General features: G+C 58.9%; 45 protein-coding genes and 4 pseudogenes (2 of these 49 only partly in view). 12 read left to right on the top strand and 37 right to left on the bottom strand.

All coding sequences use genetic code 11. The features are described 5' to 3' along the window. Together JTJ32_RS05995 and JTJ32_RS05990 are read left to right on the top strand one after the other, a co-directional pair. Positions 1 to 763, top strand: partial view of an ABC transporter permease gene (locus JTJ32_RS05995; protein WP_210041396.1) — the 3' portion only. 83 nt of this gene lie to the left of the window's left edge; only the last 763 of its 846 coding nucleotides appear in the window; its start codon lies beyond the left edge, outside the window; the stop codon is at positions 761 to 763. Positions 764 to 766: 3 nt separating this feature from the next. Further along, positions 767 to 1480 carry an ABC transporter ATP-binding protein gene (locus JTJ32_RS05990; protein WP_210041394.1) on the top strand — a complete coding sequence of 238 codons (714 nt, stop codon included), beginning with the start codon at positions 767 to 769 and terminating at the stop codon, positions 1478 to 1480. 21 nt (positions 1481 to 1501) lie between these two features. On the opposite strand, the gene JTJ32_RS05985 is transcribed toward JTJ32_RS05990, so the two are convergent. Then, the gene (locus tag JTJ32_RS05985) at positions 1502 to 2572 is read right to left on the bottom strand and encodes a polyamine ABC transporter substrate-binding protein (RefSeq protein ID WP_099230528.1); all 1071 of its coding nucleotides are present in this window, start codon (positions 2570 to 2572) and stop codon (positions 1502 to 1504) included. 356 nt (positions 2573 to 2928) lie between these two features. On the opposite strand from JTJ32_RS05985, the gene JTJ32_RS05980 reads away from it, so the two are divergent. Next, the gene (locus JTJ32_RS05980) at positions 2929 to 3189 is read left to right on the top strand and encodes a DUF1652 domain-containing protein (RefSeq protein ID WP_004884495.1); all 261 of its coding nucleotides are present in this window, start codon (positions 2929 to 2931) and stop codon (positions 3187 to 3189) included. A 25-nt stretch (positions 3190 to 3214) separates the two neighbouring features. Here JTJ32_RS05980 and JTJ32_RS05975 read toward each other — a convergent pair whose 3' ends face one another. The 17 genes and pseudogenes from JTJ32_RS05975 to JTJ32_RS05895 all read right to left on the bottom strand — a co-directional run bounded on the left by JTJ32_RS05975 (position 3215) and on the right by JTJ32_RS05895 (position 16868). Then, on the bottom strand, positions 3215 to 5713 hold the full coding sequence (locus JTJ32_RS05975; RefSeq protein ID WP_210041392.1) for a UvrD-helicase domain-containing protein: 2499 nt from the start codon (positions 5711 to 5713) through the stop codon (positions 3215 to 3217). Positions 5714 to 5841: 128 nt separating this feature from the next. Then, on the bottom strand, positions 5842 to 6762 hold the full coding sequence (kdgK, locus tag JTJ32_RS05970) for a 2-dehydro-3-deoxygluconokinase (protein WP_210041390.1): 921 nt from the start codon (positions 6760 to 6762) through the stop codon (positions 5842 to 5844). Positions 6763 to 6791: 29 nt separating this feature from the next. Continuing rightward, positions 6792 to 7997 (bottom strand): amino acid deaminase, encoded by a 1206-nt coding sequence (locus tag JTJ32_RS05965; RefSeq protein ID WP_210041389.1) that lies wholly within the window; start codon positions 7995 to 7997, stop codon positions 6792 to 6794. Positions 7998 to 8021: 24 nt separating this feature from the next. Beyond that, the gene (locus tag JTJ32_RS05960) at positions 8022 to 8804 is read right to left on the bottom strand and encodes an IclR family transcriptional regulator (protein WP_099230522.1); all 783 of its coding nucleotides are present in this window, start codon (positions 8802 to 8804) and stop codon (positions 8022 to 8024) included. Between the two features lie 56 nt (positions 8805 to 8860). Next, the gene (locus JTJ32_RS05955; protein ID WP_099230520.1) at positions 8861 to 9247 is read right to left on the bottom strand and encodes a RidA family protein; all 387 of its coding nucleotides are present in this window, start codon (positions 9245 to 9247) and stop codon (positions 8861 to 8863) included. A gap of 24 nt (positions 9248 to 9271) precedes the next feature. Continuing rightward, on the bottom strand, positions 9272 to 10063 hold the full coding sequence (locus tag JTJ32_RS05950; protein WP_099230518.1) for an amino acid ABC transporter ATP-binding protein: 792 nt from the start codon (positions 10061 to 10063) through the stop codon (positions 9272 to 9274). Next, positions 10060 to 10722 (bottom strand): amino acid ABC transporter permease, encoded by a 663-nt coding sequence (locus JTJ32_RS05945; RefSeq protein ID WP_210041387.1) that lies wholly within the window; start codon positions 10720 to 10722, stop codon positions 10060 to 10062. Before JTJ32_RS05945 ends, JTJ32_RS05950 begins: the two co-directional genes overlap by 4 nt. A gap of 9 nt (positions 10723 to 10731) precedes the next feature. Continuing rightward, entirely contained in the window at positions 10732 to 11394 is a 663-nt protein-coding gene (locus JTJ32_RS05940) for an amino acid ABC transporter permease (RefSeq protein ID WP_099230514.1), read from the bottom strand. 65 nt (positions 11395 to 11459) lie between these two features. Continuing rightward, positions 11460 to 12311, bottom strand: coding sequence for a transporter substrate-binding protein (locus JTJ32_RS05935; RefSeq protein ID WP_099230512.1), 852 nt, complete (start codon positions 12309 to 12311; stop codon positions 11460 to 11462). Between the two features lie 335 nt (positions 12312 to 12646). Next, positions 12647 to 12994 (bottom strand): 2-oxoacid ferredoxin oxidoreductase, encoded by a 348-nt coding sequence (locus tag JTJ32_RS05930; RefSeq protein WP_099230510.1) that lies wholly within the window; start codon positions 12992 to 12994, stop codon positions 12647 to 12649. Between the two features lie 48 nt (positions 12995 to 13042). Then, positions 13043 to 13486: a hemerythrin domain-containing protein gene (locus JTJ32_RS05925; RefSeq protein WP_004884478.1), complete on the bottom strand. Its 444-nt coding sequence runs from the start codon at positions 13484 to 13486 to the stop codon at positions 13043 to 13045. 125 nt (positions 13487 to 13611) lie between these two features. Then, positions 13612 to 14037 carry a DUF3830 family protein gene (locus tag JTJ32_RS05920; protein ID WP_099230508.1) on the bottom strand — a complete coding sequence of 142 codons (426 nt, stop codon included), beginning with the start codon at positions 14035 to 14037 and terminating at the stop codon, positions 13612 to 13614. A 168-nt stretch (positions 14038 to 14205) separates the two neighbouring features. Continuing rightward, positions 14206 to 14496 (bottom strand): annotated as a pseudogene (locus JTJ32_RS05915) (glutathione S-transferase N-terminal domain-containing protein); the annotation flags it as partial. A 5-nt stretch (positions 14497 to 14501) separates the two neighbouring features. After that, a complete protein-coding gene (locus JTJ32_RS05910; RefSeq protein WP_210041385.1) occupies positions 14502 to 15068 on the bottom strand; it encodes a GNAT family N-acetyltransferase in 567 nt (188 codons plus the stop codon). A gap of 101 nt (positions 15069 to 15169) precedes the next feature. Further along, positions 15170 to 15367, bottom strand: a complete 198-nt coding sequence (locus JTJ32_RS05905; protein WP_099230504.1) for a hypothetical protein — start codon at positions 15365 to 15367, stop codon at positions 15170 to 15172. Between the two features lie 151 nt (positions 15368 to 15518). After that, positions 15519 to 16220: a DUF3053 domain-containing protein gene (locus JTJ32_RS05900; RefSeq protein ID WP_210041383.1), complete on the bottom strand. Its 702-nt coding sequence runs from the start codon at positions 16218 to 16220 to the stop codon at positions 15519 to 15521. A gap of 186 nt (positions 16221 to 16406) precedes the next feature. Further along, the gene (locus tag JTJ32_RS05895; RefSeq protein WP_184322806.1) at positions 16407 to 16868 is read right to left on the bottom strand and encodes a hypothetical protein; all 462 of its coding nucleotides are present in this window, start codon (positions 16866 to 16868) and stop codon (positions 16407 to 16409) included. 346 nt (positions 16869 to 17214) lie between these two features. Here JTJ32_RS05895 and JTJ32_RS05890 point away from each other — a divergent pair, with 346 nt between their 5' ends. Then, positions 17215 to 18015, top strand: coding sequence for a WaaZ-like lipopolysaccharide core biosynthesis protein (locus JTJ32_RS05890; protein WP_210041381.1), 801 nt, complete (start codon positions 17215 to 17217; stop codon positions 18013 to 18015). Between the two features lie 93 nt (positions 18016 to 18108). On the opposite strand, the gene JTJ32_RS26930 is transcribed toward JTJ32_RS05890, so the two are convergent. After that, positions 18109 to 20025 (bottom strand): methyl-accepting chemotaxis protein, encoded by a 1917-nt coding sequence (locus JTJ32_RS26930; protein ID WP_210041824.1) that lies wholly within the window; start codon positions 20023 to 20025, stop codon positions 18109 to 18111. Positions 20026 to 20647: 622 nt separating this feature from the next. Here JTJ32_RS26930 and JTJ32_RS05880 point away from each other — a divergent pair. Continuing rightward, positions 20648 to 21160, top strand: a complete 513-nt coding sequence (locus JTJ32_RS05880) for a hypothetical protein (RefSeq protein ID WP_210041379.1) — start codon at positions 20648 to 20650, stop codon at positions 21158 to 21160. 22 nt (positions 21161 to 21182) lie between these two features. Here JTJ32_RS05880 and JTJ32_RS05875 read toward each other — a convergent pair whose 3' ends face one another. From JTJ32_RS05875 to JTJ32_RS05860, 4 genes are all read right to left on the bottom strand, one after another. Then, positions 21183 to 21401: an Ntn hydrolase family protein gene (locus JTJ32_RS05875; RefSeq protein ID WP_236059200.1), complete on the bottom strand. Its 219-nt coding sequence runs from the start codon at positions 21399 to 21401 to the stop codon at positions 21183 to 21185. Positions 21402 to 21604: 203 nt separating this feature from the next. After that, complete coding sequence (locus JTJ32_RS05870) at positions 21605 to 21811, bottom strand: hypothetical protein (RefSeq protein ID WP_210041376.1); 207 nt, start codon at positions 21809 to 21811, stop codon at positions 21605 to 21607. A gap of 78 nt (positions 21812 to 21889) precedes the next feature. Next, positions 21890 to 22195, bottom strand: a complete 306-nt coding sequence (locus tag JTJ32_RS05865; RefSeq protein ID WP_210041822.1) for a hypothetical protein — start codon at positions 22193 to 22195, stop codon at positions 21890 to 21892. A 443-nt stretch (positions 22196 to 22638) separates the two neighbouring features. Further along, positions 22639 to 22863, bottom strand: coding sequence for a hypothetical protein (locus JTJ32_RS05860; RefSeq protein ID WP_099230494.1), 225 nt, complete (start codon positions 22861 to 22863; stop codon positions 22639 to 22641). 225 nt (positions 22864 to 23088) lie between these two features. On the opposite strand from JTJ32_RS05860, the pseudogene JTJ32_RS05855 reads away from it, so the two are divergent. From JTJ32_RS05855 to JTJ32_RS05840, 4 genes and pseudogenes are all read left to right on the top strand, one after another. After that, a pseudogene (locus JTJ32_RS05855) lies at positions 23089 to 23847 on the top strand (DNA-methyltransferase); the annotation flags it as partial. A 42-nt stretch (positions 23848 to 23889) separates the two neighbouring features. Beyond that, a pseudogene (locus JTJ32_RS26685) lies at positions 23890 to 24262 on the top strand (hypothetical protein); the annotation flags it as partial. After that, positions 24259 to 24858 (top strand): annotated as a pseudogene (locus JTJ32_RS05845) (site-specific integrase); the annotation flags it as partial. The pseudogenes JTJ32_RS26685 and JTJ32_RS05845, both read left to right, overlap by 4 nt. Positions 24859 to 24878: 20 nt before the next feature. After that, a complete protein-coding gene (locus JTJ32_RS05840) occupies positions 24879 to 26468 on the top strand; it encodes an ABC-F family ATPase (RefSeq protein WP_025995726.1) in 1590 nt (529 codons plus the stop codon). Positions 26469 to 26565: 97 nt separating this feature from the next. Here JTJ32_RS05840 and JTJ32_RS05835 read toward each other — a convergent pair whose 3' ends face one another. After that, positions 26566 to 27699 carry a lactonase family protein gene (locus tag JTJ32_RS05835; RefSeq protein WP_099230490.1) on the bottom strand — a complete coding sequence of 378 codons (1134 nt, stop codon included), beginning with the start codon at positions 27697 to 27699 and terminating at the stop codon, positions 26566 to 26568. A gap of 163 nt (positions 27700 to 27862) precedes the next feature. Between JTJ32_RS05835 and JTJ32_RS05830 the strand changes: the two genes are divergently transcribed. Continuing rightward, positions 27863 to 29080 carry an MFS transporter gene (locus tag JTJ32_RS05830; protein WP_099230488.1) on the top strand — a complete coding sequence of 406 codons (1218 nt, stop codon included), beginning with the start codon at positions 27863 to 27865 and terminating at the stop codon, positions 29078 to 29080. A gap of 234 nt (positions 29081 to 29314) precedes the next feature. Beyond that, positions 29315 to 31948 (top strand): autotransporter domain-containing protein, encoded by a 2634-nt coding sequence (locus JTJ32_RS05825; RefSeq protein ID WP_210041375.1) that lies wholly within the window; start codon positions 29315 to 29317, stop codon positions 31946 to 31948. A gap of 224 nt (positions 31949 to 32172) precedes the next feature. On the opposite strand, the gene glgB is transcribed toward JTJ32_RS05825, so the two are convergent. From glgB to JTJ32_RS05810, 3 genes are read right to left on the bottom strand one after another with little or no spacing between them, the layout of a single operon-like run. Further along, positions 32173 to 34404 (bottom strand): 1,4-alpha-glucan branching protein GlgB, encoded by a 2232-nt coding sequence (glgB, locus tag JTJ32_RS05820; protein ID WP_099230484.1) that lies wholly within the window; start codon positions 34402 to 34404, stop codon positions 32173 to 32175. Next, positions 34401 to 37727: a maltose alpha-D-glucosyltransferase gene (treS, locus tag JTJ32_RS05815; RefSeq protein ID WP_099230482.1), complete on the bottom strand. Its 3327-nt coding sequence runs from the start codon at positions 37725 to 37727 to the stop codon at positions 34401 to 34403. Before treS ends, glgB begins: the two co-directional genes overlap by 4 nt. Before the next feature lie 18 nt (positions 37728 to 37745). Continuing rightward, positions 37746 to 39767, bottom strand: a complete 2022-nt coding sequence (locus tag JTJ32_RS05810) for an alpha-1,4-glucan--maltose-1-phosphate maltosyltransferase (protein ID WP_184322813.1) — start codon at positions 39765 to 39767, stop codon at positions 37746 to 37748. Between the two features lie 319 nt (positions 39768 to 40086). Here JTJ32_RS05810 and JTJ32_RS05805 point away from each other — a divergent pair, with 319 nt between their 5' ends. After that, the gene (locus JTJ32_RS05805) at positions 40087 to 40260 is read left to right on the top strand and encodes a hypothetical protein (protein ID WP_180274435.1); all 174 of its coding nucleotides are present in this window, start codon (positions 40087 to 40089) and stop codon (positions 40258 to 40260) included. Between the two features lie 99 nt (positions 40261 to 40359). Here the strand turns inward: JTJ32_RS05805 and JTJ32_RS05800 are convergent, their stop codons facing one another. From JTJ32_RS05800 to JTJ32_RS05755, 10 genes are all read right to left on the bottom strand, one after another. Then, positions 40360 to 41106: an SDR family oxidoreductase gene (locus JTJ32_RS05800; protein ID WP_210041373.1), complete on the bottom strand. Its 747-nt coding sequence runs from the start codon at positions 41104 to 41106 to the stop codon at positions 40360 to 40362. A gap of 166 nt (positions 41107 to 41272) precedes the next feature. Then, entirely contained in the window at positions 41273 to 42745 is a 1473-nt protein-coding gene (locus tag JTJ32_RS05795) for an efflux transporter outer membrane subunit (RefSeq protein WP_099230476.1), read from the bottom strand. Next, positions 42742 to 45849, bottom strand: a complete 3108-nt coding sequence (locus JTJ32_RS05790) for a multidrug efflux RND transporter permease subunit (RefSeq protein ID WP_210041371.1) — start codon at positions 45847 to 45849, stop codon at positions 42742 to 42744. The genes JTJ32_RS05795 and JTJ32_RS05790 overlap by 4 nt, the downstream gene beginning before the upstream one ends. After that, positions 45846 to 48956: an MdtB/MuxB family multidrug efflux RND transporter permease subunit gene (locus tag JTJ32_RS05785; protein ID WP_210041369.1), complete on the bottom strand. Its 3111-nt coding sequence runs from the start codon at positions 48954 to 48956 to the stop codon at positions 45846 to 45848. Before JTJ32_RS05785 ends, JTJ32_RS05790 begins: the two co-directional genes overlap by 4 nt. Further along, positions 48953 to 50269: an MdtA/MuxA family multidrug efflux RND transporter periplasmic adaptor subunit gene (locus JTJ32_RS05780; RefSeq protein WP_099230470.1), complete on the bottom strand. Its 1317-nt coding sequence runs from the start codon at positions 50267 to 50269 to the stop codon at positions 48953 to 48955. Before JTJ32_RS05780 ends, JTJ32_RS05785 begins: the two co-directional genes overlap by 4 nt. A gap of 149 nt (positions 50270 to 50418) precedes the next feature. Beyond that, positions 50419 to 50919, bottom strand: coding sequence for a thiol peroxidase (tpx, locus tag JTJ32_RS05775; protein ID WP_043306091.1), 501 nt, complete (start codon positions 50917 to 50919; stop codon positions 50419 to 50421). 92 nt (positions 50920 to 51011) lie between these two features. After that, the gene (locus tag JTJ32_RS05770) at positions 51012 to 51929 is read right to left on the bottom strand and encodes a LysR family transcriptional regulator (protein WP_210041367.1); all 918 of its coding nucleotides are present in this window, start codon (positions 51927 to 51929) and stop codon (positions 51012 to 51014) included. Between the two features lie 112 nt (positions 51930 to 52041). After that, positions 52042 to 55722, bottom strand: a complete 3681-nt coding sequence (locus JTJ32_RS05765) for a translocation/assembly module TamB domain-containing protein (protein ID WP_210041364.1) — start codon at positions 55720 to 55722, stop codon at positions 52042 to 52044. A 5-nt stretch (positions 55723 to 55727) separates the two neighbouring features. Then, on the bottom strand, positions 55728 to 57455 hold the full coding sequence (locus tag JTJ32_RS05760; RefSeq protein WP_210041362.1) for an autotransporter assembly complex protein TamA: 1728 nt from the start codon (positions 57453 to 57455) through the stop codon (positions 55728 to 55730). 58 nt (positions 57456 to 57513) lie between these two features. Further along, positions 57514 to 57671 carry the 3' end of a GNAT family N-acetyltransferase gene (locus JTJ32_RS05755; RefSeq protein WP_210041360.1) on the bottom strand. It continues 514 nt past the right edge of the window, so the window shows 158 of its 672 coding nt (coding positions 515-672); its start codon lies off the right edge, out of view; its stop codon occupies positions 57514 to 57516.

The raw sequence follows: 57671 nt of genomic DNA, 5'->3' as shown, positions 1-57671 counted from the left end.
AACATCCAGTAAAGGGTTGGTATTACCCTTCCTGGTCATCGTGATTCTCGAGCTGGTTGTACGGATCGGCTGGCTGCCCTCCTATCAGATGCCTGCGCCCAGCGAGATCGTGATGACCTTGGGCGACCTGGCCGAGGGCTCGCTGTGGAAACACATCGGCGCCAGCCTGCTGCGTGTGCTCAGCGGCTTCGCCATCGGCGCGAGCCTGGCGCTGTTGTTCGCCGCCTGGGTGGGCCTGAGTCGTGAAGCCGAGGCGTACCTGGAACCTGCTTTTGCCGGGCTGCGTTCGATTCCGAGCCTGGCGTGGGTGCCGTTGCTGCTGTTGTGGCTGGGTATTGGAGAAACGTCGAAGATTGTGCTGATTGCCATCGGTGCGTTTTTTCCGGTCTACCTCAATGGCGTGGCAGCGATTCGCGGCATTGACCGCAAGCTGGTGGAGGTCGGGCAGATGAACGGTTTCAGTCGCTATCGCCTGACACGGCGGATTCTTCTGCCTGCCGCTCTGCCCGGCCTGTTTACCGGACTGCGCAGCGGCATGAGTCTGGCGTGGATGTTTCTGGTCGCCGCCGAGCTGATTGCCGCTACGAAGGGCCTGGGGTACTTGCTCAGCGACGGCCGCGAAACCTCACGCCCAGACATCGTCCTGGCCGCCATTGTCGTGCTGGCGAGCCTGGGCAAGTTGAGTGACGGCCTGCTGGCAGGCCTGGAAAAACGTTTTCTGAGCTGGCGCGACGCATTCAATGGCCAGAGCCAGGAGGGTTGACCGATGTCCGCTGCATTGATGGAAATTCGCGTCACACTCAAGGCCTTTGCCGAAAGCACCATTCTTCGGGACATTGATCTGTCGTTGCAGGCAGGTGAAATCGTCAGCCTGCTTGGCCCGAGCGGTTGCGGCAAAAGCACCTTGCTGAGAATCGCTGCCGGTCTTGAACGCGACTTTCAGGGCAAGGTGAAACGGCTGCAGGGCGAGGTGGCTTTCGTTTTTCAGGAACCACGACTGATGCCATGGCTGACCGTGGAACAGAACATCGGCTTCAGTGATGACGGGAATTACGACCGCGCCTGGGTCAGGCAACTGATCGGCGAGGTGGGTCTGACCGGTTTTGCCGACGCCCTGCCCAAGTCGCTTTCAGGTGGCATGGCACAGCGCGTGGCGATCGCCCGAGGCTTGTACTCGCACCCGGCCGTTCTGTTGCTGGACGAACCGTTCAGTGCCGTGGACGCATTCACCCGCATGAAACTCCAGGATCTGCTGCTGCAACTGGCCAGCCGGCACGCCATAACCCTGCTTTTGGTAACCCACGACGTGGATGAAGCGCTGTACCTGAGTGATCGGGTGCTGATCATGGGCAGCCGGCCCGGCCGAATCGTGCACGAACTGACGGTGGGCCTGGAGGCGCCAAGGGATCGACGTAACCCGCGACTGGCCCGTCTGAAAGCTCAGGCCCTGACCGAGTTGCAGCAGGCCCATCTGATCTGATCGTCGACGAGAAGCCGGGCGTTATTTATCCGCCTTGATATCGCGCCAGATCCTGGCCCGCAGCGCATCGATCTTCTCTGACACCGGAGCCATGGCAAACATGCGATCAAGCATGTCGGCGTCAGGGTAGACATCGGTATCGGTCCACAACGCAGGCTTGATCAGCGCATCGGCCTTCTCGTTGCCGTTGGCGTAGTGCACAACATTGGTGATGCCCGCGATGACGTCAGGGCGCAACAGATAGTTCAGAAATGCATAAGCCGCCTTCGGGTTCGGCGCATCCTCGGGAATCGCAACCATGTCAAACCACATTGGCGCACCTTCCTTCGGCACGACATAATTGATCACAATCGTGTTGCCCCCCTGCTCTTGAGCCTGGGAAATATCCCCGGAGTAACCCACAGCCACGCAGATCTTGCCCGAAGCCAGATCGGCGATGTACTGCGACGAGCTGAAATTACGAATGTAAGGCCGCACTGCCGTCAGCACAGCCTGCGCGCGAGCGTAGTCCTCAGGGTTTTCGCTGTGCGGTTCAAGCCCCAGGTAGGTCAGGGCAATAGGCAGCATGGCCGGCGCGCTGTCGATGACCGCGACGCCGCACCCGGCAAGCTTTTTGATGTTTTCCGGCTTGAGGAGCAGGTCCCATGAGTTGAGCGGAGCGTCCTTGCCCAGCGCAGCCTTGACCATGGCTACGTTGTAGCCGATGCCGGTACTGCCCCACAGATAGGGAAAGCCATGTTGATTGCCAGGGTCGCTGGCATTCAACGCCTTGAGCAATACCGGATTAAGGTTTTTCCAATTGGGCAACTGGCTTTTGTCGAGGGTTTTCAGCAGCCCTTTTTCGATCTGCCGTCCCATGAAGTGCACCGACGGAAACACCACGTCGTAGCCGGAGTGCCCCGCCATCAGCTTGGCGTTGAGGTGTTCGTTGGTTTCGTAGGTCTTGTACACGGTCTTGTAATGCGTGGCGGACTCGAAATTCTTCAGGGTGTCCGGCGCGATGTAATCGGTCCAGTTGTAGATATTGACCGTCTCCGCCGCATGGCTGGTCGAAGCCAGCAATATCAGCGCAGCAAGGGCTTTTTTCAGCATTATTGTTTTCCTCGGGTCAATGGCGACAGCTTGCCCTAGTGCATGACAAGCCCACAAGACCTGCACAGAACGCCCTTGACAAATACTCGATATTGACGCGCATCAAATAATTGAAAAAATCTTGCTGCGTCATAAAAAATTTTTCCATCATTCCGTTGTCGGGTGCTATTTTTAGTGCTGGTCAGACCGCTCTGATAACACCGTAGGAAAGCAGCATGACGCGGCGAGGAATATACCTCGGTAGTTCTTTCCGCTCTCTCGGGCTTTTGCAGGTTGAGTCTCGGTGGGTCTCCCTACCCTATGGAGCCCGGGAAGTGCTCGATTGAATCAGGTGGGCCATCGCCATGAATATCGCCATGAACAAGGTAACGTTCCCCAATGCATGCCAACTCATGCGCTGGCATTTTCATCCGGTAGGCTTCGAAGCCAGCATGGACGCGCCCAGCAGCATGATCGCCCGCCTGTTCGACCGGGCCAGTGGCGAGACGGTACTGGCGATAGCAGGACTGCCCTGCGCCACCGTGATGAACGCTGCAGACGTGGAGAGAATCATCGAAGCCATCGAAACCGAACTTGAACTGTTCGGTGCCCACACTCAGTTGGTCGGCTTTTCCTGATATCTGCTCTGATGCACACATCCCTTCACTGACGGCGTGTCAGTGACTTCTGGCGCAGGTCTTCGAAGAATGGCTTGTCGGCCGCGACCCTGTCCGATGCCTTGGGCATCTGAACACTGTCAGCACCGCCAGCGCTGTCTTCGACGTACCAGTGGCAATGCCGGGCCGCACGCGTAATGGCGACATAGGCCAGGCGCAATACCTCATCCTTCTGTGCCGAATCGAACGGCTGCAGGTCATTGGTATCACCGAGACCTGCCAGACGATAGACCTGATTCTTGTAGGGCGAGACAGTCAGGTGCTGGCAATCGCCCAGCAAAAATACGGCGTCGGCCTGGAGCCCTTTGGAACTGTGGTAAGTCAGTGTTTTGATACGTCGACCCTGAGCGCCGTGCATCGCGTCTGTGTCGATCAACGCCTGAAGGCGCTGGGAGAAGCGGGCTTTTTCGCTGCCCTTGCGGTACAGCAGCAGGATCGAATCGCCGTCGTTGTAATGCTCGGCGACCCGTTCGGCAAGCTCGTCCTCATCACGATCACGCACACTGACTGGCAGCAATTCCTGAGGTGCACCACTGGCACGGGCTTTCTTGCCGGGAATCGCAGGGGCCGCCCGAACGATATGCTCGGCCGCATCGATGATGTGCTGATGGCTGCGATAGTTTTCGCTGAGCATGACTTTGGTGGTCGCCGGCGATGAGAACTCTTTGACGAACTCCATGAAGTACTTCGGTGAACTGCCGCGCCAGCCATAGATGGACTGCCAGTCATCGCCCACACACAACAATGAGGAATGCTGGGCAATACACCCGGTGTGCATGGCCGGCCCACGTCGGCGGATTTCACGCAGGCAGGCGCGTATCCACGAAACGATCTGCGGCGAGACGTCTTGAAACTCATCGATCATCAGGTGCGACAGAGGACGCAGCACAGGGTCACTGACGTGCTTGAGATTCTCCGGCGAGGTTTCACCAAACAGCGCGAACATTCGGTTGTACGTCATGACCGGTGGCGACTGGGCCAGCAGGTGCTGTTCGAAGGCTTTCCAGAACAGGCTGAGGGCCTCGAAGAAGAACCTGTCTGGGTCATCGCTGGCAAAACTCATCTCGGCAACGGCGCTCGGCACGTCCAGGCCCAGGTTCTCGATAAAGCTCGCGGCCGTTACGAAACAGTCCAGCAGCGGCCCGGCGCTCAGTTCGCCCTTGACCCGGTAATCGAAGCCAGGACCGGCAACGGCGGACCCGGCCAGTGACTGCATGACTTCGTTCGCAGAATTGTAATTATCCATCCATATCAATGGCTTACTACAGAAAGCTTGAAACAGGGTGCGCTTGATGACGCCTTCTGCCCAAACCGGCAATTTGGCACCACGCCGTTTGAGGTGCTGATCTTCGCTGGCGTCCAACCCCAGCACGACCCATGCATCCAGCTCGGCAATGTAGCCGTGAAAATGGAAGGGAAAACCATTGATTTCAACGGCTTGGCGCATAGGCTCAATGCCTTTTATAGGCCAGGCGCCGGCGCGTATCCATAGATCCTCGACGGTATCGCACCACTCTTCATCACGTTTCGAGGACAGCTCCGTCACGGCTACACGCTTCTGGACGTCGGGATGGTCGCGGTCCAGTTCCTTGAGCTGCAAGGCGTGGCGATACAACGGCGCCATAACCTCCCGAAAACGCTCATTGCTGGCGTAGAGGTCGCGATAACAGAGATTCATCTGATGGCGCTGGGCATCGTTGATGCGCAGATCGAACGGGTTGCTGTCGGCGTCTTCCTGAGCGGATGTCTGGCCATCGAGCGTCTCGAAGGCTCGCAAATGCTCGAAGCCCGGCAGGCTGCGCACCAAAGGCAGAATACGCGAGTGAAAGGTACGCACCACATCACGCGCCTGTTTCTGGCTCAACGCATGTCCCCACAGGGCCATGACGTCGATCAGTTTGTTGATGAAGTCCTTGCGTGACTCGCGGGTGAAGGTCACCACGGTCATCGCATCCAGCTCGTAGCCCAGGTAGTGATGCAGCAACAGGATGCGCAGCACCAGCGACGTGGATTTGCCGGCGCCCGCACCGGCAATCACATAAGTTGACGGCGTGTCGCTGAAGATCATTTTCCACTGCGCCGCACTGGGCTGCGCATGGGCCGGGAGTTTTTCGGCGACGTCACTCTTGATGCGCTTTTTCAATTCGGGCGTGAGTGCCAGCCGCCAGTCGTCGAACAGGTGATCGTCCACCTTGGGGCCACGGTGTCTTGCAGGGCGCGTGTCACTGATTACCAACACCTGACGGCCTTCTTGCTGACCGTCCATGTACCCGTCGGCGTAACCTTCCCTGACGCCTTCGATGTGCCCGTTCAGGTAACCATCGGCATGCCCCTGAAACCAGGATGGCGTGTGCTGCGACCCCAGTCCGGTCAGGCTGCGGCCGATCAGCCGTGACAACAGCCGCTTGAAGAACGGCAACTGTTCAGGCGGGTTGAGATCGACATCCAGGTCATGGGGAAGCGCAGAAGGCAGATCGTCGGGCACGCAGACTCCGGTCATGGGCTCGGGGCAAAAAGGACGCCTATGGTGGCTGGATTTGCGCGCCGGTTCCAGCGAAATGCTTTGTGTTCAGTGCGTTAGCCGATCAACTGCATGTAACGCGGTAAATGCCACTACTGCGGCATGACGGACTTCGGGACCAGCGCGCCCGGATGCTGAATGACAATACCCGCCAGCCGATGCCCGGCCTCGGCCGCCTGTTGTGGATGCTCACCCTTGAGACGGGCCGCCAGATACGCGGCACTGAAAGAGTCCCCGGCAGCCGTGGTATCGACGACTCGCTCCACCTTTTGCGTCGGGATCTCGAAACGCTTGCCGTCGGTTTCCACAATGCAACTCTGGGCGCCACGTTTGATGACAATCTCATCGATCCCGCGCTGCCTATAGGCCGTCAGCAACTGCTCGGTGTCGGTATACCCGTACAGCGCCTGCTCATCGTCTTCGGTCAGCAATGCCAGATCCACATATGGCAGGCACGCCAGGTAGGCCTCACGCGCATGCTCGACACTGGCCCACAATCTGGGCCGGTAATTGTTGTCGAAGGCAACCTTTGCCCCCCGCGAGCGGGCCTTGGCGAGCATCGCAAGCAAACGCGAACGGCCTTCTGCCCCCAACACCGCCAGGGTGATGCCGCTGAAATACAGCACATCGTAACTGGTCAGAGCAGCCAGAATCGGCTCGGCTGCCGGTGTCATGAAGCAATCCCGCACTGCCGCCTCGTTGCGCCAGTACAGAAACCGTCGTTCGCCACTGCCATCGGTCTGGATGCAGTAAAGCCCCGGCAGGCGGCCAGGCAGGCGCTGTACTTTACCCAGACCGATACCCTCTTCCGACCAGACCTTGCACATGGCATCACTGAAGCTGTCATCGCCCAGCGCGGTGACATAGTCCACCTGCCCGCTACCCAGCAAACGGGCCAGATAGACCGCCGTGTTCAAGGTGTCTCCACCAAAGCTCTGGTGCAGACTGCCATCTGCATGCTGCTGCAATTCGATCATGCATTCGCCGATCAGGGCGACACGTGGAAGGCTCATGTGACGGTCACTCCTCTGTACGCGTGGAATCAGAAGTACGTGCTGAAGGGCTCGATCACCCGCAGGTCATCATCCACCAGGCAACCTGAACGCCACTTGTCGAAGGTGAGGCATGGATGTGACGTACCAAAGGCGATGATGTCGCCCACCTTCAGCTCACAGCCAGGCGCAACGGTCATGAACGCGTGCTGATCCATCACTGCCGTGACCTTGCAGTTGCTGACGTCATCGCCGCTGGCAGGCATGACGTGCGCCTTGTAACGGCGCAACGGGTTAGGCAGGCCTGCGTCATGAGCCACGTCACGCTTGCCCATGGCAATGACCGCAAAGCCCGGTTCCGGCATGGACTGCACGTGCGCCCAGACTTCCAGCGCCGGCCGCAGCGCTTCGCTCAGCTCGGCACGGCGATCCAGCACGCAGCACTGCGCATCCTTGTAGATGCCATGGTCGTGCACCACATAACTGCCGGGGCGCAACACGCTGAGAAATCGCTCGCGCACCGCCTGCGCATCGAATGCTTCGGCGATCAGGTCGTACCAGGCCGAACCTGAAGCGGTCACGATCGGCCGATCCAGCGCGAAAGCGCCCTTATCCTGCAAGTCGACCGCCAGGCGCACCAGCGAGGCCGCAAATGCCTTGATGCCACTGATGGCGTGATCACCATGAATCACGCCTTCGTAACCCTCGATACCGGTCAATGCCAACGAAGGCTGCGCCAGGACGGCGTCTGCCAGCTCCAGCACCTGGGCCTCGGTGCGACAGCCGCAACGCCCGCCCGGCACACCGTATTCGATCATCACGTTCAAGCGCAGACCACGTTCGCCGAAGAACTTGCCCAGTGCCGCGACGTTGTCCGGGTGATCGACCATGCAGTGGAATTCGAAGGTCGAGTCGGCCAGCATTTCGGCAATCAGCGCCATGTTGGGCTGGCCGACCAACTGATTGGCCATCAGGATACGGCGCACGCCGTGGGCATACGCGGCCTGGGTCTGTACGGCAGTGGCCAGCGTCATCCCCCAGGCGCCCTCTTCGATCTGCCGCCGGAACAGCGCGGGTACCATGCTGGTCTTGCCATGCGGTGCCAGTTCGGCGCCGCTGTTGGTCACGAACGTCTGCATCCAGCGAATGTTGTGATCCAGCGCCGGCTGGTGAATGACCAGCGCGGGCAGGCTGACGTCGCTGACCAGGCTGTCTCCCGGCCGGGCAAGACCTTTGTCGATGACGGCAATGTTCATCAGTAATCTCCTGCTGAAAACACGTTATTCATTGATTCGGCGAGCCAGGCCATTGGCGCTGTCGATCAGCACCCGGCGATAGTCGCTGTAGTGAGTCCTGGCATCGGCACGTGGCGCAACGATGCACAGGGTGGCGATGCATTGACCCTGCCCGTTCCTGACGGGTGCGGCAAAACAATGCGTGAAGGTGTCGGCCACACTGTCGAAGGAAAAGAAGCCTTCCTCACCCGCCTTGCGTATCTCGCCAAGAAAGGTGTCCAGCGGCAGACGTTCGCCACCCGGCAGGATGAAATCCTCCGGGTCGATCAGGTCGACGATCTCCTGATCGCTGAGATGACTAAGCAACAGGCGCCCGGACGCGGTCCAGGGAATCGGCGCGTCTTCGCCGATGTCGGAAGAAATCCGGAAGTGCCGCTCACCCTCTTTCATGAGCGCCACGGTGTATTTACGGCCATTGAGCAGGCACATTTGCGCGGTTTCCCGCGTCTGGCTGACGATGTCACCCAGGCAGATCTCGGCCTCACGCGTGAAGTCGAAGTGCCGCAGGTGCGCCTGGCCCAGAAAATACAACTGGCGACCGAGGTAGACGTGTCCGTCCTTGCCGACCGGCTCCAGAATCCGACGCTCCAGCAATGAGGCCACCAGCTCGTAGACCGTGGACTTGGGGCTGCCGATGCCGCTGGCGATTTCATTGGGTCGCATGGGCGTCGCTTTTTCCTTGAGGAAATCGAGGATATCGAACGCCCTGTCCAGCCCTCGGGCACGGCGCTTGACAGTGTCTTCGCTCGCTTGAGTCACATCGGTCATCTGCTGCTATCCATAGTGTTGGGCCGCCGACACGGGCCGGCGGAAAACCTGAGCGGCTACTTCTGCCGGTAGGCGATGCAGTCGATCTCGACTTTGCAGTCCACCATCATGTTGGCCTGTACACAAGCGCGTGCGGGTGCGTGCTCCGGCGTGAAGTACTCACCGAAGACCTTGTTGAAGCTCCAGAAGTCGCGTGGATCTTCGAGCCAGACGCCGACCCGGATCACGTCCTTGAGCTCGTAACCGGCCTCATCGAGGATGGCGATCAGGTTGCGCATGGTCTGGTGGGTCTGCTCGACGATACCGCCGACGATGATCTCGCCGTCCACTGCCGGGACCTGCCCGGATACGTGCAGCCAGCCGTCGGCTTCGACGGCGCGGGCGAATGGACGGGGCTGGCCGCCCCCGGCAGTGCTGCCAGCACCATAACGGGTAATACTCATGGGGTTCTCCTTCCTGAAACGTTATTAAAACCGGATGTTTTTGAGAAATTCGCTCAGGCGCGCTGATTTGGGTTGTTCGAACAACGCCTTGGGCGGGCCCTGCTCCTCGATACGGCCCTGATTCATGAACACGATCTGATCGGACACTTCATAAGCGAATCGCATTTCATGGGTGACCAGCAACATGGTCATGCCCTCTTCCGCCAGATCCTTGATGACATTCAGCACCTCGCCCACCAGTTCCGGGTCCAGCGCCGAGGTCACTTCATCGAACAGCATCAGACTGGGGTTCATGGCGATGGCTCGGGCAATCGCCACGCGCTGCTGTTGACCGCCAGACAGCTGGCCCGGGAAGTGATCGCGCCGCGACAGCAGGCCAACCCGATCCAGCCATTTTTCTGCCAGCGCTACCGCCTGATCCCTGGGCATCTTTTTGACCTTGAGCAGCCCGAGTGTCACGTTCTGCAGCGCGCTCAAATGCGGAAACAGGTTGAATTGCTGGAACGCCATGCCCGTCATGGCTCTGTGCTGGGCAATAAGCCGCTCGGGATGACGGGTGCGCTTGCCATTGATTTCGCTGTAACCGATGTCCTGGCCTTCCAGCCGGATATGTCCGCCCTGAAACTCTTCCAGCAGGTTGACGCAACGCAGCAGCGTGGTCTTGCCCGAGCCGCTGGAGCCGATCAGGGTTACGACGTTGCCTTTCTGCATGCGCAGATCGACGCCCTTGAGCACCTCGACAGTGCCGTAGGATTTGTGCAGGCCCTCGATGCTGAGCAACGCGGGTGAAAGGGCTTTGGTCTGGGTCTGTGTCATGGCAAGGCCACCCGTTTTTCGATGTATCGCCCGAGCAGCTCAATGGCGTAGTTGATGAGAAAGAACAGAAAACCGGCGAACAGGTAGAACTCCAGCGTCATGAAGGTTCGGGCGATAACCTGTTGGGTGCTGAGCAGCAGCTCGGCAACGCCGATCACCGATAGCAGGGTCGAGGCTTTGACGATCTCGGTCGAGGAATTGACCCAGGTCGGCAGAATCTGGCGCATGGCCTGCGGCAACAGCACATACCGCAGTGACTGGCCGAACCGCAGCCCGATCGCCTTGCCCGCCTCCAGCTGTCCTCGCGCAATCGACTGCAGGGCACCGCGCACGATTTCCGACACGTGCGAGCCGCAAAACAACGTCAGCCCCAGTGCTCCGGCCTGAAAGGCAGTGATCTGCCAGCCCAGCGCGGGCACCATGTAGAACACCGCGAGCACCAGTACGAACACCGGTGTGCCACGAATGAGATCGACGTACAGCCGAATCGGAAGGCGCGCAAAAAAACCGCCGTAGGTCAGCACCAGACCGGCAAACATACCGATCAGGGTGCCGAACAGAATGGCCAGCGCCGAACACTGAATACTGGTCAGAAAACCCGACCACAGCACTTCACGGGCATTCCACACTTCCTGCAACCAGCCAGAGGGTTGGTACATGACAGCCTCCTAGCGGCGAATCGCCAGACGTTGTTCGAGGGTGCGCAGCAGCGTGGCAATCACGTAGCAGGCCACGACATACAGCGCTGTTGTCACCAGCCAGGTTTCGATCACCCGGTAGCTTTCGACATTGATCTTGCGCGCGTAATACGTCAGTTCCGGCACCGCGATGGCAGCGGCCAGCGAGGTGTCCTTGAACAGCGAAATGAAGTTGTTGGACAGTGCCGGCAGCACGTTGCGCAGCATCACCGGTACCACGATGTACGCCCTGACCTGCCACTCGCCCAGACCGATGGCCAGCCCTGCTTCACGCTGGCCCTTGTGGATGCTCAGCAGACCGGCGCGAAACACTTCGGTCAGGTAGGCGCCTGCGTACAGCGACAGGGTGATGACGAACGACGGCAGCTTGTCCAGACGAATGCCCAGGCCTGGCAGCGCGAAGTAGATCAACAGAATCAACACCAGAATGGGTGTGTTACGCACCACCGTGACGTAGATCGACGCCACGATACGCAACGCGCGGTAACGCGACAGCAGTGCGAACGCGTTCATCAGACCGATCACACAGCCGATGGCAATCGAGATCAGGGCCAGTTCCAGTCCGAGGCCCAGCCCCGCCAGCAGGCTTGGAAAATCGCGCCAGACGGCATCAAAATTCAACTGATAGTTCATGGTTGCCTGTACCCGGCAGGGTAAGCGCTTTAGCTGACCCTGCCTTTAGAGAGGTTCGATCCGACTTATTTGTATTCCATCGGGAAGCCGATCGCAGGCACTGGCAGGTCCACGCCGAACCATTGCTTGAACGAGGCGGCATAGGCCGGGAATTCGACACCGGTCATGGCTTCATGCAAGGCGGTGTTGACGAAGTTCAGCCAGTCCTGATCGCCACGCTTGACTGCGCAGGCATAGGTTTGCGGGCTCCAGGCGAAGGCTGGCGAACGATAACGGCCAGGGTTCTGCACCATCAGGTACTTGACCGAGGACTGGTCGGTCGCTGCGGTGTCGGCACGGCCGGAGTTGATGGCCTGATACATCAGGTCGACGCTGTCGTACTGATCGACCTTCGCCTTGGGTAGCGCCTGATGAACCAACTCCTCGGCGTAGACGTTCTGCAGCACGGCAACCGTGACGCCGTCGCCTGCGGCTTTCAGGTCATCGATTTCCTTGTACTTGCTGTTGGCAGGCAGCAGCAGCGCGACGCCTTCACGGTAATACGGCAAGGTGAACGCAACCTGTTGTGCGCGACTGGCGGTGACGGTGATGAACTGACAGCTGATGTCCACCTTGTCCGTCAGCAGATTGGGAATGCGTGCGTCCGAGGACTGAACCACGAATTCGACCTTGCTCGGGTCATTGAACAGGCCTTTGGCGATGATCCTGCCGATGTCGATATCGAACCCCTGCAACTTTCCGTCCGCCCCCTGGAAGTGCCACGGCGCATTGGTACTGCCCGTGCCGACCACCAGATTTCCGCGCTTCAATACCGCGTCCAGTTTGCTGCCCTCTGCCGCCATTGCAGGGTTGACCAAGGTGACAGCCGCTGCCAAAGCAAATACACAGGTTTTCAGAAAAGAAGGTCCGTAGCGCATCACATGAACTCCACCGGGTTTGTCTTTATTCCGCTATAGCGGATTCAGGTATGTAACAACGGAATAGAGAGCAGAAAGTGTGCCACAGATTGCCTGGCAGAAGCAGACTGCAAAAAAAGTGAGGCGAATCAAAGGAGTGTGATAGACGTGCGGCAAGCCGGATTCGAGGGCTTGCTGAAAACAGCGCTATTTACGGCAACGGTTGGGTACCAAAGCCCCACCACTGTGCGTTCGCGTCGCAATTGGGCGCACAGCAATCAATAGATGAGAAGACAGCATTGGTTTTGCTTTTTGCAAGCAAAGGCCCGCCAGAGTGGCGGGCCTGAAGGATGATGCTAAAGGCAGGTAGCAATGGCAGCGGAACGCAGGCCTGTCTGGGTATCGCTCGGGGCGGCATAGAAATCGACAGTGGACGCGGCGCCCTGGGGACGCACATCCGCGAAATAGCGAGTCTCTGTGGTGAACACAGTGAAGCCCCCTCCGGACAGCTTGTCCATGAACACGTCAGCAGAGCTGCCGAACATGGCTTCGTTCTGCCAGGTCACCTGAATGCACTGGGCAACGGCAGCTGCCGGTTTGGTGCTGGACAGAATCTTGAACGGTCCGCCTGAACGTGCTGAATTCGACGGCGCCGCGCATCCGACCAACACCGCTGCCGCAATCACCAGAATCGCTAACTTCATGTCATGCCTTCACTGATAAAAAAACGATTCTAGCACCGCAACCGCCCGTTACCCTTCAGCGATCTGTTCTTCGTACTCTTTCACGTACTTGCCTGCCAACGACTGCTTTTGCTTTTCATCCAACAGCTTGCCAGCCATCTGAAAGAACTTCTGCTCTTCTTCCTTCAAATGGTGGTGCACTTTCTCGGAGAGCTTTTTCGCAGTCGCCAGCCAGGCTGGGCTGGACATTTCGGTTTCGTCCAGTTCTTCCATCATCTCGTCCATTTCGTGATGCTCGGAAATGGCGTGACGACTCAGGTCGATGCCGTTGTCATGCTCCATCAACGGAATGTAGAAGAAACGCTCTTCGGCGGTTTCATGCGCCTGGAGTTCTTCCTTGAGTTGCTTGTAGGCCTGAGCCCTTGCTTCTGAATCGCCACTGGTCTGAATCAGTGCGTCGGCATAGCCGCGTTGACGATCATGGCTTTCGCGTAGTGCTTCGAAAATATTCAAGGACTGGTCTCCAGTTCGGCTTCCCGGTTGTGGAAGCATTGTTGACTAGACCCCTGGCGAAGATCGGCGGTTCCAAAAAATACTGGCGAATCGGCATCTCGCCAGCATTTCGTCAACAGCAACACTCAAACCAGCTCGAATACCACGTCCTGCGCGCCTTCCCACAACGTTTTCACGCCCAGCTTGCGCAGATTTTCCTTACCTTCTGTGATCGTCAGGAAGTGATTACCCGCCAGCTGCCCCATCTTGCTGGCAAAGCAACACGAACCATACGCCAGGATGATTTCGGTCTCACTGTAGCCGCCGGGATAAAAAAGGATGTCGCCCACAGAAGGATGACTGGTGGCATTTTCAAAGCCGACCAGGCTGTCATCGAGCTTCAATTCGTAATCATCCAGCGGCACCCAGCAACCCTCGCCGCTCCAGCGCACATGAATGAATTTCTGCTTATAGGGCAGCAGCTTCAAGAACGCAGCGACAGTCTTCGGCGCGTCCGGGTTGGTTTCGGCCAGGAACGAGTAGCCGCCAGCGGTTATTCTGATGAGGGTCACTGCCGCGCTTCCTTTAAGGGTAATGGAGTGGAGTCAAATGGGCATGCAGGATAAACACTGACGCCATCAGACGTCACGAGATACCGTCTCGTCCGTACAACAGATAGCCCGGTCGATGACTCAGCCGTTCGTAATATCCATTGACCGCCGGCAGGTCGGGATGCTCGAAAACTGATCCACTCGCGCCCGCGCCTTCGGCTCCTTGGGATAGAGCTGATCGCCCTCATAATGACCGGCCAGATAACGGATGATGGTGTTGGATTCCCAGAGCACGAAATCACCGTCGATGATGACCGGCACCATGGCATTGGGATTAAGCCTCAGAAATGCTGCGCTGTCGGTCGACCTGAAACCGCTGCCCCAGTCTTCCTGAGTGAACGGTATTGCCAGTTCCTCACAGGCCCACAACACCTTTCGCACGTTGATGGAAGAGGCCTTGCCCAGGATGCGTACATCCAATGCACTTAATGCGAAACCAGGTATTCAGGTTCAGAGCCATCCAGCCGTTTGGCGTACAGCCGATTCTCGTGCGCTTCGCCTTGAAACACATAGATGGGTGCGCCCTCGAGCCCATAGCCCATCTGCGGATAGAAGCCCAGCGCCCGATCATTGCCCGCCCAGACCGTCGCCCAAAGCAGAAGCGCGCCACCGAGTGCGGCCTGCTGTTCGGCTGCCTTGAGCAGACGCTTCCCTACTCCCAGCCCGGTGAAGCGTTCCTGCACGTAAAGGCGCTGCAGTTCAGCCGCCTGCACCTCGTCGATCATTTCGTGCGCGGTGCGCAGCGCCACCTGAGCGAACCCCACCAGATGCCCACGGGACTCGGCGACAATAATGAATGCCTCAGGCTGGGCAATCATTCCCGCGATGGACTCCAGGGAAAAAGCTTCCAGCGCCTCACGGGCAATCGACTCACGAATGCCATCGGTGGCATAGGTATCCAGAAAGACTTGCAGCCCCAATACCGCCACGCACATCGAATCCTCGATCATGGCTTCGCGAAGCTTCAATTCCATTGGGGTGGTATTGATCATCAAGCGGTTGACTGGAGTGAATGGCGAAGCGCGGATTATATATCAGGAAGGCAGCTTTAAAGACCCGCGAGCCCGATCGAGGATCAGGCTCGACTTGAGGATCAGTGCTGGAAAAGATGCTCTTTGGCAGCCTTGATCCGTTTCTCGCGTTCCTTGACAAGCTTGTCTGCAAGCTCGGCAGCCGCCACTACTGCCTCTTCCGCCGTCTCGGTGCAGGTGATCGTCGTGCTGAGCGCAGCCGCCGCATAACGATCCCAGGCCGGAACCTCGTCATTGAAAAGCGGTGGTACTGTCGACATGGGATACCTCCTCACTGCAAGGCCTGACAGGGCGTCAGACTGTCTGCCAGACAGACTAGGCGGTGACGGGCAAATCGCAACCGGTCATTCGTGTGATCGACCGGCTGCATGATGGCCCGAGCGCTGCTGCGTCTTGAGGCGCAACGCCGGATCAGCGGCCCAGCATGACCGCCTGCAGACGTGCCTGCGCTTGCTGGACATTCCTTGCCTGACTGTTCAAGTCCTGCAGCAACCTGTTGAGTTCCGCCTGCACGGCAGGATCGCTTACCTTCGCGACAGGGCCGGAAAGATCGATCTGCGATTTGTGCGCATCAACATAGTCAGCGATCTTCAACGTGCTTTCGAATGTGCCATTGATCTGCGGCAGGATTTCGCGAAAGGTGTTTGCCGGCACGCTGACTGTCTTGTCATAGGCCTTGTTGTAGACGACTTTCAGATCGTCCGGCTGCTTCAGCGTCTCATGAGCAGCATCAGCCTTGGCCTGCTCTCTTGTCAGCTGTTCACCCATGTCGTTGAGGCCTGTCTGTACAGCCTTAAGATCGGCGCGGCGCTCGATCACGTCATTCAACGAACGAATCGCACCCTTTTGCACCAGTTCGTTCAGTGGCTTGACCGACGCATCCATGCCGGCATTGAAATCCGAGATGACAGCGTAGTGGGAGCTGTAGTCGCCGAAGGATTTCTTTTCATCTTCAGTGAGTGTAGGGACGCGCACACCCGGCTTGTCCACAATGCGGGTCTGCAGGAACTGCGTGAACGCGGCGCGCTGCTCCGGTTCCTTGTCGCCGCAACCGGCCAGTATTAACGGCAGCGCAACAGCCAGCAGCAGAGCGGGACGAAAAAAAGACTTCATGTCATGGATCTCCGAGATCATAAGAATGCACGCCTGATCAGGTAGCCTGTCCAGCGTGAGCGAACCTATAGTCTCGCAATGACATCATGTAGTTCCCCTGACGCGCGTAAAAACGCCGCGTTCTTCCTCAGAAGGCGCGGCGTTTGAATTCAGGAAGCCCACTATAAGCGCGTATTGGCCCGCAGACTATTGAACCTGCACCGAAGACTGCCCGACAGCAGATATTGGCGAAACCGGCGCCACCGCCAGTGTCGAATTGATCTTCTCCGGTAGCGTGTACATGGCTCCGGTTGCGGGATCGACGATCAGCATGCCGATCAGCCCACCAATAAGAATGTTGCCCCAGTACCAACCGTCAATGCCCGAGTCGAGCGTTTGAGTGCTGCTGATATAACCGTCCTTACGATAAGTGACCCTGTATTTCTCGCCGTCGAAATAACCCGCTCCAGCCCTAAGTGTCACCTCGTCAGGCGTCACACCCGAGCGAACGGAAACGCCACTCTCATTGACGATCTCGTAAGCGGCGCCGGACGGACTGGACGTCACCGCTACCGGGTATTTCGAATCGCTGACAATGCTCGCACAACCGGTAACGGCAAAGGCCGCGATGGCAATGAGAGAGAGTTTGAGTGGTGACACTGGACGCATTTTTGCAACTCCGTTGCTGTGTAGTAATCAAGCCAAAATGATATCACGCAACAATATCACAATGCCATCACTCCATTCTAAATCCATGTATTCCATCGGATTACACCTAGACGCCTCATCATGATTGCGAGCCAGTCAGCCGTACTCATATTCGATACCCATCCGCTATTCGAGCAACTAATGGATACAATCCGGATACATGACTGAGATAGCGCTTTAACTTAGCGAACTATTTTGGATACAAGGTGCTATCATCCAACACCAGCTTATGCAACTAACCAGCACCATATAACATCAATAAGCCATCGCAATGATTACACATCAGTCAGAAGTAACGGATTTTTCTATGCCTGTTGCCATCGAGCTTTCCGCCGACATCTGTGATCTGCAAGACTTTGATATGTGCAAGGGCAACGCGGCAGGGCCGGTCTTTCTTGTGGGCTCCGGCGCTTCGGCAGCAGACTTCCCGATACGGGAGTTTTCCTGCATCCCCATGATTACCATGAATGGGGCGATTTCCATGTTCACCCAGGCAGGAATCAACCCTCATTTCTACGTCTGCTCGGACCGGGACTTCTCAAGACAGCAGCCAGAACTGTTTGCCCAGGCCATGCGCATCAGTGACAACATAGCGCTGTGGGCCAGCCAGATCGGGAACCTTCGAAGTTCGCCCAAAGGCAACGTCTACGCACTGAAGAAGGCTGACCGACTGAGTGCCGTGAGCCTCTTCGAACAGCGATCCGGGCTGGTCAGAAAACTTTCACTGTTCAGCCGACGCAGCAGGGACATCGGTTTCAGCAAAGACATGAGCCTGGGCTTTTTCGACGCCCGCACCGTGATGTACCTGGCCCTGCAACTGGCCCACCACCTTGGTTTCAGCAAGGTCTTTCTGGTGGGTTTCGACCTGAATCAATCGGCAGGACGCTACTACGAAACGCCCGGCGCCAGGCTGTCTCCGTGCGGGCTGGATCAACACTACGAGTCGCGGATCCTGCCTTCCCTGAAATTGATGGCGAACTCGGTGATGGGTGACGATTTTCAGGTCTACAACCTGTCGGCGACGTCCAGAGTGCCTGACGACATCATTCCCAAGCTGAGTCTGGATGACGTCCGACACATGCTCGGGCTTTCGGGCTTTAACGAATGATGTAACGCCGTCGAAATGACCTGCACCGATGTCACAAAAAAGCCTGCAAGCTGACGCTTCCAGGCTTTTGAGTATCAGAACAGCTCCTTCGGATCAGCTCACCTTGAAACGCCCTACCAACCCCTGCTGCTGTTCGGCCAGTCGAGCGAGTTCGCGGCTGGTAACCGCTGTCTGCTCGGCACCAGCACTGACCTGAACAACCAGTGTATTGATGTCATTGACGTTACGGTGGATCTCCTCGGCGACCAGGCTTTGCTCTTCGGCAGCTGATGCCACCTGAATATTACGATCACTGATCGACGCAATGCCTTCAGCGATTTCTTCCAGCAACTCACCGGCTCGGACCACGTTGCTTGCGCCTTCCTTCGCCTTGCCCAGTGTTTCCTGCATGGAATTGGCGGCCCGGTCAGAGCCGGACTGCAGGTTGGCAATCATGTTCTGAATGCTGACGGTGGAATCCTGAGTTTTCTTGGCCAGGTTCCTCACTTCGTCGGCGACCACTGCAAAACCGCGACCCTGCTCGCCTGCACGGGCAGCTTCGATGGCAGCATTCAGTGCCAGCAGGTTGGTTTGCTCGGCTACTCCACGAATCACATCCAGAACCGAAGAAATCGAATCGCTTTCGCCCTTGAGCTCCCCGATGATCCGGGAGGTCTGTTCAGCCTGAACCTCCAGTCCCTGAATCAGGCTGATGGTGTTCTCGATCTCGGTCTTGCCCTGCAGGGTGCTGGCATTGACGCGCTGCGACATTTCAGCGGCATCGGTGGTGCTGCGTGCGACGTCCTTGACCGTAGCGCTCATCTCGCTGATGGCCGTGGCGACCTGGTCGGTGCCCTGACGTTGCTGCGCCACGTTATTGCTGGTCTGCAGGGCCACGGCAGACGACTGTTCGGCAGCGGTGGCAACCTGCGCGGTGGCACTGCCGATCTCGCGAATGACTTCGCTGATCTGCAGGGCCATGTTGTCCAGATTGCGGGCTATTTCACCAAACTCGTCTTTACCCGTGTAGAGGGTTCTGGCGGTCAGATCACGCGTCGAAAGCGAGACCAGGGTGCGATTCACGTCGACAACAGCGATCTTGATGTTGCGGATGATCACCGATGCCAGCCACAGCACAGCTATCAACATCAGAACCACGGTAGCGATCGCCACGTAAAGACTGCGTTCGGCGTCCATACGCTCATCACTCGCCAGGCCTACTACCATCTGTCCAAGATCCGCCTCCACCTTGGCCATCAGGTCGATGCGACTGGTGGACAGGTTGAACCAGTCTTCAGGCTTGATGTTGAGCGGATCACCCAACGGCGTATCAAAACCCAAGCGTTGCAGACGAGCCACCTCAAGTGATCCGGGTTGTTGCAGAACGGCATCCAGCCTGTTCTTGAACTCGACAGGCGACCAGCGCTGGAATGCTTCGAAATAGCCGGAGAACTCACCGAGGTTGCGGCTGAAGCGTGACAGCAGCGCTGCGTCAAAACGATTCTGGTTGAACGCCAGACCGAGCAATACACGCTCGCGACCCGCACGCTCTTTCATGTCCACAAACTGGTTGAGCGAACTCAGCGAGCGCAGGATCTGCGGGTCATCAATGCTGGCTTCCAGAGAATAATTGAAGCCGATCATGACCTTGATCAAATCGGTAAATCGGGCGCCGGATTCGGTGTTGTTGATGGCCTGCGAATCGACCTTGAGGCGTAACGCGGTCAGATCATCCAGCGCGCGCGACACCTTGTCCGGCGAAGGAATACCTTCGGTCTTTTGCGCCCGCATCTCGCCCACTGCCTTGTCGGTTTCCTGGCGAAAAGTCTTGAGCTCGTTCTGCATGGACTTGCCACCGCTGCCCAGAAAAACGCCGCTGGCTCCGCGCTCGCGCTGGAGAGTGGTCACGACATTGCTCAGTTTCTGCGCAGCCCCGGTGGCGGTAACAGCCCGCTCCATTGCACCGAGGGTTTCGCTTTTTTCAGCCACGAAAATGCCTGCAAAGGCCAGAAAGCCCAGCAGGGGGAACATCAGAATAAGCAGCAGTTTGGTACTCAAAGGGGCGTTTCTAAGCATTGCAGACCTCATGACTTGCACACTTTTTGATCAAAATCACCTCGGACAAACGTTCTAGGAAGGCGACGTTTTCAAATAGCCAACGATGATTCAGTAGCAGCCTGCCGTAGCCTGTTTTTTCCTCCGTTTGATTGTATCGGCCGCAAAGTGCGAAGCTTTATCTGTGTGCGTGCATTCAAAGGCTGCGCGGGTAGCTTCGTCAGACGCAACAAGGTCTGCCCCTCGCTTCCCGCAGCCTCGCGAGCCATCTGCATACTCTACTTTTTCCTGAATACCCATTTGCAGATGCGATCGACCACAAATCCCCTCGTGATCATCCAACTGATGAAAAATGCTGTACGGATACTATGATCCACGCCAGGTATCTCGAACCCCAGCCACCCGCCTATCAGCATCAGCGGCATGAATAAAACCATGGCAAGCACGCGTTCCAAAAACCTCGTACCGAAGCCGGATAGATCCGACAGCTCAAGAAGAGAAGATGGCGGATATGGCCTTTCCATAAATCACCTAAAGCTTGAAATGATGGCCATTAGCCGGTACTAATGGCCATTTTTTATAGCAAGGTAGCTACCCAATGTCGCTCGCAAGCACCCGCCTCACCATAGTTACGGCATTAGCATCTCTGTTACTCAGCGGGTGTACCTCATACCCACAGGAGACCAAGACGAACTATGGCCCCGGAAAGGTGGACGTCGTGACAAGGGAGTATGTTTGCTACACCGACGCTCAGATCATTGATGGGGAGCGCACCAGCGTGAATTTGTGCGGTAGCTCCCACTCAGGTTTTTCCTTTGACTATCAACCCCAGATATGGGCCGGGATTGGCAATCGAATGCCCGCCAAGTTTCAACTCAGCGATGCGATTCAAGGGGCAAAGGTGCGCATCAATGATCAGTTTGGCTTTCTCAAATGCGATCCACTGCAGCAAGCATCTGGCGATGCAGCGCGCGAGACCTTTTGTAAGCTCACACTCAACGATCAGGTAATAGTCAGCGCGCAGGTTATATTTGAACCGCGCTCCGACACCCGTATGAGCGAGCAGCCAAGCGGTATATTTAGTCTCATAGACTCACTTAAGCGACCGTGATTAACCGTCAGCCCGTGCCGCACTAACCCTGCGGCATACCCTCTTCGCCAATGACCACCGTCCGAACAGTCCCGCCCGTGTAAATGTCACGCTTCATTGCGGCCTTTACCGCCTCTTCTGCACTGGCGCCCATGTCCATCGCTGCCAGGGCATAGGCCGAACCGCTCCCAATTGCGTCATGGTTTGCCAGGTCCGGTGGCTGTCTCCATACCCCGGTCTTGTCGTCATGACCGACAATCATCAGTTTGCCGTTATCAACGACAAAGCCTGTGCACTCCACCGATTCTTTCGAGGGCGTACCTAGCCGCGCCCGCCAAGGCCGACGTCAGCAACATATTCACCTGCCGCCCGGCGGCATGAAGGAGCCAGCGCATGGCACTTGCCCAGAAACAGCGGGACGAGCGAGCAGCGCTCAAACGGCAGAAGGCCGGGGGTATGTGACGATTAACTCGCCCGGTTTTCAATGACTTGCCGAGCATTGGACTCTAGCTCTTCCTTAGCAGATTCCTGATCTGTCCAAGTTTTGTCGCTGAATTTAAAGATAGGTAAGCCTTCGATCTCCAACTCAGCAATAACCCCGCTTGGGTATTGACCAAACCGCATCGTGAAGCGACGGCCTTGATGAGCATCGGTAAAGGTTGAGTGATACATAGAGTTTTCCATTTCTGATCTGATCACCCGTAATACCCCATTCCATGTAAGTTGGCATTACCGAGAAGCAAAGGCCGGTTAGCCATGGGGCGCTCCCGACGCTTTGAAAGCTTCAAGCTCCGCCTTTGCCCTGGAGATCATGTCTGGCGTCATCGGCCTACCCTTGTCGTCCAGAGCAATCGGAGTGCACGCACAGCGGCATCGAACGCTATTGTCGCCCTCTGCCCACCAGTCGAGCATCTCCTGTCCAGTGAACAGCTCGCCGTGTCTCTCGACGTGATGCTCTCGACTGGTGGATGTCAGCGCCGACAGGTGCATGAATTTAACCGCCATACCCAACCGCTCAGAATCAGCGATGTCGTTTTCCAGTTTGTGAATTCGCATTGCATGAAGCTCTGAATCCGAAATTCTACCGACCACGGCTCTCTCCAGAGTTTAAAAACCTTTGAAGGTAATAGTTCAAGCATTGGCCTTTTGCCACTCAGAAAATCGATTGCATGGGGCGGACGGTCTAGTGCTGCACGAAGGGATCGCACATGAGTTCAAGTCGGTGCTTGAGGCGAGGGGGGATGCAGCTCAACTGGCGCTGGGCAGCTTCTCTGCCTGATGCTTGAGGTTCCGCGCCACGAAATGACAGTGTCGCCAGTTGTGGCGCGGAAGTTGGAACTGGCTTTTATTGCTGTTTGAATGTGAACTGCATATCACTAACGCTTTGATGACCGTTTGTTAGCGTTGCGATAGGTATAGACCTATCGCAACGCAATCCATTTGGTCATCCAGACATGGAAGTGACACATCAGGCCTGTATGGCGTGCCAATCAGCTGATTCAATCGCAGACATGACCTCTTCCGAGAACAAATCCGCATCGCTCAGCGGCCTCTTGAGCAGCCTCCATGGCTGCACGCTGATCAGCTGAGCTCTGTGCACTGCCAGATTCTGCTGAGGCCGCGTTCGAGCCCGAATCCGAGTCCGCGAATACGTTGCCAGCCAATGCTGCCAGCGGAAAAACGGCAATGCAGATAGCGCGGTTGAGCAGTTTGATTTTTTTCATCTTGGGCACCTTATCGGTTGTGTACGGCGCTTAACTGTTCGCCGTACAGAAGGGTTGAGGGCGTCCATTGCGGTTTTGCGTTCCTTACGGCATGTGTGGACCTTGCAAGGCATTCGGTTCCGAAAAAACTCAGGCCACAGCGTCGCTCAGCGTGCGACATCGCGGATAACCCCACCCTCACCTATTGCGCTGAACGCCTCGGCAGGCGCATGCATGGAATTCGATATGAGCCAGCTCCACCAGATACGGGTAGGCGACTGCATCGACATGATGCGCAAGCTGTCAGGTGAAAGCGTGCATACGTGCGTGACCAGCCCGCCCTACCACGGTCTGCGTGACTACGGCGTAGAAGGCCAGATAGGCCTTGAGGAAACACCTGCCGAGTTCATCACTCGGCTGGTCGAAGTGTTCCGGGAAGTCCGTCGGGTACTCCGCGCCGACGGCACGATCTGGGTAAACATGGGTGACAGCTACGCAGGGAGTTGGGGCGCGCATGGCCGAGACGACATGGGCGTCGGTGTTTCGACGATCAGCCAGCGCCAGGTGATGGCGAGCCAGCGTAAATCGAAATCGACAACCCATGCGGAGTACAAGCCGAAAGACCTGATGGGCATGCCTTGGCGTCTCGCCTTCGCGCTGCAGGAAGACGGCTGGTATCTACGACATGACATCATCTGGCACAAACCAAACCCGACGCCTGAGTCCACACTCGACCGCTGCACGAAGGCACATGAGTACGTATTTCTACTAAGCAAGTCACGCTGCTATTACTACGATCAGGACGCCGTTAAAGAGCCGGTCGCTGCCAGCTCAATCGTGCGACTGGCTCAGGATCTCGAGCAAAAACAAGGCAGCGATCGACTGCCTGGCAAATCCAACGGACCGATGAAAGCAGTCCGCGCTAGACGCGACAGCTTTAAGCGTGACGACTCAAAGCTGGAGCAGGCCATACCAGACCAGTCAGTCGGCACACATAGGCCCGACCTGACCTAGGCCAAGGAAAGACCGATCCTGTTCAGCGCGCCGATGGTGCGCGCCATCCTGTCGGGCCATAAGACAGTCACACGGCGTGCGCTCAAGGTTCAACCGGACATTGATGTTAGCGGTAATGTCTGTGTGGGTGGCGCCAACTACGGGCAAGAAACCGGTAACAAAACACTTTGTCAGCAGTCACCGCACGTATGGCCGACCCGGCGACCGGCTATGGGTGCGAGAGGCTTGGCAGGCTGACGCCCAGGTCGATTCGGTTGCACCCCGCGACCTGAGCCAAGGCGAGCCGATCCTGTACCCGGCAGATGGCGCTTACAGACATACCGGCTGCTCAATGATAACGCCAGGGAAAACCCGGCCATCTATTCACATGCCGCGCTGGGTCAGCCGCATGCTGCTGGAGATCACTGGCCCAGTCACATATATGCTGCGTTCTTCGAGTTCGCGTTTTTCACCGGGATGCGCTTGCAAGAAGTCATTGCGCTGCGTTGGGATGAGGTGGATTTTGAAAAACGCCAGGCTCACGTGTGCAGGGTGATCGTCAGGGGCGAGATAAAGGAGCGCACGAAGACCAGAAAGAACCGCTATGTGCTCCTGAACGAGAGAGCAATTCATGCCCTACGATTCGCCCGAACCTATCTGGAGCGGCGGAAGAAAGGGAAAGGCAAGATTCAGGATTTCCCATATTGCTTTTAACCACCCAAGAACACCGTCCACATCCGCCAGACCTCCGACCTTCACAAGCAGTGGATCCCGACGCTGAGCAGATTGGGGGTGCGACACAGGCCACCGTACAACTGTCGTCATACTTATGCGACAATATGCATAATGTCTGGAATGAATCCCTCTTTTATCGCCCAACAGCTCGGACACTCCGTTCAGATGCTGCTCTCAACATATGCGCGCTGGCTTAGCTCGAGCGGCGACTGGGGCGAGATGGAAAAGCTTCAAATTGGCCCAAAATTGGCCCAAAGTTGGTCCAAGGCTAAATCCAGAGCCGCGTAACTACTTGATAGGTAAAGTAATTGATCTCCACAGCTAACATCACGATGCAGTTCGGCCCCAAACCCCTGTTCGAGAACGTCTCGGTCAAGTTTGGTGCCGGTAACCGTTACGGCCTGATCGGCGCAAACGGCTGCGGTAAGTCCACGTTCATGAAAATCCTGGGCGGCGATCTCGAGCCTTCGGGTGGTCAGGTAATGCTGGAGCCGAACGTGCGTCTGGGTAAGCTGCGCCAGGATCAGTTCGCCTACGAGGAATTTACCGTGCTCGACACGGTGATCATGGGTCACGAAGAGCTGTGGAAGGTCAAGGCCGAGCGCGATCGCATCTACTCGCTGCCGGAGATGAGCGAAGACGATGGCATGGCCGTGGCCGAGCTGGAAACCGAGTTCGCGGAAATGGACGGCTACACCGCCGAGTCGCGCGCCGGTGAACTGCTGCTGGGTCTGGGCATCGGCATCGAGCAGCACAACGGCCCGATGAGCGAAGTCTCGCCTGGCTGGAAACTGCGTGTGCTGCTGGCGCAGGCACTGTTCTCCGATCCTGAAGTGCTGTTGCTCGATGAACCGACCAACCACTTGGACATCAACACCATTCGCTGGCTGGAAAATATCCTGACCCAGCGTAACAGCCTGATGATCATCATCTCCCACGACCGTCACTTCCTGAACAGCGTGTGCACGCACATGGCTGACCTCGATTACGGCGAGCTGCGTCTGTTCCCGGGCAACTACGACGAATACATGACCGTGGCGACCCAGTCCCGCGAGCAGTTGCTGTCCGACAACGCCAAGAAAAAGGCACAGATCTCCGAGCTGCAGTCGTTTGTCAGCCGCTTCTCGGCCAACGCCTCCAAAGCCAAGCAGGCCACTTCCCGCGCCAAGCAGATCGACAAGATCCAGCTGGCCGAGGTCAAGCCGTCCAGCCGCGTCAGCCCGTTCATTCGTTTCGAGCAGACCAAGAAGCTGCACCGCCAGGCGGTTGTGGTCGAGCGTATGGCCAAGGGTTTCGATGGTGTGCCGCTGTTCAAGGACTTCAGCTTCACCGTTGAAGCTGGCGAGCGCGTGGCGATCATCGGTCCGAACGGCATCGGCAAGACCACTCTGCTGCGCACGCTGGTCAACGAGCTGCAACCGGATGCAGGTTCGGTCAAATGGACCGAATCGGCGGAGATCGGTTACTACGCACAGGACCATGCCCACGACTTCGAAGACGACAGCACCCTCTTCGACTGGATGGGTCAGTGGACCCAGGGCGGCGAGCAACTGGTTCGCGGCACTCTGGGCCGCATGCTGTTCTCCAACGACGAGATCCTCAAGTCGGTCAAGGTTATTTCCGGTGGTGAACAGGGCCGCATGCTGTTCGGCAAGCTGATCCTGCAAAAGCCGAACGTGCTGGTGATGGACGAACCGACCAACCACCTGGACATGGAATCCATCGAGGCGCTCAACCTCGCGCTGGAAAACTATCCGGGCACACTGGTCTTCGTCAGCCACGACCGTGAGTTCGTGTCCTCGCTGGCCACGCGCATCATCGAGCTGAGCCCCAGCGGCGTGATCGACTTCAGCGGTACGTACGACGACTACCTGCGCAGCCAGGGCGTGGCGTTCTAAGCCAGACGCCTGGAATAGCACTCGCTGTACCTGAAACCCCTGCCCTTGCGGCAGGGGTTTTGCGTTTCAGGCGATGAGTAAACAACAAGGGCTGGTATTACTGACCCGGCTGGCTGAGCATTTCGATCCACAATGCGCCTTTGCCTGAAGGAGCTTCACTGACGCGCTTCAATGCGCCGTCCGCTGCAATGCCATAACTGCCGACCTTGTCGGCTTTCTCTCCTGTCACCAGCAACCAGCGCCCGTTCGGTGCTACCGCGATGTTACGCGGCTGCTTTTCCTCGACCGGATAGTTTTCCACGAACGTGACCTTGCCACTGGCTGGCTCAACCTTGAACACCGACACGCTGCTGCTGGTGCGTTCGCTGGTGAACAACCATTTGCCGTCCGGCGAGACCCGCACATCAGCGGCCCAGATACGGGGTGTCGGATCGTCCTTCAAGTCGTTGTTGCGTGCATCGCGCACCTGACCCTGCGCCAGCTTCAGACGCTCGGGAATGCCGTTGGCCTGATTGACCTGTTTCAACGCACCGGTCCTGTCGTTGATCGAGAAGGCAGTGACGGTGCCACTCATCTCGCCCACGACGTAGAGGAATTTGCCTGTGGGTGCGAACGCCAGGTGGCGCGGTCCAGTGTTCTCCGGAACCGTCACATAGCCCTCCCCGATCGGCACCAGCTTGCCGTCCTTGGGTTCCAGGCGGTATTGAAGGACGCGATCAACGCCGAGATTGCCTGCGTAGGCGAATCGATTGCTGGGGTCGGTGCGCACCGAGTGTGCGTGCATGCCGGTCTTGTAGGTCTGAATGCTGTCGCTGGGGCGATGCTGGGCGTCGATAGGCTGTACGCTCAGCAAATCGGCGCCATAGGATGCACCCATTAGAAAACGGCCGCTGCGGTCAGTGGACAGATACGCCAGACTTTCCGCCAAAGGTGCCTGAGCCAAGGGTTTCAAATGCCCGGTCACCGGCTCTATGCTGAAGCTGACCACGTGATACGGTTTGGCGCGCAGCGCGGCGAACAGCGCTTTACCATCAGGCGATAGCGCCATCGGGTTGACCTGGTCACCCGCTCGGGTTTGCTCGACCAGACTGAGCGCACCACTGGCGTCGTCCAGTTGATACTGCGAGATGAGCCCGTCTGCGGGGCTTGAGATGTAAGCGAAAGTCGATGCCTGGACCGGCAGACCGAACGAGCAGCCAACCGCAGCGGCCAGCAAGAGGATTTTCTTCATGGAGAGCCTTTTTGTTATTGTTTGTGATCAGTCATCCTATGACTATCCAAACGTAACGGCAACAGCGTCGTGAGGCGACAGATAAACCGTTAGCGTGCTTTCATTTATTGGCAACGCAGGCCATGATGGCTGCACGCCCACCGCCTGCCAGCGAACGAGCCCGATGCCTGCCGCCTCACCTGAACATTCTGCCGTGCAGCCCAGTTCGATCACGATCACGCTGCAAATCGTTTCCATCGTCCTGTACACCTTCATAGCCTTTCTGTGTATCGGCCTGCCCATCGCAGTGCTGCCGGGCTACGTTCATGACCAGTTGGGTTTCAGTCCACTGATCGCAGGTCTGGCCATCGCTTCGCAATACCTCGCGACCCTGCTCAGCAGACCCTATGCCGGTCGGGCCACGGATACGCTGGGCAGCAAACGCGCGATCGTTTTCGGGCTGTGGGGCATTGGCCTCAGTGGCGCGATGACCTTGCTCGCCACCCTGCTCGAGGAGTTTCCAACCGCAAGTCTGTCGATCCTGATCCTGGCTCGCCTGTTTCTAGGCGTTTCCCAAGGATTGATCGGTGTCGGGACCATCAGTTGGTGCATCGGCAAAGTGGGTTCGGAACACACGGCCAAGTCGATTTCGTGGAACGGTATTGCCTCCTACGGAGCCATTGCCATCGGCGCACCGCTTGGCGTGGTGGTGATAGATGCCGTGGGCTTCAACAGTCTGGGCATCGCGCTGATGGTCATGGCAGGGCTGGCATTGTGGCTGATCCGCAACAAGCCGTCGGTTCCCATCATTCCCGGCGAACGTCTGCCTTACTGGTCGGTGTTCGGACGCATCGCGCCCTATGGACTGGGGCTGACACTGTCTTCCATCGGTTACGGTACGTTGACCACCTTCATCACCCTCTTCTACCTGAGTCGCGGCTGGGAAGGCGCAGCCTATTGCCTGAGTATGTTTGGGGTGTGCTTCATCCTCGCCCGACTGCTGTTCATCGGGGCCATCAATCGGTTGGGCGGGTTCAACGCAGCCATTCTCTGCATGGCGGTGGAAACCTGTGGGCTGGTATTACTGTGGCTGTCGCCGAGCAGTGGCTTCGCGCTGGCGGGCGCTGGCTTGACCGGCATTGGCCTGTCACTGGTTTACCCGGCGCTGGGCGTCGAAGCGATCAAGAGCGTACCGACGCCCAGTCGAGGTGCGGGCCTCAGCGCCTATGCCGTGTTCTTTGATCTGGCACTGGCGATTGCCGGGCCGGTGATGGGCGCTATCGCACTGGGTCAGGGCTATGACTGGATATTTTTCTACGCCTCCCTGCTCTCGATAAGTGCCTTGCTTTTGACCCTATGGCTGTCTCGTCGAGCTCGCCAAGCGGCTCGAAACGCTCATTAGGCTATAAGCTTTTCTGTGCTTGCTCCATAGGTTGCGTATCAGGGCAATCCATCTGCCGCCGGTCGGTCAACTTCTTGACGCTAGGCTGGATCCATCCTTGACTTGAACGTGCAGCCCTTTGCGAGGGCTGGCAGAGCAGTCGTCGCCAGCCTCCTGTGCGGCGTCACTGACGTGGCAGTCGGGCACTGACGCAACCTTCCATGCCTCCCTGACCTCGTCACAGGGAGAGCAGTCATGACCCTCAGGCAATTCTCGCCGTGTGGCAAAGGCAAGCTTCTGACCGTCGCGCTACTGGTGATCGTTTCCCCTCACGCCGATGGCACGTGCGCCCTGATATCGACGGCAGGCAGTGACACGCAAACGTGCGACAGCGGCAGCAGCGGCGCGGTGAGCTGGTCCGGGGCCAACGACACGCTGATTTTTCCTGCGGGTGGCAGTGGATCCATCAACGGCAATGTCACGTTCGGCCCTGGCCAGGACAGCGTCGACATGAACTCCGGACGCATTACCGGTAACGTCACGCAAGGCGCAGGCAGTGACCGGTTCACAATGTCCGCCGGTGTCGTCAGTGGCGACGTCAGCCAGGGCGCGGAGCCGGACACGTTTTTCATGACCGGGGGCACCATCGGTTCGCTGGCTCAGGGCGACGGACTCGACACGTTCCAGATGACGGGGGGCGTGATTACCAGAGCGTTCGAGGATGGTGACCGGGCGACCATGAGTGGTGGCAGTATCGGGCGGGTGGACATGAAGCTGGACGACAACCTGTTCGACCTGTCCGGCGGAACCATCATCGGCAACCTGGTCACCGGCTTCGGTCGCGACACCATCAACGTTTCCGGCGGCAGAATCGGTGGCGCAGTCAGCGTAAGCGGCGGCGACGACCGACTGACGCTTAGCGGTGGCGAAATCCTCGGCGGCATCAGGGCCAGCTTCGGTAACGATCAATTCACGTGGCGTGACAGCGGCAATGTGACTGGCAGTGTTCTCATGGCCGAGGGCGACGACATCGCTCGCCTGTACAACCTGAGCGAGTATTACCTCAGCACCAATAGCGTGCTGGATGGCGGAACGGGCAACGATACGTTGACGCTGGACAACACGGCCTCCTCAGCGCCCGCCCGCTACCGACAGTGGGAAACGGTCAATCTGAGCAACGCTTCACGAATGGACCTGGCAGGCACCCTCACGTTGGGCGACAGCATCAGCGGAACCGGAATCCTGAACATTGATGCCAGCAGTCGCCTGTCATCTGCGTCAGGTTCGATCAACTCGTTCAACGGGGCAATGCCCGCCACGCTTGACAGTGCGGGCACCCTGGACCTGAGTGGCGGCACCGCTCGGGACACCCTGACCGTGCAGGGCAATTACACCGGCCTCAATGGGCAGCTGTTGTTGCAGTCGGTGCTCGGCGACGACAGCTCTGCCAGTGACAGACTGGTGGTTACCCAGGGTCGAATCGGTGGAACCACGCGCATGAACGTCATCAATGAAGGTGGCAAGGGCGCGCTGACTCAAAACAACGGCATCGAAGTGGTCCAGGCCGTCCAGGGCGCAACCAGCGACAACACAGCGTTCTCGTTGCAGAACTCGCTGTCGGTCGGGGCGTATCAGTATTACCTGTTCAAGGGTGGCGCCACGGCGGGCAGTGAAAACAGCTGGTTCCTGCGCTCTTCCGTGATCTCTCCTCCACTTGCAATGGCGAGCGTGCCTGCCGAGCCGGAGCCGGCTCCTGCGCCGCCAACACCAACACCAACACCAACCCCAGCGGAGCCTGAATCTCCCTCGGAACCCGTTCCGTCAGCGCCTGAACCGCCTGCCTCGGCCGTCCCGCAACCTGCAGCCACCCTGCCCGTTCCGGCCGTCGGCACACCGCAACTGCCCGAGCCCGTGCGCGGCGCGGCACCTGTCGTGCTGTACCGGCAGGAAGTACCCAACTATTCGGTCATCGCACCTGCCGCTGCCGTTCTGGCGTTGTCTTCGTTGGGCACTTTTCACGAACGCCAGGGCAATCAGCGTCTGCTGAGCCAACAGGGTGCGGATTCCGCAGGCTGGGCGCGCGTATTCGGCAGCGATCTCAGACAGCGCTGGTCCGGCACGGTCAGTCCGAGCCTGAACGCGTCGCTTGAGGGTTACCAGATCGGCCACGATCTGTCTGCCTGGCAGACGGGCGATGACGCCACCCAACGTGTCGGCATCTTCGTGGCGCACAACCGCTTGAAAGGCCACATTGAAGGCTTCGCGAATGGATTCGAAGACAGCCGTACCGGTCGATTGAATCTGCGTGGAGACAGCGTGGGCGCGTATTGGACCCTGATCACTGGCCAGTACGGTTATGTGGACACTGTGGCGATGGGCACACGCCTCGACGGCTCGAGCCGCTCTGAACGCGGCGTGCGCGTGAAGGCCGAGGGGCATGTCGTGAGTCTATCCATCGAAGCCGGTTATCCCTTGCCTGTAAGTGCAAACTGGGTAGCGGAACCGCAGGTGCAGGTGATTCACCAGCGTGTCGTTCTGGACGACCAGCACGACGGGATCTCATCGCTTGAGTTTGATAACCAGGCCCGAAACACGGGACGTCTGGGCATACGGTTCGAGGGGCGCTACAGATCGTTTGGAGTGCCCGTCGAGCCCTACCTGAAGACCGATTTCTGGCACGACGCCAAGGGTCACGACACCGTTATCTATGAGAACGTCGAGAGGATCAGCACTGAATACGACTCGACAACCGCCAGTCTGGGGGCCGGACTGGTGGCGTATCCATTCGAGGACGTAGGGGTCTACTTGAGCGCAGATCACAGACGGGACCTGAAGGGACGTGACACACAAGAGACCGGCATCAGCCTCGGGATCAGAATCAGTTGGTAACCGATCTGCAGCAGCGTCCCGGCAGGAAGGCGGGTTCGCATGCAGATTTCCCCCTTCGAAAACGCATTTCATCGGAGGACGCTTCAAACAGAAGAAGGCAGCTTGTGGGCGACAGCGTAGAGCCAGCCGACACCAGATCGACTGACAGAACGCATCGCCCGCAAGCTGCCTCCCACACTGCCCTGTGGACTCCAGAAACCCGGTTGGTTACCGGAGCATTACCTTCAGTCCTGATGCCTCTCGGGTTTGAGAATCAACACGGCCAGCGGTGGCAGATTCAGGCTCAGCGACGCAGGCTGTCCGTGTGCCTGCTCAACGTCAGCCATCACACCGCCGCCATTGCCGACATTGGAACCCGCGTACATCTCGGCATCGGTGTTGAGCAGTTCGACCCATTTGCCGTCGAACGGCACACCGATCCGGTAATCCAGACGCGGAACCGGCGTCATGTTAGCGACCACCAGCAGCGGCTCCCCACCCTTGCTCCAGCGCAGGTAGGCATAGACGCTGTTGGTCTTGTCGTCGCCGATCAGCCACTGGAAGCCCATGGGCTCTGCATCGCGTTCATGCAGGGGTTTTTCTTCGCGATAGATGCGGTTCAGATCGCTGACCAGCTTCTTGACCCCGATATGATCCGCGTACTGAAGCAGGTACCAATCCAGTTGCTCGTCATGGTTCCACTCGCGCCATTGGCCAAACTCGCAGCCCATGAACAGCAGTTTTTTACCGGGGTGGGTCCACATGAACGCCAGGTAGGCGCGCAGGTTGGCGAACTTCTGCCAGCGATCGCCGGGCATCTTGTCGATCAGCGAATGCTTGCCGTGGACCACTTCATCGTGGGAAATCGGCAGAATGAAGCGCTCGGACCACGCATACATGAGACCAAAGCTCAATTCACCGTGATGATGCTCACGATGAATCGGGTCCTGTTCCATGTAGTGCAGCGAATCGTGCATCCAACCCATATTCCACTTGTAGTTGAAACCCAGGCCGCCTTGCTGGGTCGGCTGGCTGACACCCGGCCAGGCCGTGGATTCTTCGGCGATGACCATGGTGCCCGGCGCTTCCAGCGCGACGACATCATTGAGGTGGCGCAGGAAATCGATCGCCTCAAGGTTCTCGCGACCGCCAAACCGGTTCGGCACCCACTCACCCGCCTTGCGGGAGTAGTCGCGGTATAGCATCGAAGCCACCGCATCCACGCGCAGACCGTCGATGTGGTAATGCTTGAGCCAATGCAGCGCCGAGGCGAGCATGAAGCCGTGAACCTCGGTGCGACCCAGGTTGTAGATCAGCGTGTCCCAATCCTGATGGAAGCCTTCCTTGGGGTCGGCGTATTCATAGAGCGCAGTGCCGTCGAACTGAGCCAGACCATGAGTATCGGTCGGGAAATGCGCAGGCACCCAATCCAGAATCACCCCGATGTTTGCCTGGTGGCAGGCATCGACAAATGCCGCAAAATCTTCAGGCGAGCCGTAGCGCGCCGTCGGCGCGAACTGGGCGAGCAACTGATAACCCCACGAACCACCAAACGGGTGCTCCATGATCGGCATCAGTTCAATGTGGGTGAAACCCAGCTCCTTGATGTAAGGGATGAGCCGATCCGCCAGTTCGCGCCAGTTGTATTGACGCCATTGGCCTTCATCGTTCTGTTCCATCTGCCATGAACCGGCATGCAGTTCATAAATCGACAATGGCGCGCTGACGTCATGAAGGCTGGCCCGCGAGGCCATCCAGTCGTTGTCGTTCCAGTTGAAATGCAGTGGTGCCGAGACCTTGGAGGCCGTATCAGGCGGCAGCGTCGTAGACAGCGCCATCGGGTCGCACTTGAGCGGCAGAATGCCGTGGGCACCGAGGATCTCGTATTTATAGACTTCGCCCGGCTGCAGGCGCGGGACGAAGATTTCCCAGACACCGGTTGGGTGACGCAAGCGCATCGGATGGCGACGGCCGTCCCAGTTGTTGAAACTGCCGACTACCGAAACGCGCCGGGCATTGGGTGCCCAGACCGCAAACCGCACACCGTCCACGCCACCGACGTTGGTCACCTGCGCCCCCAGGCAACTGCTCAAATCGCGGTGATTGCCCTCGGCGAACAGGTACAGGTCCATCTCACCGAGAAGCGGGCCGTAGCTGTAAGGGTCTTCAGTGATCTGTTCGCCGCCTGCCCAGTTGATTTTCAACTGATAGGGCTGAGCGTGTTCGAGATGACCAATAAAGAAGCCCGGGACTTCGCTCATCTCCAGCTCGCCCAGCTCACGCCCGTCATCCGGGGCGAGCAGGCGCACACTCAAGGCGCCTGGCAGATAAGCGCGGACGAACTGTCCGCTGCCGCCATCGCCATGCGGGCCCAGGATCGAAAACGGGTCACGATGTTCAGCACGGATCAACGCATCCATGTCCACTGCGGCGGGCATCGCCTTGCGACGCGTGCCGATTTTGTCAGGTGCATTCATGTTGGCTCTCCATCAGACAGGTGCAGCAATCCACGCAAGCCTTGCAGCGGCACAGCCAGCCAGCTCGGACGATTCTCGGCTTCGTAGATCACTTCATAAGCGGTTTTTTCTAGGGTGAACAGTTCCAGCGCCGCGTCCTCCCCGTTCGAATCTTTCCAGGCGTGAGCCATCCCGAGGGTCGCTGAGCGGTACCCTTCGATAAATGCCTCACGGGCCTGGGACAAATACGTGCTGGCAACCCGTTTGCGGGCGGCAGCGGCTTCCTCGGAGGTGTCCACGCTTTGCGCGCTGCGCACAGCCATGGCGGCAGCGTAGTCGAACGAGCGCAGTACACCACTGACATCCTTGAACGGGCTGTGTTTGGCACGTCGCTCGCTCAGCGCACGCGCAGGCTCGCCTTCGAAATCGATCAGGTAAGCATCACCCTTGACCACCAGCACCTGGCCAAGGTGCAAATCACCGTGCACGCGAATGCGCAGGCCACCTACCGAGCGTTCGGCGAGGCGCGTGACATGCGACCCAATGGCTTGGCGCTGAGCGATCAGGGCATCCACCAACTGCTGGTCTTCAGTGCCGAGGTCGTTCTTGCGCTGTTCGAGCAACTGCAAGGCCCGATCCAACTGAGCCACCACGCTTTTTGCCGAGGCCTCGCTGTCTTCCTGGCTGCTCACTTCCACAGCAAAGTCTGGATTGTCGGTCGCTGCGGCCAGAATCTGGTGCATTTCGCCCAGACGCTGCCCGAGACTGCGAGAGAAATCGGCCAGCTCGAGCAGCGCGTTGTAGTGCTGCTCCTGTTCGGAGACGCCATGCGCCAGCTCGTCACGAACGGCGCGCTCCAGGTTGTTCTGGGTCCATTCCCATGCATCACCCTGATTGCTCAGATAGCCTTGGGCAATCATCAGCAGGTGCGGCTGACCGTCATGGCCCACGCGAACCACCGAGCCCAGCAACGGCGAGATATTGCGATAGCCGGCGTTGGTCAGGTAAGCGCCCATCTCCAGCTCCGGGTGCGTGCCGGCGCTGACTTTGCGGATCATCTTCAGAACCAGGCCGCTGCCGACTACCACGGAGCTGTTGGACTGCTCGGCGGACAGGTAACGTACCTCTGACTCGTTGTTCAGCCCCAGCGGCGCGAGTTGCGCGGTCTGTTCAAAACGCAGCTCGCCGTCGTCGCAAGGGATGACCGTATCGGACTGCATGCCTTGAATCACTGCGCGGATGAAGGTTTCCAGCGTGAAGGCGTCGGTGATCAACCCCACCTGACGGCCACGGCGCACTCTGGCCAGCGCCAATTGCTGAGGCAGCGCGCTGTTGATTTCCTCTTCCGCCAACAGGCCGAATGGGAGTTGATAACGCTCGGTCTGCTCGCCTGCGGTGACCTCGATCTCGTTGAGCAGGACCGGGTGCGCCGGGTCGCCGAAGCGAACCGCATAGGCGATGTTGACACGCTCGATGGGCTTGTCCTTGCCTGCGAACCAGCGTCGCTTGGGCAGGTAGACCGCCAGTGAAGTGTTTTCCATGGTGCTGCGGAGCGGCTCGTCGAGCAGCTCCTCCAGACGCTTCTTGAGCACCAGGGTCGGGAAGTCCGGCATGCTTTGTGCCGGTTCGACGTGCCAACTGGGCATTTGATTCTCCGAAGCCAGTAGAAACCAGTAAAAACCGTAGGGCGGCAGCGTGAGCAGGTAGCTCAACTGGCCAATCGGCGGGAATGCGCTGCCACCCAGCATCTCGACAGGAACGGTGCCGGCGTAGGCCGACAGTTCGAGTTCTGCGGCCTGGGCTGCGCTGGAAACGTTGGCCACGCACAACACGATTTCGCTATGGCCATCAGGTCCTGTGTATTCACGGATGTACGCGAGAATCCTGCGATTGGACGGCGACAGCATCTTGAGCGTGCCACGTCCGAACGCCTTCTGTTGCTTACGCACGGCCAACATGCGGCGGTTCCAGTTAAGCAGCGAATGCGGATCCCGCTCCTGACTTTCGACGTTGACCGACTGAAAGCCGTACATCGGGTCCATGATCGGCGGCAACACAAGGCTGGCCGGATCGGCGCGCGAGAACCCGCCGTTGCGGTCGATGGACCATTGCATGGGTGTGCGCACGCCATCCCGGTCGCCGAGATAGATGTTGTCACCCATGCCGATCTCATCGCCGTAATACAGCGTGGGTGTACCGGGCATGGATAACAGCATGCTGTTCAGCAACTCGACCCGGCGACGATCACGCTCTACCAGCGGCGCAAGACGACGTCGGATGCCGAGGTTGATCCGCGCACGACGATCCGCAGCGTAGTAATTCCACAAATAGTCACGCTCACGATCCGTGACCATTTCAAGGGTCAGTTCATCGTGGTTGCGCAGGAAAATTGCCCACTGGCAGTTCTCCGGAATTTCCGGGGTCTGGCGCAGAATGTCGGTAATCGGGAAACGGTCTTCCTGCGCCAGCGCCATGTACATGCGCGGCATCAACGGGAAGTGAAACGCCATGTGGCACTCATCGCCGTCAGGGCCTTTGCTGTCACCGAAGTACAGCTGAGTGTCTTCCGGCCATTGATTGGCTTCCGCCAGCAGCATGCGGTCCGGGTAATTGGCGTCGATTTCGGCCCGGATCCGCTTGAGAACCTGATGGGTCTCCGGCAGGTTCTCGTTGTTGGTGCCATCGCGCTCGATCAGGTAGGGAATCGCGTCCAGACGCAGGCCATCGATGCCCATGTCCAGCCAGAAACGCATGACCTCGAGCACCGCGTTCATCACCGCCGGATTATCGAAATTCAGATCCGGCTGGTGCGAATAGAAGCGGTGCCAGAAATATTGCTCTGCCACCGGATCCCAGGTCCAGTTGGACTTCTCGGTGTCGAGAAAGATGATGCGCGTGCCGTCGTACTTCTGATCGGTGTCCGACCACACGTAGAAGTCACGTGCCTTGGAGCCGCGTTTGGCGTGCCGGGCCTTCTGGAACCAGGGATGCTGATCCGAGGTGTGGTTGATGACCAGCTCGGTGATGACCCGCAAGCCGCGCTTGTGGGCCTGAGCGATGAATCGCCTGGCGTCCGCCATCGTGCCGTAGTCGCTGTGCACGTCGCGGTACTCTGAAATGTCATAGCCATCGTCCCGACGCGGCGATGGGTAGAACGGCAACAGCCAGATCGTGTTGACCCCAAGCTCGGCAATGTAGTCGAGCTTGTCGATCAGGCCTGCGAAATCGCCGATCCCATCGTTATTGGAGTCGTAAAACGATTTCACATGCACCTGGTAAATCACCGCATCCTTGTACCAGAGCGGATCTTTGATGAATGCCGCGTCATCGGGCTTTTTTGCCATGGCTGACTCCTTGCAGTTTTACTGTGCGACCTGGATACGCCAGATACCGAAAGGTTGATACGACGGGTCAATGCGCATCCACTGCACCTTGCCGTACCAGTTCCAACGGTGCCCGGTCATCAAATCCTCACCGGACGTCACTGCATCGTCTGGCAAGCCCATTTCCCAAAGCGGCAATTCGAAGTTCGCTTCCTGAACGTTATGAGGGTCGAGGTTGACCGCGACCAGCACAAAGTTGCTGCCATCCGCAGAACGTTTGCCGAAATACAGAATGTTGTCGTTCCAAGCGTTCAACAGCTTCAGACCCAGATGAGTCTGCAACGCTGGGTTCTGGCGGCGGATGCGGTTGAGTTGGGCAATTTCGGCGATAATGTTGCCCGGCGCCGTAAAGTCGCGGACCCGAATCTCGTACTTCTCGGAGTCCAGGTATTCTTCCTTGCCAGGAATAGGCGCCGCTTCGCACAGCTCGAACCCCGAATACATGCCCCACAATCCCGAACCCATGGTTGCCAGTGCCGCGCGGATCAGAAACCCCGGCCGCCCGGACTCGTGCAGGAATCGCGGATTGATGTCCGGCGTGTTGACGAAAAAGTTCGGCCGGTAGCAATCGCGCCACGGCACCTCGTTCAACTGCGTGAAGTACTCGGACAGCTCGGCCTTGGTGTTGCGCCAGGTGAAATAGGTATAGCTCTGCGAATACCCTACCTTGCCAAGGCGAGCCATCATTGCGGGCTTGGTGAAGGCTTCCGCCAGGAACATCACGTCAGGATGCTGATTGCGCACTTCACCGATCATCCATTGCCAGAACGGCAATGGCTTGGTGTGTGGATTGTCGACGCGGAAGATCTTCACGCCCTCCTCGACCCAACCCAGCACGATGTCGCGCAATTCCAGCCACAGGCCGGGAATCGCATCCGGTGCGTAAAAGTCGACGTTGACGATGTCCTGATATTTCTTCGGCGGGTTTTCCGCGTAACGGATGGTGCCGTCGGGGCGCCACGAGAACCAGCCAGGATGCTGCTTGAGCCACGGGTGATCCTGAGAGCACTGAATGGCGAAGTCCAGAGCGATTTCCAGCCCGTGATCCGCTGCAGCGGCCACCAGACGACGAAAGTCTTCACGGCTGCCAAGCTGCGGGTGGATCGCCTCGTGACCGCCGTCCTCACTGCCGATGGCGTAAGGGCTGCCCGGATCATCGGGACCCGCGGTCAGGGAGTTGTTCGGGCCCTTGCGGTGTGCTCGGCCAATCGGATGAATCGGTGGGAAATAAAGAACGTCAAAGCCCATGTCACGAATCATCGGCAGGCGCGAATGCACGTCGTTGAACGTGCCATGACGGGCCTTGTCGTCAGTGATCGAGCGCGGGAACAGTTCGTACCAGCTGGCGAACTGCGCCAGCTCACGCTCGATGTCGAGCGGGAACTCTGCACTACGGCTCAGAAATGCACGATTGTCAGCCTGTTTCATCAGCGCCGCGGTTTCGCTGTGAAGCAACAGGGCGACCTTCTCGTCACTGTTCGACTCGCCCAGTCGCTGCAACACGCTCTCGATGGCATGACGCTGCTCATCCTGACTGCGCTCTGCTGCGTGGACGAGGTGAATGCGACCTTCCTCCAGCTCCAGCTCGATGGGCACGCCGGCACCAAACTTCTTCTCCAGCTCGTAGCGGTAGCTGCCGAACTGGTCGATCCAGGCTTCAAGGCGAAAGATATAGCGGGCCACGGACGTCGGCGTGAATTCGCCGGTCCAGCTGTCATTACCCAGTTCGCGCATCGGTGCACTGTGCCAGTGTTCTTCGTCCGCAGCGCGCCAGACAATATTGACGGCCATCTTGTCGTGACCGTCTGCGTAGACCTTGCTGGTGACGGTCACCGGCTGGCCGACGATTCCTTTGGCCGCAAACAGCCCGCCATCGATCACCGGCAACGTGTCTTCAATCACGATGCGGGGCAACTGCAGGGCTTGGGTCAATGACAAAGGACGACTTGGGTGCGGCACTTCTGAGGTCAGGGAATCCGGACCGTATGGCTGTTCATTCATCGAGCATCACTCCTTCACGCCCCAGGGACGCTCCTGTGCATTCCATGCAATTGAAAAATTAACGATACGGCAGCACAAATCCCCCCTGCGCTGACAACTCGCCCGATTCGGCTGCTTAGGTTCCGAGCGGGATGCGTGACTAAAGTTCAAAGGTTTTGAGCGCAGGTCGACAACGCCTCAGCGCATCGCGCAGCGATAAACAACTGAACCTCGACAGGCGATCTGCCCACAGGCCACGGCGGAGCTGCGATTGGATTGAATCATCGGTAAAGCGTGGCAGTCGAACGAAAGTCAACAGGCCAACAAGGAGGCTGAAGCCATGAATATTCCCACTCCACCAGAACCGATCGACCCGAACATCGATGAACCCCCCGTCCCGGTACCGCCTACAGAAGTACCACCGCCTGAACAGGAGCCGCCGACGACGGTGCCTCCGGTCATTGATCCGCCTGCTGATGATCCACCGGTTCAGGAACCGCCGGTTATCCTCTGACCGGCTATTTGCGAGCGATTCAAGGATCTTCTGACCCGTTTTCCTGACAGGATTGCCTCTGGACGGGTCAGCCCGCTCGACGATGTGACAGCGTGCGAGTCAGCGACCGCCCGCCAGATCAATGAACGTGCCCGCGGCGTAGGAGGCCTTGTCGGACAGTAGCCATAGAATCGCCTCGGCCACTTCTTCGGCCGTGCCGCCGCGCCCCATAGGCAAAGCGCCTTCGAGCTTGCTGACCCGGAACGGGTCACCACTGAGTGCATGGAAGTCCGTAAAGATAAAGCCAGGTCTGACGGCATTGACGCGTATGCCGTCTGGAGCAACTTCCCTGGAAAGACCGAGAGTGAACGTGTCCAGCGCCCCCTTGGATGCCGCGTAATCGACATATTCCCCTGCCGATCCCAGTCTGGCGGCTGCCGACGACACATTGACGATACTTCCGCCCTGCCCGCCGTGGTGCGGCGACATGCGCAGCAACGCATGCTTGCTGCACAGCATGGGGCCGACCACGTTGCTCATCATCATTTTGAGCATCCGGAATTCCGACATCTCTTCAACCCGGCACGCCTGAGCCAGCGTCCCTGCGTTATTGACCAGATGCGTCACACGTCCCAGCTCGGCATCCACACGGGCAAACAGCCGGATGATCTCGTCTTCGTTGCTGACATCAGCCTGTACCGTAATGGCTTGAGCGCCCTGAGCCCTGACCTGGGCGCAGGTCCGTTCGGCAGCGACATGGTCAGACAGGTAGTTGATGCAGATGCGATAGCCCTGGGAAGCAGCGAGGTTGGCAGTGGCTGCGCCGATCCCCCGGGAGCCCCCCGTGATGATGAGAACTTTTTCCATGGATGGGTCTCTTGTGTATCTCGATACGGACCGTGGGCACCGGCCCGGCATGTGCCTGCGGCGAGCACTGATCCTGCCAGTGTTTGGAATCCGATGCCATCGCCGTGTTTCAGTTTTCTCACGCCATACCGGTCAACGGTTCTGCCACACAGAAGCCTCCACGATATCAACGCTCAACCACCGGCGAGGTTTGTCCATCCCACCCGCCGCCCAGTGCGGCAATCAGTTGCACACTGGCAATCAGGCGACTTTGCAGCACGTTCAGCACGGTCCGCTCATTGCTCAGTGCCGTGGCCTGTACGTTAACCACATCCAGATAGCCGATCAGACCGGCCTTGTACTGATTGCTGGTCAGGCGCAGGGAGTCGCGGGCAGCCACGAGCGCTTCCTGACGGACCTCGGCTTCTTCTTCATACACCTTGAGTTGAATGAGGTAATTTTCCACCTCCTGAAAACCGTTGAGCACGGTCTGCCGGTATTGCGCGACGGTCTGGTCGTAGACGGCTTCGGTGCGGTCCACTTCAGCAGAGCGTCGTCCGCCGTCGAACAGGGTCATGGCCAACTGCGGACCGACTGACCAGAAACGGTTTGGCAGACTGATCCAGTTGGCGAATGTGCTGCTGTTGTAGCCGCCGCTCATGCTCAGGGTGAAGTCTGGATAATAAGCCGCCTTCGCCACCCCGATATTGGCGTTGGCGCCCATCACCGAGCGCTCGGCAGCGGCGATGTCGGGTCTGCGTTCAAGCAACTGCGACGGCAACCCGACCGGAATCTGCGGCAGTTTGGGGATGGAGGTCGTCGCCTGCAGATTGAAGTCCGCCGGCGCCATGCCCATCAGTACGGCAATCGCGTTTTCAAACTGCGCCCGCTGCCACACCAGATCGATCAGGTCGGCCTGAGTGCTTTTCAGCTGAGTCTGTGCCTGAGCCACGGCATCACGTCCCGAAATACCGGCACGGTACTGGTTCTGGGTCAGCGTCAAAGAACGCTGATAGGCATCGACCGTGGCTTCCAGCAGGCGCTTCTGTTCGTCGATCACACGCAATTGGAGGTAGTTCTGCACCAGTTCCGACTGCAGGCTCAGGCGCATTGCCGCCAGATCCGCGAAGCTAGCCTGTGCGTTGGCCGTGTCGGCTTCAAGGCCTCGGCGCAGCTTGCCCCAGACATCCGCCTCCCAGCTGACACCCAGTTGGGCGCTGTGGGTTTCGCGGATACCGGAGTTGAGGTTGCTGCTTCCCGAGGTACTGCTGCCGGTTCCCTGACTGGAGCGAGTCTTGCCGACGGAGAGATCAAGGGTCGGGAAGAACGCTGCCCGTGAGTTGCGGATCAACGCCTGAGCCTGACGGTACTGAGCTTCATACTGAGCCACGGTCTGGTTGGAGGCGTTGAGTCGCTCCACCAATGCGTTGAGCGCTTTATCGTCGTAAACCTCCCACCAGGCGCCTCTGGCCATTGCGTCATCGCGTGGCGTCGCCTGCTTCCAGCCTTCGGCAGCCTTGAAGCTGGCTGGTGTGGCCATGTCCGGCTTGTGATAATCCGGGCCCACCGCACAGGCACTCAGCAGCAAGACGCAGAGCCCCATGCCAAGCGGCCTGACCAGCCATCGGTGATTGGGTTTGAAGGCGAGGCGATCAGTCATAACGGGGTTTCCAGAGCGGCATCGGTACGACGGCCCCGCCACCGGCTGAAGCGATGGCGCAAGCGGTCGAGATAAAGGTAAACCACCGGGGTGGTATAAAGCGTCAGCACCTGACTGAACACCAGGCCGCCGATGATGGTGAGGCCCAGCGGCCGACGCATTTCAGCGCCTTCTGCAGTACTCAGCAACAGGGGAAGCGCGCCCAGAATGGCGGCCATGGTCGTCATCAGAATCGGTCGCAAACGCTGCAGACACGCGCTGCGGATGGATTCCTGAGGCGTCATGCCCTGATCGCGCTCCAGATGCAACGCCAGATCGATCATCATGATCGCGTTCTTCTTGACCACGCCGATCAACAGAAACAGGCCCAGCAACGAAATCAGGCTGAATTCACTGCGCAGCACATAGATGCTCAACAGTGCGCCCACACCCGCCGACGGCAACGTGGACAGGATCGTCAGCGGATGAATGTAGCTTTCATAAAGAATGCCCAGCACCAGATACACCGCCAGCAAGGCACCTAGAATCATCCAGGGCTGACTTTTCTGGGTCGCCGCAAATGCGTTCGCAGTCCCGGCCATCTTCGAAATGATCTCAGAGGGCAAACCGATCGCAGCAACGGCACGCTCGATGGCTACGGTGGCCTGATCGAGACTGACGCCTTCGGCCAGATCGAACGAGATGTTCTCTGACGCAAACTGACCGTCGTGAGAAACGCGGTCACTCTCCAGGCTGCGTTCATAGTGCGCAATGCTCGACAATGGCACGCGCTGCCCGTCGGCAGTGATCACCTGTACCTGTTCGAGCGTTACCGGGTCCTGCGCATACTTCGGATTGACCTCCATCACCACCTGATACTGGTTCAGGCTGTCATAGATCGTGGATACCTGACGCTGGCTGTACGCATTGTTAAGCACCGCCGTAACCATGTTCATGTCGATACCCAGCCGCTTGGCGGTGTCGCGATTGACGATCAGCGTGACCTGCTGCGCGCCTCGTCCCTCCCGCGCGTCGATGGCCGTGAGTTGCGGCAGCGATTTGAGGGCGGCGACGATCTTTGGATACCACTCACGAAGGACTTCCAGGTCCCCGCTCTGCACGATGTACTGATACTGCGAACTGGTCTGTTCACGCCCGCCACCCAGTTGCAGATCCTGATCCGGGGCAAGGAACAGGCGACCGCCTGGCACATGCGGCAAATCCTTGCGCAGCCGTTCGACCACCTTCTCCGCCGACAGCTTGCGCTCGCCGATGGGCTTGAGGCGCACGATCATGAAAGCGTTGTTGGTGCCGCCGCTGCCACCGATGAAGCCAGCGACGCTCTGTACCGCCGGGTCTGCCAGCACGGCGCGCCTGAAGATTTCCATCTTCGGCTGCATGACCTTGAATGAAAGTCCGTCGTCTCCACGAACGAAGCCCATCAGCTGCCCGGTGTCCTGCTGCGGCAGGAACGTCTTGGGCACCACAACGTAGAGCGCGACGTTGACCACGATGGTGATCAGCAGGCTGGCCAGTGTAAGACGCGGGTGACGAAGGACCCAGCCAAGCGAACGATCGTAACCGGCGACCATCCGGTCATTGACCCGTTCGCTCCAGCGCTGAAATGCGTTTTCCCGCTCGGCCTCACGCGGTTTCAGCCAACGGGCGCAGAGCATGGGCGTCAACGTGAGGGAAACGACCAGCGAGACCACGATCGCCACCGACAGCGTGATGGAGAACTCGCGGAACAGGCTTTCGACCAGACCGCCCATGAACAGAATCGAAACGAACACGGCCACCAGCGAAACGTTCATCGACAGCAGTGTAAAGCCGACTTCCTTGGCCCCCAGAAAAGCCGCTTTCATGGGGTCAAGGCCGTTATGGATGTGCCTCGAGATGTTTTCCAGCACCACGATGGCATCGTCCACTACCAGCCCGGTGGCCAGAATCAGTGCCATCAGTGACAGATTGTTCAGGGAGAACCCACACAGGTACATGATGGCGAAGGTGCCCACCAGCGAGACCGGCACCGCCAGGGTTGGGATCAAGGAAGCGCGGAAACTGCCCAGAAACAGGAACACCACCAGCACCACCAGCACCACGGCGATCAGCAGGGTCATTTCCGCTTCATGCAGGGTCGCAGTGATCACCGGGGAGCGGTCCATGGCGACATCAAGCCTCACGCTGGCAGGCAGCACAGCCTGCAAGGCAGGAAGCTGGGCCTTGATCTGCGCCACGGTCTCGATGATGTTGGCCCCGGCCTGACGGTTGATGACGAGCAACACAGCCCGGTTGTCATTGAAAAAACCGCTGTTGTAGCGGTTCTCGACCGCATCGCTCACCTTGGCGACATCCTTGAGTCGCAACGTTGCGCCATCCTGATAGCGAATGATCAGCGGCGCGTAATCCTTGGCCGTCTCCAGTTGATCGTTGGCCTGAACCTGCCAGTTGTGCTGATCGTTTTCCACCGACCCCTTGGGTCGCCTGACGTTACTGCCCGTGATCGCATTACGTACGTCGTCCAGCGAGACGCCGTACTGAGACAGCAACTGTGGTTCCAGTTCGATACGCACCGCAGGCAGCGAACTGCCGCCGATCTGCACTTCACCCACGCCGGTGACCTGAGACAGGCTCTGCGACAGGATCGTGGACGCCAGATCGTACAGTTGGCCTTTTTCCAGCACGGTAGATGTCAGCGACAGCACCATGATCGGTGCCTGGGACGGGTTGACCTTCTTGTAGGTCGGCATGCTGCGCATGCCACTGGGCAGCAGGTTGCGCGATGCATTGATGGCAGCCTGAACTTCACGGGCGGCGCCATTGATATCGCGATCCAGATCGAACTGCAGAATCACCCGCGTCGTGCCCTGGCTCGAGTTGCTGGTCATGGTGTTGACCCCGGCGATGGTGCCCAACGACCGCTCAAGTGGCGTGGCAACGCTCGACGCCATGATTTCCGGACTGGCACCCGGCAAGCTGGCCGACACGACGATGACCGGAAAATCCATGTTCGGCAACGGCGCCACCGGCAGCATCCGAAAGCTGACGGCGCCCAGCAGCATGATTGCCAGACTCAGAAGAACGGTGGCAACCGGTCGACGGATGAAGGGCGCTGACAGGTTCATGCGTCAGCCTGCTCCATACGGGCCGGGGCACCAGGTTTGCGGCTCCAGCGGCGACCCAGTCGGTCGAAATACAGGTAGATCACTGGCGTGGTGAACAGGGTCAGAACCTGGCTCAGCAGCAGACCGCCGACCATCACCAGACCCAGCGGTTGACGCAGCTCTGCACCGGAACCGGTGGCCAGCATCAAGGGAATGGCGCCGAACAGCGCTGCCAGGGTGGTCATCAGGATGGGCCGGAAACGCAGCAAGGCCGCCTCATAAATGGCCGTCTCGGGATCGACGCCACGATTACGTTCTGCATCGAGCGCGAAGTCGATCATCATGATGGCATTCTTCTTCACGATGCCGATCAGCAGAATGATGCCGATGATGGCGATCATCCCCAGGTCGTTACCGCTGATGAGCAGCGCCAGCAAAGCGCCGACCGCAGCGGAAGGCAGCGTCGAGAGAATGGTGATCGGGTGAATGTAGCTCTCGTACAGTACGCCCAGCACAATGTACATGGTCACTACCGCTGCGAGGATCAACAGCAGCGTACTGGACAAGGACGCCTGGAACGCCTGCGCCGCGCCCTGGAACTGGGTCTGCACGCCGATCGGCATGCCGATATCCTTCTGCACCTGCTCGATGACCTCGACCGCGTTGCCCAGCGCGATATTCGGCGCCAGATTGAACGACATCATCACCGCCGGGAACTGCCCGATGTGGGCAATTGCCAACTGCGCCTGACGCTGCTCGACCCGCGCCAGACTCGACAGTTTTACCTGAGCACCATCAGTGGTTTTCACATGAATCTGTTCCAGCGCTTCAGGCCCCAGCTCGCTGGCAGACGCCGATTGCAGCACGACGCGGTACTGGCTGGCCTGTGTGTATATCGTTGAAATCTGCCGCTGACCGAACGCGTCATACAGCGCGTCCGTGATATTGGCGACGCTGACACCGACCCGGCTGGCCGCATCCCGGTCGATCACCAGATACACCTGAAGGCCCTTGTCCTGCAGATCGCTGGCCACATCCGTCAGCTCGGGGCGCTGGGCCAGCGCATCCACCAGCTTGCCGCTCCACTCACTGAGCAGCTCTGCGTCGGGAGAAGACATGCTGAACTGATACTGGGTCCGGCTGACACGATCTTCGATGGTCAGGTCCTGCACCGGCTGCATGAACAGACGAATGTCCGACAGCTTGTCGACTTCCGGCTGTATGCGCTGAATGATTTCGGCAGCGGTCAGGTCGCGTTCGCCATGGGGCTTGAGGTTGATCAGGAACCGGCCGCTGTTGAGCGTCGCGTTGTCACCGTCCACGCCGATGTAGGACGACAGGCTGACCACCGACGGATCCCTGAGGATAATATCGGCGAGCGCCTGCTGCCGCTCGCTCATGGCCTTGAACGACACCGATTGCGGGGCTTCCGAAATGCCCTGGATGACGCCAGTGTCCTGCACCGGGAAGAAGCCTTTGGGCACGATCACGTAGAGCAGGACCGTCAGCCCCAATGTGCCAATGGCCACCAGCAGGGTCAGCGGTTGATGCTTGAGCACCCAACGCAAACCGCCACCGTAGACGTTGACGAGCCAGTCGATCCACGCGCCGCTGGCGCGGTAGAAACGGCCCTGCTCTTCTTCCTTGGGTTCGCGTTTGAGCAGACGCGCGCACATCATTGGCGTCAGGGTCAGCGAGACCACGAGGGAAATCAGGATCGCGACCGCCAGTGTGATGGCGAACTCGCGGAACAGGCGCCCTACCACATCGGCCATGAACAACAGCGGAATCAATACCGCGATCAGCGACAGGGTCAGGGAAATCAGGGTGAAGCCGATCTGCTTTGCCCCTTTCAGGGCAGCCTGCATCGGCGTTTCGCCCTCTTCGATGTGACGGGAGATGTTCTCCAGCATGACGATGGCATCGTCCACCACAAAACCTGTGGCAATGGTCAGCGCCATCAGGGTCAGGTTGTTGATGGAAAAACCGGCGAGATACATGACGCCGAAAGTGCCGATGAGCGACAACGGTACGGCAATCGAGGGAACGATTGTCGCGCTCAAGCGACGCAGGAACAGGAACGTGACCAGCACCACCAGTACGATGGCAATCAGCAATTCGTGCTGGACGTCGGTGACCGAGGCGCGGATGGTCTGGGTCCGGTCGGTCAGTACGGTCACGTCGAGCCCGGCTGGCAGGTTATCGGTGATACCCGGCAGCATGGTCTTGATCCGGTCGACCACGTCGATAACGTTGGCGCCCGGCTGACGCTGGATATTGAGCAGAACGGCCTGATTGCGATTGGCCCAAGCCGCCAGCCGTTCGTTTTCGGCACCGTCGACGATCTGCGCCACGTCCTTGAGGCGCAGTGGCGCGCCGTCCTTGTAGGCCAGAATCAGGTTGGCGTATTCCTCGGGCGACTTGAGCTGGTCGTTGGCATCCAGCATCGAGACACGGGTCGGTCCATCGAAGTTGCCCTTGGGCTGGTTGACGTTGGACGCACTGATCAGCGTGCGTACATCCGCCAGGTTCAGGCTGTTGGCAGCCAGCGCTTCGGGGTTGACCTTGATTCTTACTGCCTGCCGTTGACCACCGGCAATACTGACCATGCCGACGCCGCTGATTTGCGAGATCTTCTGCGCCATGCGCGTGTCGACCAGATCGTTGAGCTTGGGCAGCAGCATGGTTTTCGAGGTAATCGCCAGGGTCAGTACCGGCGTATCCGCCGGGTTGACCTTGTTGTAGACCGGTGGTGCGGGCAAGTCATTGGGCAGCAGGTTGGTGGCACCGTTGATGGCGGCCTGCACCTCCTGCTCGGCCACGTCCATGTTGATTTCCAGACTGAAGCGCAGCGTGATGACCGAAGCTCCGCCCGAGCTGGTGGAGGCCATCTGGGTGAGTCCCGGCATTTGTCCGAACTGACGTTCCAGTGGTGCCGTCACGGCGCTGGTCATGACTTGCGGACTGGCGCCCGGATACAGCGTCATCACGCGAATGGTCGGGTAATCCACCTGAGGCAGCGCCGACACCGGCAGCAGGCCATAGGCGATCAAACCGGCAAGCACAATCGCGAGCATGCTGAGCGTGGTGGCGACCGGGCGCAGGATGAACAGGCGGGACATGTTCATACGCTTGGTTTATCCGCCTTCGGGAGCGAAGCCGATTTGTCGGTACCGCTGTCGGGCTTGCCCTGCAGTTTCTGGCCCGGCCCTGCGGGCACGTCCTTGCTGTCATTGACCACTTCGACCTCGGCGCCGTCTCGCAGACGGTCAGTGCCCTCAAGCACCACGCGCGCACCTGCTGCCAGACCTTCGGTAATGACCGTGGATGTTTCATTGCTCGGGCCGGTCTTGAGCAGAGTGATCTTCACCTTCCTGTCACCGTCCATGACGTACACGAACGTACCGTTGGTGCCGAACTGCACCGCGGCAGTCGGCACAAGGATGGCCTGAGTCAGCGTGTCCGCGCGCAGTCGCACGTTGACGAACTGGTTGGGGAACAAGGTTTCGTCGCGGTTATCGAAGCGGGCCTTGAACTTGAGTGTGCCTGTTGCCACGTCAATCTGGTTGTCGAGGCTGGCGAGTACACCTGTGGCCTGCATTTTCACGTCGCCGCGATCCCAGGCTTCCACGGGCAGTTTATCGCCCGTGCGATAGCGGGCAATCACACTGGACAGGTCTTTCTCGGGCAAGGTGAAATTGACTGAAATCGGCTGGGTCTGGGTGATGACAACCAGCGCGGTGGTGTCGTTGGCAGCCACCAGATTGCCGACGTCCAGCTGCTTGAGCCCTACCCGACCGGCAATCGGCGCACGGATACGGGTAAAATCCAGGTTGAGTTTCGCTTCGGCCACTGCTGCCTGATTGGTCTTGATGGTGCCCTGGTATTGATTGACCAGCGATTCGGCGGTGTCCAGCGTCTGCTTGGCGATGCTGTCCTCGGCATAAAGTCCGCGGTAGCGCTGAACGTCAAGCTGAGCATTTTTAAGCAGTGCCTGATTGGTTGCCAGCGTGCCCTCGGCCTGCTGAAGTGCGACCTGGTAGCTGCGTGGATCGATCTCCGCCAATAGATCGCCCGCCTTTACCATCTGGCCTTCCTGAAAGTTGAGCTTGATCAGTTCGCCCGCCACCCTGCTGCGTACGTTAATGGTATTGGTTGCAGTAACAGTGCCCAGCGCCTTGTAATAGATTGGAAAATCGCCCTGCGTCACTGGCGCGACACGCACGGGAACCGCCGCAGCCGAGCCGCCGAAACCGGGCCTGACCATACCGCTTGATTTGCTGGTATGCGTGGCTTTGCCGGCCGCATCAGTGCCGGTCGTTGAGGCAGAGCCGGGCCAGAACCTCCAGCACAGGCCGACAATAATCAACAGGACCAACAAACTGATCAACCAGCGACGGGATTTACGGGGGCCAGACGATTGCATGAATAAATCAACCATTACAGGTGAGGGCTTCTTTGGAGGCTGAACAATAAGCACAGATGAGCTGCAAGCAAAGCGCCTTTACCAAGCGCTTACTTTCGTTAAACGGTTGAAGCACAAATAAAAACGGCCTGAACGGATTCAGGCCGTCGATGGGTTGCTGAACGTTACTTCAATACTGCCAGTGCAGCCTCGTAGTTCGGTTCTTCAGCGATTTCGGAAACCAGCTCGCTGTGCAGCACATTGTTGTTTTCATCCAGAACCACGACGGCGCGGGCGGTCAGACCTTTCAGAGGGCCGTCGGCGATGGCCACACCGTAGTTTTCGCTGAAGTCAGCGCTGCGGAAGGTGGACAGGTTCTTGACGTTTTCCAGACCTTCGGAACCGCAGAAGCGAGCCTGGGCGAAAGGCAGGTCGGCGGAGATGCACAGCACGACTGCGTTGGCCACATCGTTTGCCTGAGCGTTGAACTTGCGTACCGAAGTCGCGCAGGTCGGTGTGTCGACGCTTGGGAAGATGTTCAGCACTTTGCGCTTGCCGGCGAACTCCTGCAGAGTCACTTCAGCCAGACCGGCACCCACCAGCGTGAAAGCAGGTGCAGCGCTGCCGTTCTTTGGCAGTTCGCCATTGACTTGAACAGGGCCGCCTTTGAGAGTCACTTGAGCCATGAAACGATGTCCTTTTTCAGTGGGTTTGGATAAGAACCAGAAGTTAAACACGAAAGTGAAGCATGACCTATATCGGATAATTCCGAATTTGCTCAGGAATTGAGTCGGTCCCTGATCTCGGGCCGGGCGCACAATTCAGCCAGCCAGTCGACAAACACCTTGACGCGCCGCGACAACTGTCGATGCGGTGGATACAGCGCCATGAGCGGTAATGCAGGCGGTCGGTATTCACGCAGTACTTCAACCAGCGTGCCGCTGCGCAACTGCCCGGCAATATGGTAGCGCGGTGCCTGGATAAGTCCGAACCCGGCTTCACACGCAGCGACGTAACCTTCAGCGCTGTTGACGGCAATTGAGCGTGGCAGGCGGGGCTCATGCAAGTGCCCACGCACCATGAACTGTAACCCGTAACGCTTGTTGGTTCCGGTCGAGAAATATTCAATCACCTTGTGCTGCGCCAACTCATCCAGATCAAGGGGCGAGCCGTGCTGATCGAGGTACGACCGGCTGGCACAGGTCATCTGCGTAAGGTTTTCCAGAGGCCTGGCGACCAGCGCCTCATCATGGGAGCTTCCAGCGCGCAGTACGCAATCGACGCCCTCGCGTATCAGATCGACCTGCCGGTCACTCATGCCGATCTCCAGTTCGATCTGCGGATAACGTCGAGTGAACTCCGGCAGCGAGGGCATCACGATCATGCATCCCAGACTCATGGGCAGATCAACCCGCAGCAGCCCCTTGGGCCCGGCGTTGAGCGATGAGAACGCGGACTCGGCATCTTCCAGATCAGCCAGCAGACTCAGGCAGCGCTGGTAATAAGCATTGCCATCGGGCGTGGCACTGACCTGACGTGTGGTGCGTTGCAAGAGCTGGACACCCAGGTGCGCTTCCAGCTGCTTGATCAGAATCGTCACCGATGCGCGGGGCATCTGCAGGCTCTCGGCGGCCCTGGCGAAGCCGCCAAGTTCGACGATGCGGGTGAAGACGCGCATGGCGTTGAATCGATCCATGATTACCGGTATTCCGCTTTCTGGTAAGCCAAATAAGAAGAAACGTTTTAGCGGGTTCTTGCCTGTTCTGTCGAGCGCAACATTTTGTCAGCCTTCTGTGACAGCGTCGCTGTCAGAAGTCGCGCTTGTAGAAAATGTCCAGTGAGCTGGCGATTCCGCTGGCCGCTTCCAGGTAGACCCGCTTGCTCAGCAGGTAGCGCAACGCGATGGTATTGGCAGGCTCGAACACGCCAACGCCGTAGCGCAGGCTCAGCTTGTCAGTGATCTTGCCACTGGCTACGACATTGGTCTTGTCGCCGGTCCCGGACGTATCCAGTTCGAAGTCCTTGATGCCCAGATTACCGGCCAGTTTGCCGGTCGTCGAAGCACTGCCTGCAACGCCAAGTGCCAGCGCAGCCTGCGCGACCATGTTGTTGTCCTCGCCGGAGTTGCCCAGTGGACGGCCCATCACCAGATAGGACAGCGCCTGCTCCTGGCTCATCGCCGGCTCGGAGAATACCTCGGTGGTCGGCTGTTCCGCGCTGCCGGTCAGTCGGATGCCCGCGATCACATCGTCTGTCTGACGAATCGCTTCGATATCCAGGTAAGGCTGATCCACAGGGCCTGCAAACAGCAGCCGCGCCTTGCGAATGGTCAGGCGCTGCCCGTAGGCGCGGTAACGCCCGTTGTTGAGATTCAGCTCGCCACGGGTATCGAGGTTGTCGCCAATGTGGACACGCCCGACCAGATCGGCGGTCAGGCCGAAGCCGTTGAAACTGAGCGTGTCCTGGCCGACTTCCACGTCGATGTCCATGGCAACGGCAAGCGGCGGCGCGCCCTCCTCGGTCTGCTGGCCGACAATCACAGTGTCGCCCGACAGCTTGACGGTTGAAGGTGGCAGCTCGCGAACGGTGATAGTGCCCTTGGGGATCAGCACCTTGCCGGAGACCGCCCGCCGCTCGCCCTGCATCGAAATTTTCAAGTCAGGAGCCGCTTCGACTTCCGCGTAAGGCTCCACATGAATCGGCAACCGCGAACCTTTCAGACTCAGGTCAACCACCAATGCCTGACCCCAGGCCACCTGTCCGGTAAGGGAGCCCTGCCCCGTGGAGCCACTTTTCCAGCTGCCGTTCACCTGAACGTTCTCGCCAGCAATCAGCGCCTGAACATTCAGGTCACGCAGCTCCAGCGGCAACTCTGGACCCGACACTTCGCCCCCCTGAAGCGTGACGCTGCCATTGACCAGCGGCGCCAACAGCCCCCCGGAAAGACGGCCGCTGCCATTCAGGCGACCGTTGAGTTTCTCGACCATAGGTGCAAACGGGCGCGCCACCGACAGATCCAGACCCGACAAACTGAATTCGCCAGACAGCGCTTTATTGCTGGACAGCGGATCGATCTGCGCACTCATCAGCAGACGCCCCAGCTTCGCACCGTCAAAGTCAAGCCGGGAATCGATGCGCTTGGGCGTCAACGTGCTGGTCAGCCTGAGGGTCTGGTACGGGAAGTCGAGCCATTGCTCCTTGTCGCGTACCCGCAACGTGCCGCCACCGGCATCGACTGTGATCTGGCCATTGGGGCCGGCAGCAGGCACATCCAGCTGAACGTCGGCGTTGAGCGATCCTTTCCAGGCAAAATCCCTGGGCATCCACTGGGCAAGACTCTCGAGCGGGAAGTTCTTGAGGTGATAACGCAAGCGAGGCTCGGGCATCAGCCGCTGATCCTCACCGCACAGGCTCGCGTTACCGGACAGCCAGCAATGCGCACCAACGTTGAGTTTTCCATCGGCCAGCCGTTCGATTTTTGCCGGTTGTTGCAGACGCCAGGCCTGTCCACCGCTTTGGACGTCGCCACTGGCCAGACGGCCACGCCAGTTGCCGTTATCCAGCGTTCCATCCAGCGCCAGCGCCAACTTGAGCAACGGGCCTTGCAGATCGAGCTTCAACTGCTGCGCCTTGAGGGTGCCCTGGCCGTCCAGCGTCAACGTCCCGAGGGCCGTATCGCCCGCCTGAATGCCGGAGCCTTTGACGCTGATCGTCGCACGTTGCGCCGCGTCCAGTTTCGCGTTGGCCGCCAGACTCTGCAGACGGTTGTCCTGAAATGCGAGCTGGCTGCCTTGCAGGTTGAACTGGCCTTGCGGAGCCTTCAAAGTGCCCGCCAGATCCAGACGACCTTTCGCCTGCCCCTGCAGACGTGGCCACAACTGGCCCAGTCGCGGCAGATTGAGATCCAGCTGGCCTTGCAGGCGCTGATCGAGACTCCCACGGCCCTCAATCCGGTTGTCACCGAGGCGAATGCTCAGACCAGGCAGGTTCCATTGCTGACCCCGGCCATCGGCCTTCGCCTGCAATACCGCAGGCTGTCCACGCAGGCGACCTTTCAGATCCAGGTCGGCGGTCAGCTCCAGTTGTTCGTTTCTGAACTGCCCCTTGCTGCGCAAAGGTCCGGCGAGCGTACCGGGCAGTTCAGCCACCCAGAACGAAGGATCCAGCGAGCTGAGGTCCAGTGCCGTGTCCCAGCCAATGCCGTCGGCAAATTGCAGGTTCAGATGACCGCTGGCCTTGCCCTGCCCGGCCACCACTTCCAGTTGCGGCAGATAGATCCGCTGCAGGTCGCCGCTGAAGGGGCTGACGACGGTGAACGCACCTGCCGGCCCGTTGAGACTGGCATTGAAATTACCCAGATACTTGCCGTCGGTATAGGACACATCACCCTTGAATGCATGCAGCGCGACCTGCGGCTCCGATTCGAGCGGATACAGCCGCTGCCATGGGAAATCGAGCCAGTCGACTGTGGCATCTGCGCTGAAACCGGTCTCCCAGTTCACTTTGCCATTGATGCGCAGACGCTGCTGTTCGCTGGCGGCGAGGTTCAGCGCTTCAATGGTGGCACCCTTGGCGTCCGCAAGACCTTGCAGTGCAAGCGTCATGGGGCCTTTTTCCGCAGGCAGACTGGCCGTGCCGTTGATCTGATAACCAGTGTCCAGATTACCTTCGGCGGTCAGCAGCAACTGATCGAGCTGTATCGTTTCCGGTAACCCGGCACTGGGTTTGAAACGGTCCGACGTCAGTTTCAGGCGCGCGGGCAGATGCTCGGCAAGCGGTTGCAGTTCTCCGCTCAAGCCTCCTGTCAGATACCCGCTGCTGTCGGCTTTCAGTTGCAGGGTCTTGAGCAGAGCACCCTGAATATCCAGTGCCAATGCCCACGGCTTGCCATCCTGCGGCGGCAATTGCAAGTGTCCAGTGAGGGTCAGCGGCCAGTCGCCAGCAGGATCGAGCAGCCCGTTGAGGTCCAGGACCATTTCGTCACGCTGCAGATGCGCACGGTCGATCTGCAGCCCCTGAGCCGTCCAGTGGGCGGCAAGCTTGAGGTCACGCAGTTGCTCGATGCCGTCGAGTTGCAGACGGCCAAGCTGGACCTCCTTGAGTTCAATAGCCAGCGGCAACTTGAGAGTGGGTAAGGTCATGGGACCTTTACGGGCTGGCTCGGTGCCGGGCGCGAAGTGCAGCATGACATTTTCGGCGTTCAGTCGATCGATGCAGAGCGTCATCTTGAGCAGGCAACCTGGAGTCCAGTCAAATGCCAGCGCCCGAACTTCGACGCGGTCTTCACCTTGCACCCAAAGCAAGCGGTCGGCGCTCCACTGACCGCCCAGCCGACCTTGAAAGTTCTCCAACTGCAGGCCAGGCACGCGGGCCAGTGCCCACTGGCTGCCGCTTTGCGTGCCGAGCACCAGTGAGACGCTTGCCACCAGCACCAGCAAAACCGCCAACAGGCTCAGTCCGGCGATTTTCAGGCCGCGCTTGATGTTCATCTTAGTCAAAGCTCCGGCCCCATGGAGAAGTGCAGACGAACACCGCCGTCATCGTCCAGCGGATGCGCCAGATCCAGACGCAGCGGTCCAACCGGAGACACCCAGCGCACGCCAAAGCCGACGCCGGTTTTCAGGCTCGGCAAATCCAGGTTGTTGAACGAGTTGCCCTGATCGACAAAGGTCGCCAGCCGCCACTTTTCGGCAATCGAGTACTGGTACTCAACGCTGCCTGCCACCATGTAGCGCCCACCGATACGGTCGCCATCGGAGTTGGTCGGTGACAGGGTCTGATAGTCATAACCGCGCACGCTCTGATCGCCCCCCGCGAAAAAGCGCAAGGATGGCGGTATCGAGGTGTAGCCGTCGGTGAAGTTTCCACCGAACTGGACACGCCCGAGAAAACGGTGATTTTGTGCAACGGTGGTCAGGCCTTTGAGCAGCACATTGCCGCGAACAAGGTTGGCGTCGGATCCCACCCCCTCCTTGGCCACCTGCGCATCGAATTGCAGCCGGTAGCCTTTGTGCGGGTCGATACGGTCGTCGCTGCGCAGATAGGAATAGCTGATGCCCGGCATCAGCAAAGTACTCAGACCGGAATCATCCCCGAGCCGATATTCTTCACGCTGCCATTTCAGCGAGATCACCCGCTCCCAGCCGCTGGGCAATTTGCTGTGCCATTCGGGGCCGACGGTCAGCAGCTTGCTGAGGCTGTCGGTACCTGCGATCTCTTCGTATTGATAGCCGCCGGCGAAACGCAGCTTGTCGGTCAACGGCGGATCGAGCGGCACGTCGTACCAAAGGCCCACGTTCTGCCGAGGGGCCGAAAGTTCAGACTCGAAGCCGTAGCTGTGCCCTTGAGCGTTGGCCCAGTGCCGGGTCCAGTTGGCCTTGCCTCTGGGCCCGACGTCGGTGGAGAAACCAAGCCCCAGGCCCATGGTGCGCGGCTTGCGGGTTTCAAGCTGCACCGTGACCGGGATAACCTGGCCGACGGCTGCGGTCGGTGCCGCATCCACGCGCACGCCTTCGAAGTAACCGCTCGCCTGCATCGCCTGATTGAGCTCTGCAATCAACTGCGAGTCGTAGGGGGTGTTCTCCTTGAACGGCACCATCCGTTTGAGGAGGTCTTCGTCGAACGGCGAATCACCACTGAACACCACTTTGCCCAGCGAATAACGGGGACCGCTGTCATACACCAGATCGATGTCCGCGACACCGGCACGTGGATCGATGGCAAGACGCTGACTCGTGAAGCGACCGCTGAAGAAACCATAGCGGGACGCCTGATTCTGAATCAGCCGCTTGGCGTCTTCGTAATGACCATGGTTCAAAACGGCACCGGCCTTGAGCGCGTCGCTCTGCGGCACCTTGAAGGCCTTCAGCGACGCGGCCGGCCCCTCGACCCGGACGACCACGTTGCGCAAGCGAATGGGCTCACCCGGCAAGACCTTGATGATCAGGCGAGGGTTTTCACCGTCCTGAATTTCACTGTCGATCTGCGCCTGATAGTAACCGAGCGCCTGAGCGGCCTTTTCCGCCTGCTGCTCCGCGCCGAGACTGAAATTGCGCAGGGCCTGAGCGTTACGCTCGCCAAGCTCACCGACATAACCTTCTATGTTGGCCTTGAGGTCCGGGTTGGCGGGCGTGATCTGCACATCAAGGCGTGCGTCGGCCAGTGCCGCAGCACTTAAAGACATTACAAGCACACCGCCAGTGCATATTCTGAAAAGCTTCATGGGCAAGGATGCTAGCACGACCTGAGGGCTACGCTGAAAACCCTAAAACAACGGTGTTTCAAACCGTTACGTCATGGATCGGCAGTGAGGCCTTAGGGTTCGGGTGAAAAAAGACATGCTCTCGGACGGGTCCTACCGCAATTTCGCCGACTTCCTGATAGCCCTGCCGCTTATAGAACTCGAGATAGCGAGGATTTCCGGTGTCCAGCACGATGC

It is taken from the genome of Pseudomonas alliivorans, from assembly GCF_017826695.1.
Classification (GTDB): Bacteria; Pseudomonadota; Gammaproteobacteria; order Pseudomonadales; family Pseudomonadaceae; genus Aquipseudomonas; species Aquipseudomonas alliivorans.
The sequence above is the reverse complement of the archived record's forward strand: the minus strand, read 5'-3'. Positions and strand labels throughout refer to the sequence as shown.

What these genes read in the sequence shown, in the direction of transcription:
- JTJ32_RS05890 (WP_210041381.1), top strand. Translation starts at nt 17,215, where the DNA reads ATGCCTGTTGCCATCGAGCTTTCCGCCGACATCTGTGATCTGCAAGAC.
- JTJ32_RS05835 (WP_099230490.1), bottom strand. Translation starts at nt 27,699, where the DNA reads ATGAAGAAAATCCTCTTGCTGGCCGCTGCGGTTGGCTGCTCGTTCGGT.
- JTJ32_RS05905 (WP_099230504.1), bottom strand. Translation starts at nt 15,367, where the DNA reads ATGTCGACAGTACCACCGCTTTTCAATGACGAGGTTCCGGCCTGGGAT.
- JTJ32_RS05960 (WP_099230522.1), bottom strand. Translation starts at nt 8,804, where the DNA reads ATGACCGATGTGACTCAAGCGAGCGAAGACACTGTCAAGCGCCGTGCC.
- treS (WP_099230482.1), bottom strand. Translation starts at nt 37,727, where the DNA reads ATGGCAAAAAAGCCCGATGACGCGGCATTCATCAAAGATCCGCTCTGG.
- JTJ32_RS05830 (WP_099230488.1), top strand. Translation starts at nt 27,863, where the DNA reads ATGCCTGCCGCCTCACCTGAACATTCTGCCGTGCAGCCCAGTTCGATC.
- JTJ32_RS05895 (WP_184322806.1), bottom strand. Translation starts at nt 16,868, where the DNA reads ATGCGTCCAGTGTCACCACTCAAACTCTCTCTCATTGCCATCGCGGCC.
- tpx (WP_043306091.1), bottom strand. Translation starts at nt 50,919, where the DNA reads ATGGCTCAAGTGACTCTCAAAGGCGGCCCTGTTCAAGTCAATGGCGAA.
- JTJ32_RS05790 (WP_210041371.1), bottom strand. Translation starts at nt 45,849, where the DNA reads ATGAACCTGTCAGCGCCCTTCATCCGTCGACCGGTTGCCACCGTTCTT.
- JTJ32_RS05930 (WP_099230510.1), bottom strand. Translation starts at nt 12,994, where the DNA reads ATGAAGTTAGCGATTCTGGTGATTGCGGCAGCGGTGTTGGTCGGATGC.
- JTJ32_RS05950 (WP_099230518.1), bottom strand. Translation starts at nt 10,063, where the DNA reads ATGACACAGACCCAGACCAAAGCCCTTTCACCCGCGTTGCTCAGCATC.
- JTJ32_RS05760 (WP_210041362.1), bottom strand. Translation starts at nt 57,455, where the DNA reads ATGAAGCTTTTCAGAATATGCACTGGCGGTGTGCTTGTAATGTCTTTA.
- JTJ32_RS05770 (WP_210041367.1), bottom strand. Translation starts at nt 51,929, where the DNA reads ATGGATCGATTCAACGCCATGCGCGTCTTCACCCGCATCGTCGAACTT.
- JTJ32_RS05825 (WP_210041375.1), top strand. Translation starts at nt 29,315, where the DNA reads ATGACCCTCAGGCAATTCTCGCCGTGTGGCAAAGGCAAGCTTCTGACC.
- kdgK (WP_210041390.1), bottom strand. Translation starts at nt 6,762, where the DNA reads ATGAGCCTTCCACGTGTCGCCCTGATCGGCGAATGCATGATCGAATTG.
- JTJ32_RS05860 (WP_099230494.1), bottom strand. Translation starts at nt 22,863, where the DNA reads ATGAAAAAAATCAAACTGCTCAACCGCGCTATCTGCATTGCCGTTTTT.
- JTJ32_RS05875 (WP_236059200.1), bottom strand. Translation starts at nt 21,401, where the DNA reads ATGATTGTCGGTCATGACGACAAGACCGGGGTATGGAGACAGCCACCG.
- JTJ32_RS05955 (WP_099230520.1), bottom strand. Translation starts at nt 9,247, where the DNA reads ATGAGTATTACCCGTTATGGTGCTGGCAGCACTGCCGGGGGCGGCCAG.
- JTJ32_RS05900 (WP_210041383.1), bottom strand. Translation starts at nt 16,220, where the DNA reads ATGAAGTCTTTTTTTCGTCCCGCTCTGCTGCTGGCTGTTGCGCTGCCG.
- JTJ32_RS05795 (WP_099230476.1), bottom strand. Translation starts at nt 42,745, where the DNA reads ATGACTGATCGCCTCGCCTTCAAACCCAATCACCGATGGCTGGTCAGG.
- JTJ32_RS05910 (WP_210041385.1), bottom strand. Translation starts at nt 15,068, where the DNA reads ATGATCAATACCACCCCAATGGAATTGAAGCTTCGCGAAGCCATGATC.
- JTJ32_RS05965 (WP_210041389.1), bottom strand. Translation starts at nt 7,997, where the DNA reads ATGAACATTGCCGTCATCGACAAAGGTCTTGCCCGGCCGGGAGACAGC.
- JTJ32_RS05865 (WP_210041822.1), bottom strand. Translation starts at nt 22,195, where the DNA reads ATGCGAATTCACAAACTGGAAAACGACATCGCTGATTCTGAGCGGTTG.
- JTJ32_RS05785 (WP_210041369.1), bottom strand. Translation starts at nt 48,956, where the DNA reads ATGAACATGTCCCGCCTGTTCATCCTGCGCCCGGTCGCCACCACGCTC.
- JTJ32_RS05945 (WP_210041387.1), bottom strand. Translation starts at nt 10,722, where the DNA reads ATGTACCAACCCTCTGGCTGGTTGCAGGAAGTGTGGAATGCCCGTGAA.
- JTJ32_RS26930 (WP_210041824.1), bottom strand. Translation starts at nt 20,025, where the DNA reads ATGTTCCCCCTGCTGGGCTTTCTGGCCTTTGCAGGCATTTTCGTGGCT.
- JTJ32_RS05780 (WP_099230470.1), bottom strand. Translation starts at nt 50,269, where the DNA reads ATGGTTGATTTATTCATGCAATCGTCTGGCCCCCGTAAATCCCGTCGC.
- JTJ32_RS05800 (WP_210041373.1), bottom strand. Translation starts at nt 41,106, where the DNA reads ATGGAAAAAGTTCTCATCATCACGGGGGGCTCCCGGGGGATCGGCGCA.
- JTJ32_RS05985 (WP_099230528.1), bottom strand. Translation starts at nt 2,572, where the DNA reads ATGCTGAAAAAAGCCCTTGCTGCGCTGATATTGCTGGCTTCGACCAGC.
- JTJ32_RS05880 (WP_210041379.1), top strand. Translation starts at nt 20,648, where the DNA reads ATGTCGCTCGCAAGCACCCGCCTCACCATAGTTACGGCATTAGCATCT.
- JTJ32_RS05810 (WP_184322813.1), bottom strand. Translation starts at nt 39,767, where the DNA reads ATGAATGAACAGCCATACGGTCCGGATTCCCTGACCTCAGAAGTGCCG.
- JTJ32_RS05990 (WP_210041394.1), top strand. Translation starts at nt 767, where the DNA reads ATGTCCGCTGCATTGATGGAAATTCGCGTCACACTCAAGGCCTTTGCC.
- JTJ32_RS05870 (WP_210041376.1), bottom strand. Translation starts at nt 21,811, where the DNA reads ATGTATCACTCAACCTTTACCGATGCTCATCAAGGCCGTCGCTTCACG.
- glgB (WP_099230484.1), bottom strand. Translation starts at nt 34,404, where the DNA reads ATGAATGCACCTGACAAAATCGGCACGCGTCGCAAGGCGATGCCCGCC.
- JTJ32_RS05935 (WP_099230512.1), bottom strand. Translation starts at nt 12,311, where the DNA reads ATGCGCTACGGACCTTCTTTTCTGAAAACCTGTGTATTTGCTTTGGCA.
- JTJ32_RS05980 (WP_004884495.1), top strand. Translation starts at nt 2,929, where the DNA reads ATGAACAAGGTAACGTTCCCCAATGCATGCCAACTCATGCGCTGGCAT.
- JTJ32_RS05940 (WP_099230514.1), bottom strand. Translation starts at nt 11,394, where the DNA reads ATGAACTATCAGTTGAATTTTGATGCCGTCTGGCGCGATTTTCCAAGC.
- JTJ32_RS05765 (WP_210041364.1), bottom strand. Translation starts at nt 55,722, where the DNA reads ATGAACATCAAGCGCGGCCTGAAAATCGCCGGACTGAGCCTGTTGGCG.
- JTJ32_RS05805 (WP_180274435.1), top strand. Translation starts at nt 40,087, where the DNA reads ATGAATATTCCCACTCCACCAGAACCGATCGACCCGAACATCGATGAA.